At 68.0% G+C, this 57,671-nt stretch carries 52 protein-coding genes and 2 tRNA genes (1 of these 54 running past the window's edge); 31 read left to right on the forward strand and 23 right to left on the reverse strand.

Translation table 11 applies throughout. From position 1 onward, the window contains the following. Nucleotides 1-466: single-stranded DNA-binding protein (locus ABD378_RS01420; RefSeq protein ID WP_344518401.1), on the reverse strand; the 466-nt coding region annotated here is incomplete at its 3' end. Between the two features lie 80 nt (nucleotides 467-546). Next, a complete protein-coding gene (gene rpsF, locus ABD378_RS01425; RefSeq protein ID WP_280887590.1) occupies nucleotides 547-837 on the reverse strand; it encodes a 30S ribosomal protein S6 in 291 nt (96 codons plus the stop codon). A gap of 276 nt (nucleotides 838-1,113) precedes the next feature. On the opposite strand from rpsF, the gene ABD378_RS01430 reads away from it, so the two are divergent. The 3 genes from ABD378_RS01430 to ABD378_RS01440 all read left to right on the forward strand — a co-directional run bounded on the left by ABD378_RS01430 (nucleotide 1,114) and on the right by ABD378_RS01440 (nucleotide 3,815). After that, a complete protein-coding gene (locus ABD378_RS01430; RefSeq protein WP_344518402.1) occupies nucleotides 1,114-1,425 on the forward strand; it encodes a hypothetical protein in 312 nt (103 codons plus the stop codon). A 146-nt stretch (nucleotides 1,426-1,571) separates the two neighbouring features. After that, the gene (locus ABD378_RS01435) at nucleotides 1,572-2,693 is read left to right on the forward strand and encodes a lipid II:glycine glycyltransferase FemX (RefSeq protein WP_344518403.1); all 1,122 of its coding nucleotides are present in this window, start codon (nucleotides 1,572-1,574) and stop codon (nucleotides 2,691-2,693) included. A 90-nt stretch (nucleotides 2,694-2,783) separates the two neighbouring features. Then, nucleotides 2,784-3,815 (forward strand): alanine racemase, encoded by a 1,032-nt coding sequence (locus ABD378_RS01440; protein ID WP_344518404.1) that lies wholly within the window; start codon nucleotides 2,784-2,786, stop codon nucleotides 3,813-3,815. 128 nt (nucleotides 3,816-3,943) lie between these two features. Here the strand turns inward: ABD378_RS01440 and ABD378_RS01445 are convergent, their stop codons facing one another. The 3 genes from ABD378_RS01445 to ABD378_RS01455 form a co-directional block, all read right to left on the reverse strand. Continuing rightward, nucleotides 3,944-5,491, reverse strand: coding sequence for a glycosyltransferase family 87 protein (locus ABD378_RS01445; RefSeq protein ID WP_344518544.1), 1,548 nt, complete (start codon nucleotides 5,489-5,491; stop codon nucleotides 3,944-3,946). Nucleotides 5,492-5,624: 133 nt separating this feature from the next. Further along, nucleotides 5,625-7,901, reverse strand: a complete 2,277-nt coding sequence (locus ABD378_RS01450) for a transglycosylase domain-containing protein (RefSeq protein ID WP_344518405.1) — start codon at nucleotides 7,899-7,901, stop codon at nucleotides 5,625-5,627. A gap of 95 nt (nucleotides 7,902-7,996) precedes the next feature. Further along, nucleotides 7,997-8,173 carry a hypothetical protein gene (locus ABD378_RS01455; RefSeq protein WP_344518406.1) on the reverse strand — a complete coding sequence of 59 codons (177 nt, stop codon included), beginning with the start codon at nucleotides 8,171-8,173 and terminating at the stop codon, nucleotides 7,997-7,999. A gap of 575 nt (nucleotides 8,174-8,748) precedes the next feature. Between ABD378_RS01455 and ABD378_RS01460 the strand changes: the two genes are divergently transcribed. The 4 genes from ABD378_RS01460 (at nucleotide 8,749) to ABD378_RS01475 (ending at nucleotide 12,510) form a co-directional block, all read left to right on the forward strand. Next, nucleotides 8,749-9,435, forward strand: coding sequence for a PadR family transcriptional regulator (locus tag ABD378_RS01460; protein ID WP_344518407.1), 687 nt, complete (start codon nucleotides 8,749-8,751; stop codon nucleotides 9,433-9,435). 59 nt (nucleotides 9,436-9,494) lie between these two features. Beyond that, the gene (locus tag ABD378_RS01465; RefSeq protein ID WP_344518408.1) at nucleotides 9,495-10,577 is read left to right on the forward strand and encodes an inositol-3-phosphate synthase; all 1,083 of its coding nucleotides are present in this window, start codon (nucleotides 9,495-9,497) and stop codon (nucleotides 10,575-10,577) included. A gap of 101 nt (nucleotides 10,578-10,678) precedes the next feature. Next, nucleotides 10,679-11,935 (forward strand): MFS transporter, encoded by a 1,257-nt coding sequence (locus ABD378_RS01470; RefSeq protein WP_344518409.1) that lies wholly within the window; start codon nucleotides 10,679-10,681, stop codon nucleotides 11,933-11,935. Between the two features lie 113 nt (nucleotides 11,936-12,048). Next, entirely contained in the window at nucleotides 12,049-12,510 is a 462-nt protein-coding gene (locus ABD378_RS01475) for an LppU/SCO3897 family protein (RefSeq protein ID WP_344518411.1), read from the forward strand. A gap of 100 nt (nucleotides 12,511-12,610) precedes the next feature. Here the strand turns inward: ABD378_RS01475 and ABD378_RS01480 are convergent, their stop codons facing one another. Beyond that, nucleotides 12,611-14,053 (reverse strand): CCA tRNA nucleotidyltransferase, encoded by a 1,443-nt coding sequence (locus ABD378_RS01480; protein ID WP_344518412.1) that lies wholly within the window; start codon nucleotides 14,051-14,053, stop codon nucleotides 12,611-12,613. Nucleotides 14,054-14,246: 193 nt separating this feature from the next. Here ABD378_RS01480 and ABD378_RS01485 point away from each other — a divergent pair, with 193 nt between their 5' ends. The 7 genes from ABD378_RS01485 (at nucleotide 14,247) to trxA (ending at nucleotide 23,984) form a co-directional block, all read left to right on the forward strand. Continuing rightward, nucleotides 14,247-16,604, forward strand: a complete 2,358-nt coding sequence (locus tag ABD378_RS01485) for a DUF6049 family protein (RefSeq protein ID WP_344518546.1) — start codon at nucleotides 14,247-14,249, stop codon at nucleotides 16,602-16,604. A gap of 47 nt (nucleotides 16,605-16,651) precedes the next feature. After that, nucleotides 16,652-18,907 carry a murein biosynthesis integral membrane protein MurJ gene (murJ, locus tag ABD378_RS01490; protein WP_344518413.1) on the forward strand — a complete coding sequence of 752 codons (2,256 nt, stop codon included), beginning with the start codon at nucleotides 16,652-16,654 and terminating at the stop codon, nucleotides 18,905-18,907. 118 nt (nucleotides 18,908-19,025) lie between these two features. Further along, nucleotides 19,026-20,735 carry a protein kinase family protein gene (locus ABD378_RS01495; RefSeq protein WP_344518414.1) on the forward strand — a complete coding sequence of 570 codons (1,710 nt, stop codon included), beginning with the start codon at nucleotides 19,026-19,028 and terminating at the stop codon, nucleotides 20,733-20,735. A 34-nt stretch (nucleotides 20,736-20,769) separates the two neighbouring features. Next, complete coding sequence (gene sigM / locus ABD378_RS01500) at nucleotides 20,770-21,504, forward strand: RNA polymerase sigma factor SigM (protein WP_344518415.1); 735 nt, start codon at nucleotides 20,770-20,772, stop codon at nucleotides 21,502-21,504. Next, nucleotides 21,501-22,466, forward strand: a complete 966-nt coding sequence (locus ABD378_RS01505; protein WP_344518416.1) for an anti-sigma factor family protein — start codon at nucleotides 21,501-21,503, stop codon at nucleotides 22,464-22,466. The genes sigM and ABD378_RS01505 overlap by 4 nt, the downstream gene beginning before the upstream one ends. Nucleotides 22,467-22,648: 182 nt before the next feature. Further along, nucleotides 22,649-23,608, forward strand: coding sequence for a thioredoxin-disulfide reductase (gene trxB / locus ABD378_RS01510; RefSeq protein ID WP_344518417.1), 960 nt, complete (start codon nucleotides 22,649-22,651; stop codon nucleotides 23,606-23,608). A 43-nt stretch (nucleotides 23,609-23,651) separates the two neighbouring features. Continuing rightward, nucleotides 23,652-23,984 (forward strand): thioredoxin, encoded by a 333-nt coding sequence (gene trxA / locus ABD378_RS01515; RefSeq protein WP_344518418.1) that lies wholly within the window; start codon nucleotides 23,652-23,654, stop codon nucleotides 23,982-23,984. Nucleotides 23,985-24,089: 105 nt separating this feature from the next. Here the strand turns inward: trxA and ABD378_RS01520 are convergent, their stop codons facing one another. From ABD378_RS01520 to rpmH, 9 genes are all read right to left on the reverse strand, one after another. Beyond that, a complete protein-coding gene (locus ABD378_RS01520) occupies nucleotides 24,090-24,707 on the reverse strand; it encodes a GNAT family N-acetyltransferase (protein ID WP_160506106.1) in 618 nt (205 codons plus the stop codon). 307 nt (nucleotides 24,708-25,014) lie between these two features. After that, a complete protein-coding gene (locus ABD378_RS01525) occupies nucleotides 25,015-26,127 on the reverse strand; it encodes a ParB/RepB/Spo0J family partition protein (protein WP_344518420.1) in 1,113 nt (370 codons plus the stop codon). Then, nucleotides 26,124-27,200 carry a ParA family protein gene (locus ABD378_RS01530; RefSeq protein ID WP_344518547.1) on the reverse strand — a complete coding sequence of 359 codons (1,077 nt, stop codon included), beginning with the start codon at nucleotides 27,198-27,200 and terminating at the stop codon, nucleotides 26,124-26,126. Before ABD378_RS01530 ends, ABD378_RS01525 begins: the two co-directional genes overlap by 4 nt. 284 nt (nucleotides 27,201-27,484) lie before the next feature. Then, nucleotides 27,485-28,201, reverse strand: coding sequence for a 16S rRNA (guanine(527)-N(7))-methyltransferase RsmG (gene rsmG, locus ABD378_RS01535; protein WP_344518421.1), 717 nt, complete (start codon nucleotides 28,199-28,201; stop codon nucleotides 27,485-27,487). 98 nt (nucleotides 28,202-28,299) lie between these two features. Continuing rightward, on the reverse strand, nucleotides 28,300-28,827 hold the full coding sequence (locus ABD378_RS01540; protein WP_344518422.1) for a Jag family protein: 528 nt from the start codon (nucleotides 28,825-28,827) through the stop codon (nucleotides 28,300-28,302). Nucleotides 28,828-28,841: 14 nt separating this feature from the next. Next, nucleotides 28,842-30,137: a membrane protein insertase YidC gene (gene yidC, locus ABD378_RS01545; protein ID WP_344518423.1), complete on the reverse strand. Its 1,296-nt coding sequence runs from the start codon at nucleotides 30,135-30,137 to the stop codon at nucleotides 28,842-28,844. Nucleotides 30,138-30,140: 3 nt separating this feature from the next. Then, nucleotides 30,141-30,500, reverse strand: coding sequence for a membrane protein insertion efficiency factor YidD (gene yidD, locus ABD378_RS01550; RefSeq protein ID WP_344518424.1), 360 nt, complete (start codon nucleotides 30,498-30,500; stop codon nucleotides 30,141-30,143). Next, the gene (rnpA, locus tag ABD378_RS01555; RefSeq protein WP_344518425.1) at nucleotides 30,497-30,868 is read right to left on the reverse strand and encodes a ribonuclease P protein component; all 372 of its coding nucleotides are present in this window, start codon (nucleotides 30,866-30,868) and stop codon (nucleotides 30,497-30,499) included. Before rnpA ends, yidD begins: the two co-directional genes overlap by 4 nt. Before the next feature lie 20 nt (nucleotides 30,869-30,888). Further along, nucleotides 30,889-31,026, reverse strand: coding sequence for a 50S ribosomal protein L34 (gene rpmH, locus ABD378_RS01560; RefSeq protein WP_006381191.1), 138 nt, complete (start codon nucleotides 31,024-31,026; stop codon nucleotides 30,889-30,891). A 367-nt stretch (nucleotides 31,027-31,393) separates the two neighbouring features. On the opposite strand from rpmH, the gene dnaA reads away from it, so the two are divergent. The 9 genes from dnaA to ABD378_RS01605 all read left to right on the forward strand — a co-directional run bounded on the left by dnaA (nucleotide 31,394) and on the right by ABD378_RS01605 (nucleotide 44,028). Next, nucleotides 31,394-33,271 (forward strand): chromosomal replication initiator protein DnaA, encoded by a 1,878-nt coding sequence (gene dnaA, locus ABD378_RS01565; protein WP_344518426.1) that lies wholly within the window; start codon nucleotides 31,394-31,396, stop codon nucleotides 33,269-33,271. An 816-nt stretch (nucleotides 33,272-34,087) separates the two neighbouring features. Continuing rightward, nucleotides 34,088-35,218 carry a DNA polymerase III subunit beta gene (dnaN, locus tag ABD378_RS01570; protein ID WP_344518427.1) on the forward strand — a complete coding sequence of 377 codons (1,131 nt, stop codon included), beginning with the start codon at nucleotides 34,088-34,090 and terminating at the stop codon, nucleotides 35,216-35,218. Between the two features lie 89 nt (nucleotides 35,219-35,307). Beyond that, nucleotides 35,308-36,192, forward strand: coding sequence for a phosphogluconate dehydrogenase (NAD(+)-dependent, decarboxylating) (gene gnd / locus ABD378_RS01575; RefSeq protein ID WP_344518428.1), 885 nt, complete (start codon nucleotides 35,308-35,310; stop codon nucleotides 36,190-36,192). Nucleotides 36,193-36,265: 73 nt separating this feature from the next. Next, entirely contained in the window at nucleotides 36,266-37,387 is a 1,122-nt protein-coding gene (recF, locus tag ABD378_RS01580) for a DNA replication/repair protein RecF (protein WP_344518429.1), read from the forward strand. 22 nt (nucleotides 37,388-37,409) lie between these two features. Then, complete coding sequence (locus ABD378_RS01585) at nucleotides 37,410-37,982, forward strand: DciA family protein (RefSeq protein ID WP_344518430.1); 573 nt, start codon at nucleotides 37,410-37,412, stop codon at nucleotides 37,980-37,982. A gap of 265 nt (nucleotides 37,983-38,247) precedes the next feature. After that, complete coding sequence (gyrB, locus tag ABD378_RS01590; protein WP_344518431.1) at nucleotides 38,248-40,317, forward strand: DNA topoisomerase (ATP-hydrolyzing) subunit B; 2,070 nt, start codon at nucleotides 38,248-38,250, stop codon at nucleotides 40,315-40,317. 42 nt (nucleotides 40,318-40,359) lie between these two features. Continuing rightward, nucleotides 40,360-42,963 (forward strand): DNA gyrase subunit A, encoded by a 2,604-nt coding sequence (gene gyrA, locus ABD378_RS01595; RefSeq protein ID WP_344518432.1) that lies wholly within the window; start codon nucleotides 40,360-40,362, stop codon nucleotides 42,961-42,963. 18 nt (nucleotides 42,964-42,981) lie between these two features. Then, nucleotides 42,982-43,725, forward strand: a complete 744-nt coding sequence (locus ABD378_RS01600) for a DUF3566 domain-containing protein (protein WP_344518433.1) — start codon at nucleotides 42,982-42,984, stop codon at nucleotides 43,723-43,725. A gap of 229 nt (nucleotides 43,726-43,954) precedes the next feature. Then, nucleotides 43,955-44,028, forward strand: a tRNA-Ile gene (locus ABD378_RS01605). A 119-nt stretch (nucleotides 44,029-44,147) separates the two neighbouring features. Here ABD378_RS01605 and ABD378_RS01610 read toward each other — a convergent pair. Further along, on the reverse strand, nucleotides 44,148-44,477 hold the full coding sequence (locus ABD378_RS01610; protein WP_344518434.1) for a DUF6344 domain-containing protein: 330 nt from the start codon (nucleotides 44,475-44,477) through the stop codon (nucleotides 44,148-44,150). A 337-nt stretch (nucleotides 44,478-44,814) separates the two neighbouring features. Here ABD378_RS01610 and ABD378_RS01615 point away from each other — a divergent pair, with 337 nt between their 5' ends. Together ABD378_RS01615 and ABD378_RS01620 are read left to right on the forward strand one after the other, a co-directional pair. Continuing rightward, nucleotides 44,815-44,943, forward strand: coding sequence for a DLW-39 family protein (locus tag ABD378_RS01615; protein WP_003999697.1), 129 nt, complete (start codon nucleotides 44,815-44,817; stop codon nucleotides 44,941-44,943). Between the two features lie 214 nt (nucleotides 44,944-45,157). Further along, nucleotides 45,158-46,453: a hypothetical protein gene (locus tag ABD378_RS01620; RefSeq protein WP_344518435.1), complete on the forward strand. Its 1,296-nt coding sequence runs from the start codon at nucleotides 45,158-45,160 to the stop codon at nucleotides 46,451-46,453. Between the two features lie 12 nt (nucleotides 46,454-46,465). Here ABD378_RS01620 and ABD378_RS01625 read toward each other — a convergent pair whose 3' ends face one another. Together ABD378_RS01625 and ABD378_RS01630 are read right to left on the reverse strand one after the other, a co-directional pair. Further along, nucleotides 46,466-47,830 carry a serine/threonine-protein kinase gene (locus ABD378_RS01625; protein WP_344518436.1) on the reverse strand — a complete coding sequence of 455 codons (1,365 nt, stop codon included), beginning with the start codon at nucleotides 47,828-47,830 and terminating at the stop codon, nucleotides 46,466-46,468. 49 nt (nucleotides 47,831-47,879) lie between these two features. Further along, nucleotides 47,880-48,428, reverse strand: a complete 549-nt coding sequence (locus tag ABD378_RS01630; protein WP_160506124.1) for a helix-turn-helix domain-containing protein — start codon at nucleotides 48,426-48,428, stop codon at nucleotides 47,880-47,882. Between the two features lie 182 nt (nucleotides 48,429-48,610). On the opposite strand from ABD378_RS01630, the gene ABD378_RS01635 reads away from it, so the two are divergent. Together ABD378_RS01635 and ABD378_RS01640 are read left to right on the forward strand one after the other, a co-directional pair. Further along, nucleotides 48,611-48,683, forward strand: a tRNA-Ala gene (locus tag ABD378_RS01635). Nucleotides 48,684-48,786: 103 nt separating this feature from the next. Further along, nucleotides 48,787-50,652: a tyrosine-type recombinase/integrase gene (locus ABD378_RS01640; RefSeq protein ID WP_344518437.1), complete on the forward strand. Its 1,866-nt coding sequence runs from the start codon at nucleotides 48,787-48,789 to the stop codon at nucleotides 50,650-50,652. 73 nt (nucleotides 50,653-50,725) lie between these two features. Here the strand turns inward: ABD378_RS01640 and ABD378_RS01645 are convergent, their stop codons facing one another. The 5 genes from ABD378_RS01645 to ABD378_RS01665 form a co-directional block, all read right to left on the reverse strand. Further along, a complete protein-coding gene (locus ABD378_RS01645; RefSeq protein WP_344518439.1) occupies nucleotides 50,726-51,067 on the reverse strand; it encodes an STAS domain-containing protein in 342 nt (113 codons plus the stop codon). A 16-nt stretch (nucleotides 51,068-51,083) separates the two neighbouring features. Next, entirely contained in the window at nucleotides 51,084-51,368 is a 285-nt protein-coding gene (locus ABD378_RS01650) for a MarR family transcriptional regulator (RefSeq protein WP_344518440.1), read from the reverse strand. A gap of 707 nt (nucleotides 51,369-52,075) precedes the next feature. Further along, complete coding sequence (locus ABD378_RS01655; protein WP_344518441.1) at nucleotides 52,076-53,065, reverse strand: L-threonylcarbamoyladenylate synthase; 990 nt, start codon at nucleotides 53,063-53,065, stop codon at nucleotides 52,076-52,078. Nucleotides 53,066-53,197: 132 nt separating this feature from the next. Beyond that, entirely contained in the window at nucleotides 53,198-53,839 is a 642-nt protein-coding gene (locus tag ABD378_RS01660; protein ID WP_344518442.1) for a carbonic anhydrase, read from the reverse strand. 816 nt (nucleotides 53,840-54,655) lie between these two features. Then, a complete protein-coding gene (locus ABD378_RS01665) occupies nucleotides 54,656-55,015 on the reverse strand; it encodes a hypothetical protein (RefSeq protein ID WP_344518443.1) in 360 nt (119 codons plus the stop codon). A 628-nt stretch (nucleotides 55,016-55,643) separates the two neighbouring features. On the opposite strand from ABD378_RS01665, the gene ABD378_RS01670 reads away from it, so the two are divergent. The 4 genes from ABD378_RS01670 to ABD378_RS01685 all read left to right on the forward strand — a co-directional run. Next, nucleotides 55,644-56,393, forward strand: coding sequence for a DUF2786 domain-containing protein (locus tag ABD378_RS01670; RefSeq protein ID WP_344518444.1), 750 nt, complete (start codon nucleotides 55,644-55,646; stop codon nucleotides 56,391-56,393). A 67-nt stretch (nucleotides 56,394-56,460) separates the two neighbouring features. Further along, entirely contained in the window at nucleotides 56,461-56,703 is a 243-nt protein-coding gene (locus ABD378_RS01675) for a hypothetical protein (protein WP_344518445.1), read from the forward strand. A gap of 29 nt (nucleotides 56,704-56,732) precedes the next feature. Beyond that, nucleotides 56,733-57,197, forward strand: a complete 465-nt coding sequence (locus tag ABD378_RS01680) for a DUF6197 family protein (RefSeq protein WP_344518446.1) — start codon at nucleotides 56,733-56,735, stop codon at nucleotides 57,195-57,197. A 93-nt stretch (nucleotides 57,198-57,290) separates the two neighbouring features. After that, nucleotides 57,291-57,671 carry the beginning of a ParB N-terminal domain-containing protein gene (locus ABD378_RS01685; RefSeq protein WP_344518447.1) on the forward strand. 1,392 nt of this gene lie beyond the right edge of the window, so only the first 381 of its 1,773 coding nucleotides appear in the window; the start codon lies at nucleotides 57,291-57,293; its stop codon lies off the right edge, out of view.

A 57,671-nucleotide genomic window follows, 5' to 3' on the forward strand; every position in this document is an offset into this window, starting at 1 on the left:
CGCCCTGCGGCTGACCGCCACCGGAGCCGCCGCCCCAGTTGCCGCCGCCCTGCTGCTGACCGCCGCCACCGCCGCCGAATCCGCCGCCCTGGCCGCCTCGACCGGTGGTCTTGGTGACCTTGGCCGTGGCGTTCTTCAAGCTGGCGCCGACTTCCTCGACGTCCAGCTCGTAGACCGTGCGCTTGACGCCCTCACGGTCCTCGTAGGACCGCTGCTTCAACCGGCCCTGCACGACGACGCGCATGCCTCGCTGAAGCGACTCCGCGACGTTCTCCGCCGCCTGACGCCAGACCGAGCAGGTGAGGAAGAGGCTCTCGCCGTCCTTCCACTCATTGGTCTGACGGTCGAAGGTGCGGGGAGTGGACGCGACACGGAACTTCGCGACCGCCGCACCGGACGGGGTGAAGCGCAGCTCGGGGTCGTCGACAAGATTGCCGACAACCGTGATGACGGTCTCGCCTGCCATGGGGGAACCTCTCGGCGGGTTTGCTGCTGGCTGCTTTTGCTGCTGCTACTCGGATCCCGAGTACCGCTGAGCTAAGAAGCTCAGTGGGTCTCGGGACGGAGGACCTTGGTCCGGAGGACCGACTCGTTCAGGTTCATCTGGCGGTCGAGCTCCTTGACGACCGCAGGCTCGGCCTGCAGGTCGATGACCGAGTAGATGCCCTCGGGCTTCTTCTTGATCTCGTACGAGAGACGACGACGGCCCCAGGTGTCGACCTTCTCAACCTTTCCGCTGCCCTCACGGACAACGGAGAGGAAGTTCTCGATCAACGGGGAGACAGCGCGCTCCTCGAGATCGGGGTCGAGGATGACCATCACTTCGTAGTGACGCATGTGGAACCCACCTCCTTTGGACTCAGCGGCCACGGTCGTTCCGTGGCAGGAGGGTCGTGATGCGTACGCAACGGTATCGGCAGCCACTGACAATCGGGCTCCCCGATCAGTAGACCGATCGGGAGTCCCTGCCATGGCATGGGCAGACACCGGTGCAGACGGTACAGAGTACCCGCACCTGGGCTTCCGGTTGAAATCCTGCGTCTGGCGGGCAGAATCTGTACACATCGGGTGTGTATGGCGCTACGGTGCGCCGCCTTACGCAGGAGGTGCCTCATGGCACAGACATTGCGACCGAACACCGCTGGTTCCCTCTTCGCCACGGACGGCAAGGCCCATCCCATGCAGGACACGCTGCTCGGCGTGACCCTGGTCCTGGGGGCGATCGCCTTCGTCTCGGCGATGTTCCACAACCTCCACCTGCTCAGCTCCTGGGCCGGCCTGGTGGGGATCGCCACGGGTGCGTGGGGACAGTTCATCTCTGAGACGACCCGCGAGCGCTTCGGCCTGATCCTCGGCCTCGGCGCATCGGCGGTCGGATTCTTCCTGGGTATGGCACACGGCGGGCTCTTCGGCGGGCTCTGGTAGCCACCCCTCGAAGCCCCCGCCGCGCATGGGCCGGGGGCCAAGGTTCCGTACGCCCAGACGGGGCGCTCTCGGGGCACAGTAGGCTTCGGCGCGAGAGCCGGAGCCCCTGTACCCATGGGGACACACCAGCCCGAGGAGCGCCCCGAATGAGTCTGACCCTGAGGACCATCAGTCGCGAGCAGCATCTGGCGTATATCCAGAGCCTGCCGTCGGCAAGTCATTGCCAGGTCCCGGCATGGGCGGATGTGAAGAGTGAATGGCGTTCGGAGAACCTGGGCTGGTTCGACGACCGGACCGGCGAACTCGTCGGTGCGGGCCTTGTGCTCTACCGGCAACTGCCCAAGGTGAAGCGCTACCTCGCGTACCTCCCCGAGGGCCCGGTCATCAACTGGTACGCGCCGAACCTGGACGACTGGCTGCAGCCGATGCTCGCGCATCTGAAGCGTCAGGGCGCCTTCTCCGTGAAGATGGGCCCGCCGGTCGTCATCCGGCGCTGGGACGCTCCCGCGATCAAGTCGGGCATCCAGAACCCGGATGTGAAGCGACTGCGGGACGTCGAGGCCTCGCACATCGAGCCGCGTGCCTTCGAAGTCTCCGACCGGCTGCGGAAGATGGGCTGGCAGCAGGGCGAGGACGGCGGCGCCGGCTTCGGTGACGTACAGCCGCGCTACGTCTTTCAAGTACCGCTGGCCAACCGCTCCTTGGACGAGGTCCTCAAGGGCTTCAACCAGCTGTGGCGACGCAACATCAAGAAGGCCGAGAAGGCCGGCGTCGAGGTCGTCCAGGGTGGTTACGAGGACCTCGCCGAATGGCAGCGCCTTTACGAGATCACCGCGGTCCGCGACAAGTTCCGTCCGCGGCCGCTGGGCTACTTCCAGCAGATGTGGCGGACCCTCAACTCCGAGGACCCCAACCGCATGCGGCTGTACTTCGCGCGGCACAACGGCGTGAACCTGTCCGCGGCGACGATGCTCGTCGTCGGCGGGCACGTCTGGTACTCCTACGGCGCGTCGGACAACATCGGCCGTGAGGTCAGGCCCTCGAACGCGATGCAGTGGCGGATGCTCCGGGACGCCTACGCGCTCGGCGCCACCGTCTATGACTTGCGGGGCATCTCCGACTCTCTGGACGAGACGGACCACCTCTTCGGACTGATTCAGTTCAAGGTGGGCACGGGTGGAGAGGCTGTCGAGTACATCGGCGAGTGGGACTTCCCGCTCAACAAGCTGCTCCACAAGGCGCTCGACATCTACATGTCGCGCCGCTGACCGCACCGACCCCGCACAATTCGCACAGCCACAAATAGTCTTCCTACCTCTGATACACCGCAGCCACGAGAAAGGTTCCGGGATCCGGCCATGGCGCTCACGCTCTATGTCGACACCGCGCGCTGGCGGGCACACCACAAGCACGTGCTGGAGCAGTTCCCGGGAATCGTCCCGGTCTGCAAGGGCAACGGCTACGGCTTCGGTCATGAGCGCCTCGCGGAGGAAGCGACCCGCTTCGGCTCCGACGTCCTCGCCGTCGGCACCACGTACGAAGCCGCCCGGATCAAGGACTGGTTCAGCGGTGATCTGCTGGTCCTGACCCCGTTCCGGCGGGGCGAGGAGCCCGTGCCACTGCCCGACCGCGTCATCCGCTCCGTATCGTCCCTGGACGGCGTACACGGCCTCGTGGGCGCCCGCGTCGTCATCGAGGTCATGTCCTCGATGAAGCGGCACGGCGTGAGCGAGCAGGAGCTCTCACAGCTGCACGCGGCCATCGAGGACGTGCGGCTCGAGGGCTTCGCGATCCACCTGCCGCTGGACCGCACCGACGGCTCGGACGCCGTCGAGGAGGTCATCGGCTGGATGGACCGGCTGCGTGCCGCCCGTCTTCCGCTGCACACGATGTTCGTCAGCCACCTCAAGGCCAACGAACTCGCCCGCCTGCAGCAGCAGTTCCCGCAGACGCGCTTCCGCGCGCGCATCGGTACGCATCTGTGGCTGGGTGACCACGAGGCCACCGAGTACCGCGGCGCCGTCCTGGACGTCACTCAGGTGACCAAGGGCGACCGCTTCGGCTACCGCCAGCAGAAGGCCGCCTCCGACGGCTGGCTGGTCGTCGTCGCGGGCGGCACGTCGCACGGCGTGGGCCTGGAGGCGCCGAAGGCGCTGCACGGCATGGTGCCGCGTGCGAAGGGTGTGGCCCGCGCGGGCCTCGCGACCGTCAACCGCAACCTGTCGCCGTTCGTCTGGGGCGGCAAGCAGCGCTGGTTCGCGGAGCCGCCGCACATGCAGGTCTCCATCCTCTTCGTGCCCTCGGACGCGCCCGAGCCGAAGGTGGGCGAGGAGCTGGTGGCCCATCTGCGGCACACCACCACGCAGTTCGACCGCATCGTCGACCGCTGATCACAGCCGGACCGACCACAGGCTGAAGGGCCGGGAGCGACAGTTGTCGCTCCCGGCCCTTCAGTCGTTCACGGCCCTCAGTCACTTCCGGCCGCCGGGCGGCCTGTTCGCTCAGGCGACCTGTTCGCTCAGGGTGAAACGTCGGTCGATCTCGTCCCCCACCGCACGTAGGTCCCCTCGGTGGAATGCACCGCGTGCCGCGGCGGATGGGCAGCCTGACCGAGGACGAAGACGTCCTTCGCGCCGTCCAGGACGCCCCCAGAGGGGTCGTCGTCGCCGGACCGCCGCACCGGGTCCCTCTCCGGCATCAGGATGTCGCGTACGACGACGGCGCACAGGTACAGCGTTCCCAGCAGGTGGACCACGATGACGAGTTGATAGCCCTCGGTCGGCAGGCCCTTGTGGGCGTCTCCGCTTGTCGTGTACGCGAGATACAGCCAGATCCCCAGGAAGTACGCGACCTCACACGCCTGCCAGATCAGGAAGTCACGCCAGCGCGGCCGGGCCAGCGCGGCGAGGGGGATCAGCCACAGGACGTACTGCGGTGAGTAGACCTTGTTGGTGAGGATGAACGCGGCGACCACCAGGAAGGCGAGCTGCGCGAAGCGCGGTCGGCGGGGCGCGGTCAGACCCAGCGCGCCGACCCCGAGACAGGCCAGGAGCATCAATGCCGTCGCCAGGGTATTGACCGTGTCCGTGGACAGCGGCTCGTCCATGCGCTGCGAGAGGATCAGCCAGAACGAGCCGAAGTCGACTCCCCGTTCCTGGCTGAAGGTGTAGAACTTCGCCCAGCCCTCGCGGATGTGGAAGCCCGTCGCGTCGTGCGTGATCATCACGGGCAGGTTCACCACGAGCCAGGCGCCCACCGCGGCCCCGGCCGTCATGCAGAAGGCCCGCCAGCGCCCCGCCCGCCAGCACAGGATGAGCAGCGGGCCCAGGAGCAGCGCCGGGTAGAGCTTCGCGGCGGTCGCCAGGCCGAGCAGGATGCCCGCGGAGAGCGTCCCCCCGCGCGCCCACATCAGCATCGCGGCGGCCGTGAGAGCAACGGCGAACAGGTCCCAGTTGATGGTGGCCGTCAACGCGAAGGCGGGTGCCAGGGCAACCATCAGGCCGTCCCAGGGGCGGCGCCGGTGGGTGCGGGCGACGCAGACGGCGATGACCGCCGTACAGGCCATCAGCATCCCGGCGTTGACCATCCAGTAGAACTTCTCCTGGTGCTGGATGCTGCCGCTGCCGGGTGTCAGCCAGGAGGCCACCTCCATGAACACGCCGGTCAGCACCGGGTATTCGAGGTACTCCATGTCGCCGGGCAGCTTGTCGAAGTAGGGCACGAGCCCCTCGGCGAAGCCGCGCCCCTGGTAGAGGTGCGGGATGTCGGAGTAGCAGGCATGCGTGTACTGGGAGCTCGCGCCCTGGAACCAGGCGCCGTCGTAACACGGCAGCTTCTGCACCATGCCGAGCGCGAACATCCCGATCGCGATGAGCGCGATGACGCGTACGGGAGTCCACCATGTCGCCGCGTAGAGCACTCTGCGGCCGATGGGTCCACCGATCAGCTCGCTGCCGGCCGCGGCGACCTCATCCTCCTTGGTCGGCCGTACGGGTTCCGGCGGTTGTGCACTAGTGGTCTTGTGCACGCTCGTGCGCGTCGTCTCTGCACTGGGCATGCCGCACATCCTGCCGTACGCACCTGAGAACACGGAGAGGGCCGCCACACCGGTGCGGTGTGGCGGCCCTCCTCAGCGTTCGGCGGCGCATGTTTCACGTGAAACCGTGCGTTTCACGTGAAACACACGCACGGGTCCCCGGTCAGCCTGACGGGCCGCCGAAGATGCCTCCGTTGCCGCTCCCGTTGTTTCCTCCACCGCCCGTGGGTTCGTCGGTGGCCGGTGGTGACTCCCCTCCGGTACTGCCGTCGGTGGTCCCGCCGTCCGACGTACCGCCGTTGTTGTTGCACTGCCAGTCCCAGTCGGCACAGGACTCGCCGGGATCGGGGCTCCCTGAGGGGCTCGGGGACGGCCCGGTGTCCGTGGGGCTCGGGGAGGGGGACTCCTCAGGCTCCTCGGTCTCCGACGGGGTCGGGCTCGGGGTCGGCGGCGGCGTCTCACCGACGACCTGGCCGATCGGCTTCGGGACCGGGAAGTTCTTCACAGGAGCGTCCTTGAGGGCCTGCTCCATGTAGTCCTTCCAGATCTGCGCGGGGAACGAGGCTCCGTGGATCTTCTCCTCGCCACCCGTGCCGAACATCTCCAGGAACTCTCGCTTCTTGTTCCCTTCGTTGTCGTCGAGGCGGTACATGCTGATCGCGGTCGACAGCTGCGGGGTGTAGCCGACGAACCAGGCGGACTTGTTGCCGTCGGTCGTACCGGTCTTGCCCGCCACCTGGCGGCCGCTCAGCTGGGCCGAGGTGCCCGTTCCCTTCTCGACTACGGTCCTGAGCACGTCGGTGACGTTGTCGGCGACCTCCGGGTCAAAGGCCCGCTTTGGCTTCGAATCGTGTTGGAAGACCGTGTTGCCCTTGTGCTCGACTTCCTTCACCGAGTACGGGTCGTTCTGCTTGCCGCTGGACGCGAAGGTGGAGTACGAGCCGGCCATGCGGATCGCACTCGGAGAGGACGTACCGAGGGAGAAGGACGGGTAATTGGCGCTGGCCAGGCTGTTCTCCTTGATGCCGGAGGCGATGGCCGCCTCCTTCACCTTGTCCAGGCCGACGTCCATGCCGAGCTGCACATAGGCCGAGTTGACGGACTCCCGCATCGCCTCGCGTAGGTCAATGTCGTAGGTCGGCGCGTTGTAGGACGCGTCGCCGTCGTTGGTCTGCAGCCACTCCTTGCCTTCCCTGTCCGTCCATACGCTGCCGTCGTAGTTCTGGATCTTGAGCTTGTTCTTGCCCTTGTACAGACTCTTCGGGTTGACGATCTTGCGCGTGCCCTCGCCTTGGACCTCAGCGCCGTTCGGGTCGCGGACCCCGTCCTTGAAGGCCGCTGCCAGCACGAAGGGCTTGAACGTCGAGCCGACCTGCGCACCGGTCTGGTCCGCGTTGTTGGTGAAGTGCTTGGTCGCGTCCTCACCGCCGTAGATGGCCTCGATCGCCCCGTTCTTGGGATTCACGGACGCGCCACCGAACTGGACGTGGGTGTCCTTGTCCTTGCGCAACTTGGGCTTGATCTTCGCCTTACGGACCTTCTCCACGGACTTCTCGAGTTCCTTGACCTTGTTCCTGTTGAAGGTCGTGTGGATCTCGTAGCCACCCTGCTGGAGGTCGTTGGCCGTGATCCGGCCGTCGCTGTTGTTGATCACGTACGCCTTGGCCAGGTCGACCAGATAACCGATCTGTCCGCCCAGCTGAGCGTTGGAGCGAGGGTTCTGCAGCCTCGGGAACTTCGTGTACTTGTTCCGGACCTCGGCGGTGAGGTGGCCGTCCTTGACCTCTTCGTCCAGGATCCACTTCCACCGCTTCGTGGCCCGCTGAGTGTTCGCGTCCTTCGAGGCGGCGGGGTCGACCTCGGGATAGCCCGCCGGGTCGTAGTACGTGGCGCCCTTGAGCACCGTCGCCAGGAGCGCGCACTGGCTGGGGTTCAGGTCGCTGGCGTCCTCGCCGAAGTAGGCACGGGCGGCGGCCTGGATGCCATAGGCCCCACGGCCGTAGTAGGCGGTGTTGAGATACCCCGCCATGATGTCTTCCTTGGAGACCTGCCGGCCGACCTTTATGGAGATGAAGAGCTCTTTGAACTTGCGCGTGAACGTCTGCGACTGGTCGCCCAGGCGCGCGTTCTTCACGTACTGCTGGGTGATGGTCGAGCCACCCTGGGTCTCCCCGCCCTTGGCCATGTTGACCAGGGCACGGGTGATGCCCATGGGGTCGACGCCCTTGTCGTCCTCGAACGTCTTGTTCTCCGCCGAGATGACCGCGGTGCGCATCTCCTTCGGAATGTCCTCGAAGTCGATGATCTGGCGGTTCGTCTCACCACCGGTCGCAACCATCTGCTTGCCGTCGGCCCAGTAATAGACGTTGTTCTGCGCCTTGGCCGCTTCGTCGACCTTCGGCACCTCCACCAAGGCGTACGCGATTCCCGTGACCGCCATCAGGCTGCCGAGGAACCCGACGAACAGGCCGGCGACCAGACGCCAGGACGGAACCCAGCGCCGCAGACCGTCCTTCTCCGCACGCGGGTAGTCGATCAGGCGCTTCTTGCGGGGCTCATGGCCCCCACGGCCTCGGCCACGGCCCGGCCCGTTCGGGCCGCCACCACCGCGCCGACCGCCGCCACCAGCGCCTCCGCGCCCGGCACCGGACCCGTCGGCTGCTCTGCGTCGGCCTCCACCGGCACCGACAGCGCCACTGCGCTGCGCGGCACGACGCGCTTCGGCACGGCCGCCGTAGGAACGGTCCCCGTCGTCAGGGGCCCCCGATCCGTGCGAGCCGGTTGAGGAAGTGGGCGATCCAGTGGCGCCACGCGGTGCCGCGCGGCGGCCGGACGACGCGCCTGGGACGCCGCGTCTGGCCGCGGCGCGTCCGCCGCCCTGCGGCTGCGGCGGTTTGCGACGGTGCTCGCTCATCGAACGATTACTCCTCGGGCAGGCGCGGGTATCCGCGCCTGGAAACGGCGGCTGGTTTCCGGTCCCCCCGAAGTACGGATGCGCCCTTCCCAGCGCTCATCCGCACTACACCAGGGACAACGACGCCCTCAGGCATCACTTGGTTCCCGGCGGTCTGCATGGCGCACAGACTACGCACCGTCAAAACCCTCGTAGGACCGAAGTTCACCCCAAATCAGGCAAGTTACTTCCTACGAATCGGTGATGTGACGCCGTTCACCGTTTCCCCTCTTGCCCCAACAGGTAGGCCGTTCTATCGTCTCGATGTATCGAGTCGATACATCAGCTCGGCATAAAGTCCGTGTCGACAGACGCTGGCAGACGGGAGGCGAAGATGAGCAGACGCTCCGGCATCCTCGAGTTCGCCGTGCTCGGCCTGCTGCGCGAGTCCCCGATGCACGGCTATGAGCTGCGTAAACGGCTCAATACATCGCTGGGAGTGTTCCGCGCCTTCAGCTACGGGACGCTCTACCCCTGCCTCAAGACGCTGGTCGCCAGCGGCTGGTTGATCGAGGAATCGGGCGGCACCCCCGAGGAGGCCCTCGCGGCTCCCCTCTCCGGGCGCCGCGCCAAGATCGTCTATCGGTTGACGGCAGAAGGTAAGGAGCACTTCGAGGAGCTGCTCTCACAGACCGGACCCGACGCGTACGAGGACGAACACTTCGCCGCCCGCTTCGCCTTCTTCGGGCAGACATCGCGGGACGTACGCATGCGGGTGCTCGAGGGGCGTCGCAGCCGCCTCGAGGAGCGTCTGGAGAAGATGCGCGCCTCCCTGGCCCGTACCCGGGAGCGCCTGGACGACTACACGCTTGAGCTGCAGCGGCACGGAATGGAGTCCGTGGAGCGCGAAGTGCGCTGGCTGAACGAGCTCATCGAGAGCGAGCGAGCGGGGCGGGACCAGCAACGGTCCGCCCCGGACAGCTCCGCTCAGCACGACAGCACATCTGGGGAGTCGGGCGGCCTGCCCCGGCGGCGGGAGACCAACCCGCCGCCGGATCCGTCCGATGACACCGCCAAGTGAGGCCCCGCGGTCCGCAGGGTCTCATCCGGAATACACAGATCACACAGGGAGCAACCGGAATGGGTTCGGTTCGCGTAGCCATCGTCGGCGTGGGCAACTGCGCCGCCTCGCTGGTCCAGGGCGTCGAGTACTACAAGGACGCAGACCCGGACGCCAAGGTCCCGGGCCTGATGCACGTCCAGTTCGGCGAGTACCACGTCGGTGATGTCGAGTTCGTCGCCGCCTTCGACGTCGACGCCAAGAAGGTCGGCCTCGACCTCACGGACGCCATCGGCGCCAGCGAGAACAACACCATCAAGATCTGCGACGTGCCGAGCAAGGGCGTCACCGTCCAGCGCGGCCACACCCTCGACGGCCTGGGCAAGTACTACCGCCAGACCATCGAGGAGTCCGACGAGACCCCGGTCGACGTCGTCCAGATCCTCAAGGACAAGCAGGTCGACGTTCTCGTCTGCTACCTGCCGGTCGGTTCCGAGGACGCCGCGAAGTTCTACGCGCAGTGCGCCATCGACGCCAAGGTCGCCTTCGTCAACGCCCTCCCGGTCTTCATCGCCGGCACCAAGGAGTGGGCCGACAAGTTCACCGAGGCGGGCGTCCCGATCGTCGGCGACGACATCAAGTCGCAGGTCGGCGCCACCATCACGCACCGTGTGATGGCGAAGCTGTTCGAGGACCGCGGTGTCCGTCTCGAGCGCACGATGCAGCTCAACGTCGGCGGCAACATGGACTTCAAGAACATGTTGGAGCGCGACCGCCTCGAGTCCAAGAAGATCTCGAAGACGCAGTCCGTCACCTCGCAGATCCGCGACCGCGACATGGGCGCCGACAACGTCCACATCGGCCCGTCGGACTACGTGGCGTGGCTCGACGACCGCAAGTGGGCGTACGTGCGCCTCGAGGGCCGCGCCTTCGGTGACGTCCCGCTGAACCTGGAGTACAAGCTCGAGGTCTGGGACTCCCCGAACTCGGCCGGTGTCATCATCGACGCCCTGCGCGCCGCGAAGATCGCCAAGGACCGCGGCATCGGCGGCCCGATCCTCTCCGCGTCCTCGTACTTCATGAAGTCCCCGCCGGTGCAGTACTTCGACGACGAGGCGTACGAGAACGTCGAGAAGTTCATCAAGGGCGAGGTCGAGCGCTAGCGAGACACAGAGGGGCGCGCTAAAGCTCGCCGCTCGAACGTCTGTTGAGGGTCCCCGGGCAATCCGCCCGGGGACCCTCCTCGTATGTGAGGCTGTGCCCCATGGCTGTCGTCGGTGACCTGCGCGTACTGCTGCGCCTGCGGGACTTCCGGCGTCTGCTCGCCGTGCGGCTGATCTCCCAGGGCGCGGACGGCGTCTATCAGGTGGCCCTCGCCACGTACGTCGTCTTCTCGCCGGAGAAGCAGACCTCGCCGGCCGCGATCGCGTCCGCGATGGCGGTGCTGCTCCTGCCGTACTCGCTGATCGGCCCCTTCGCCGGCGTACTCCTCGACCGCTGGCCACGCCGTCAGGTCTTTCTGTACGGCAACGTGCTGCGGGCCGCCCTTGCCTCGGTGACCGCGGTGCTGATGCTGAGCGGCGTGCCCGACTGGCTCTTCTACGTCTCCGCGCTCTGCGTCACGGCCGTCAACCGGTTCGTCCTCGCCGGGCTCTCGGCGGCGCTGCCGCGCGTGGTCGACGCCGAGCGCCTGGTGATGGCCAACTCCCTCTCACCGACCGCGGGAACGCTGGCCGCCACCGTGGGTGGCGGTCTCGCGTTCGCCGTACGCCTTGCGGGCCCCGACTCGGACGCGGCAGTGGTCCTGCTCGGGGCCGCCCTGTACCTCTGCGCGGCGCTCGCCTCGCTGCGGATGGCCCGTGAACTCCTCGGACCGGACCCGGAACTGGTGCAGCCCCGGATAGGCGCCGCACTGGCCGGCACGGCGCGAGACCTGGCGGCCGGGGTGCGGCATCTGTCGCAGCGGCGCCCGGCCGCCCGCGCGCTCCTCGCGATGACGTTCATGCGGTTCTGCTACGGCGCCCTGTCGGTCATGGTCCTGATGCTCTGCCGGTACGCCTGGTCGTCCTCGGAGTCCGACGGGCTTGCCCTGCTCGGGCTCGCCGTGGGCGTCTCGGGGGCGGGCTTCTTCGCGGCGGCCGTGGTGACGCCCTGGGCGGTGAACCGACTGACAACCGGCGGTTGGATCGTCGCCTGCGCGGGGGCGGCGGCGATCCTGGAACCGGCGCTGGCCCTCCCCTTCACACCTGTGCCGCTACTGGTCGCGGCCTTCCTGCTGGGCCTGACGACCCAGGGAGCGAAGATCGCCACGGACACGGTGGTGCAGTCAGCGGTGGACGACAGCTTCCGTGGCCGGATCTTCTCCGTCTATGACGTCTTGTTCAACGTCGCCTTCGTCGGCGCGGCCGGAGTTGCCGCCCTGATGCTGCCGCCTGACGGGCGATCGGCTCCGCTGGTGGTCACGGTGGCCGTTATCTACGCAGCAATTGCTGCCGCTATGGCCAGATTTGACGCACAGTAAGTGTCACATCAATGCCACAGAGCCTCTCTGGGCTACAGAGATGTCACTGCATCCCTATAACTTACGGACGTCGTATCCGCGCCATCGCGCTTCCGTTCGAGGGGGAACCCCAAGTGACTACTCCGCCCCAGGGCCAGAATCCGTACGGCCAGGGCGTGCAGCCGCACCCCGGCCAGCCCGGCCAGCCCACCGTTCCGCAGCAGCCCTACCCGCCCTACAACCAGGGCGCCCCGATTCCGCCTCCGGCCGCTCCGAGTGGGCGCGGCAAGAAGCTCATGCTGCGCATCGGTGGCTTCATCCTTGTCGCCATCATCATCGCTGTCGTCAAGTGGCAGCTGGGCAAGAGCGACGCGGAGACCACAGCCGTCGGTGACTGCCTGCACAACAAGGGCACGCAGTCCGCGCCGGACCTGAAGAACACTGACTGCTCTTCGAGTGACGCCGAGTTCGAGGTCATCGAGAAGTTCGACAACACGAGCAGCGTCAGCAAGTGCGACGCGGTCAAGGGGACCGAGGTCTCCTACTACCAGACCGGCGGCAGCCACGATGTGGTGCTCTGCCTGAAGAACAAGTAGCGGCATACGCGAAGGGGCACTGTTTCACGTGAAACAGTGCCCCTTCGCATGTCCGGATCCGGTGCGATGTTTCACGTGAAACATCGCACCGAGCTCCATCTCACTCCTGCGCGGCCCACCACTCCTTGAGCGCCGCCACCGCGGCATCCCGCTCCATCGGGCCGTTCTCCAGCCTCAGCTCCAGCAGGAACTTGTAGGCCTGACCGATCGCCGGGCCCGGTCGCACGTCCAGGACCTCCATGATCTCGTTGCCGTCCAGGTCGGGACGGATCGACTCCAGCTCCTCCTGCTCCTGAAGCCGCGCGATGCGCTCTTCCAGGCCGTCGTACGCACGTGACAGCGCATTGGCCTTCCGCTTGTTCCGCGTCGTGCAGTCGGACCGGGTCAGCTTGTGCAGTCGGCTGAGGAGAGGGCCCGCGTCGCGCACGTAGCGCCGCACGGCCGAGTCCGTCCACTCGCCCGTCCCGTAGCCATGGAAACGCAGGTGCAGCTCCACCAGACGCGAGACGTCCTTGACGAGCTCGTTCGAGTACTTGAGCGCCGTCATCCGCTTCTTGGTCATCTTGGCGCCCACCACCTCGTGGTGGTGGAAGGAGACCCGGCCGTCGTCCTCGAAGCGCCGTGTCCGCGGCTTCCCGATGTCGTGCAGCAGCGCCGCGAGCCGCAGCGTCAGGTCCGGGCCGTCCTCCTCCAGCGCCATCGCCTGCTCGAGGACGATCAGCGAGTGGTCATAGACGTCCTTGTGACGATGGTGCTCGTCGCTCTCCAGACGCAGCGCCGGAAGCTCGGGCAGCACGCGGTCGGCGAGGCCCGTGTCGACAAGTAGAGCAAGTCCCTTCGCCGGGTTCGGCGAGAGGATCAGCTTGTTCAGTTCGTCACGGACGCGCTCCGCGGAGACGATGTCGATGCGCTCGGCCATCGCCTTCGTCGCCGCGACGACCTCCGGAGCCACCTCGAAGTCCAGCTGCGCTGCGAACCGTGCGGCCCGCATCATCCGCAGCGGGTCATCGGAGAACGAGTCCTCCGGAGCGCCAGGGGTACGCAGGACACGCTCGGCCAGGTCCTCGAGCCCCCCGTGCGGGTCGACGAACTCCTTCTCGGGAAGAGCGACGGCCATCGCGTTCACGGTGAAATCACGGCGTACGAGGTCTTCCTCGATGGAGTCGCCGTACGACACCTCGGGCTTGCGCGAGGTCCTGTCGTACGCCTCCGACCGGTAGGTCGTGACCTCGATCTGGTAGCCGTCCTTCTGGCTCCCGACCGTACCGAAGGCGATCCCGACCTCCCACACCGAGTCCGCCCACGGCCTGACGATCTTCAGTACGTCCTCGGGGCGGGCATCGGTCGTGAAGTCCAGGTCATTGCCGAGCCGGCCAAGGAGCGCGTCTCTGACCGACCCGCCGACCAGGGCGAGGGAGAACCCGGCCTCCTGGAAACGGCGGGCAAGATCGTCCGCGACAGGGGACACACGCAGCAGTTCACTGACCGCGCGGCGCTGCACCTGGCTCAGTGCGCTGGGATTTTCTTCATTGGCGTTCGGCACAACAGAAAAGGGTACGTGCCCCGGACGCCCCAGGCCGCCCGGTTTTCGGCGGGGCCGTCGGAGCCGCGCGCCCCTCCCCGGCCAGGTCTTCCGATCATGTGGAGCAGTCCGCGGCACTTCGCCACAGCGCACCTCGTTACCATGCGTGGACGCACAACCGACGACCACTGACGACAACGAGGACGGGCAACGCGTGGCCGAGGCGGCAGACTTCCCGGGGACCAGTCCCTCACCTGCCCGCCGGTGGCTGCGGCGTACGGCAGCGTTGCTGGCTGCGGCCCCATTGCTGACCGGGATGCTGCAGCTGCCGGCGGCGCCGACCGCGCACGCCGCGGCGCCGAGCGCTGAAGCGAGCGCGGCAGCAGACGCCACCGGTTCGAACACCGTCGACGTCTCGCTCAACAAACTCACACCCACCGCCCCGTCGGACGGAGACACGCTCACCGTCTCCGGCACGGTCACCAACGAGGGCAAGCAGTCGGTGACGGGGGCCGAGGTCGGGCTGCGCCTGGGGCCGGTCCTGAACGGCAGGAGCCAGATCGACTCCGCCGCCAAGCGCACCGGCTACCAGCAGGGAGCCGACGGCACGGAGGTCGGCGGCAAGTACGTCAAGAAGTTCTCCAAGCTCGCCCCCGGCATCCGTCAGGACTTCAGCATCTCCGTACCCGTCAAGGCGCTGGACCTCGGCGCCGACGGCGTCTACCAGCTCGGTGTCTCACTCACGGGCCGGACCAGCGCCCAGCCCTGGTCCCAGGTGCTCGGCTTCGAGCGGACCTTCCTGCCGTGGCAGTCGGACGCCGCCGACACGAAGACCAAGACGACCTATCTGTGGCCGCTCATCTCCACCGCGCACCTCACGGCGGAGACCGGCTCGGACGAGCAGCAGACGCCTGTCTTCACGGACGACGACCTGGCCAAGGAGCTCGCCCCCGGCGGTCGCCTGGAGCAAATGCTGTCCCTGGGCCGCCAGCTCGATGTCACCTGGGTCATCGATCCCGACCTGCTGGCCTCGGTCGACGCGATGACCCGGAACTACCGGGTGCAGACCGCCGACGGCAAGAGCACCACGGCGGGCAAGGGCCAGGCGGTCGCCAAGGAGTGGCTCAACAAACTCGAGCAGACCGTGAAGGACGAGAAGGTCGTCGCGCTGCCCTTCGCCGACCCTGACCTGGCCTCGCTCGCCCACAACGGCAAGACCGTCACCGGTTCCCTGGGCCAGCTCAAGGACGCCACCGATGTGGGGGCGGAGGCCGTGGAGGTCATCCTCCACGTCAAGCCGCAGTCGGACTTCGCGTGGCCCGTTGACGGCGCCCTCGATCCGTCGATCGTCGACGTCTCCACCTCGGCGGGCGCCCACTCGGTGATCACCCGGAGCGACAGCCTGCGTGAGGGCGACGCGCTGCCCTACACGCCCAACGCCGCCCGCCCCATCGGCGGCGGCACGACGGCCGTGGTGGCCGACGCACGCCTCTCCACGGCCTTCCAGGGCGACATGACAGGGGCCGAGAACTCCACGCTCGCCGTGCAGCAGTTCCTCGCCCAGAGCCTGATGGTGACGCTGCAGGACCCCGACAATCAGCGCAACATCGTCGTCGCCCCGCAGCGCATGCCGTCCGCCAGCCAGGCCCAGGCGATGGCGAAGGCACTGACCGCCCTCTCCGACGAGCGCTGGTCGGAGCCGCAGGACCTGTCGGCGGCGGCGAAGGCGAAGCCGGACCCGTCAGCCACGACCCAGGTGCCTTCGGCCGGGTCGTACCCGGCGTCGCTGCGCAAGCAGGAGCTGCCGAAGTCGGCCTTCAAGTCCATCCAGAACACCCAGAACAAACTCAACCGCTTCCAGACGATCCTCAGCGAGCCCGACCGCGTCATCACGCCCTTCGGGCGGGCCATAGACCGTGAGATGTCGACGTCCTGGCGGGGCAGGTCCGCCGAGGCGGCGACATTCCGCCAGGGCGTGGAGAACTACCTGACCACGCTCATCGAACAAGTGGCGCTGATCAAGAAGTCCGACGCGAAGCTCTCGGGCCGCAGCGCGACCATCCCGGTGACGGTGCAGAACAACCTGGTCCAGGGCGTCGACCACATGGTTCTGCGCCTGACCTCGGAGAACCCCACCCGCCTGAAGATCGGCGACAAGGCTTACTACGAGCAGCCGGTCAAGGTCGCGGGCGGGCACGCCCAGTCGGTGAAGTTCACCACGACGGCCAATGCCAACGGCCCGGTCCCGGTCTACGCCCAGCTCTACACCGAGGACGGCCAGCCGTACGGCGAAGCGGTCCGCTTCGACGTGAACGTCACCGAGATCACCCTCACCGTGATGCTGGTCATCGCGGGCGGCGTACTGCTCCTCGTCCTCGCCGGATTCCGGATGTACACCCAGCGCAAGCGGGCCGCCCGGCAGCAGGCCGAGGAGGGCCCGGAGGACGGTCCCGAGGGCGAGTCAGGCACGGAGCCGGGTGAGGACGACCCCGAGCAGCCGAGTGACCCGTCACCGGACACCGCTCCGGAAAGCACCGACCCGTCGGACACGGGTGAGAGAGTGGACCGTTGAGCGATGTCGTGGCCGGTGGGCCCGGGGACGATGAGGTGGGGTAATCCATGAACGCGCCGTACGACGGTGACCGTGGCCAGGGCGCGGGCGGTTCCGGTCCCCCTGAGGACGGGCAGGTGCCACCCCAGCCCGCCCCGGACCTGTACCTCCAGGACGCCTACGACCAGGACCCCTACCGGGCACAGGACCTCACCGCCCAGGACCCGGTGACCGAGGCGCTGTACGACCGCGCCGCGCACCCCCCGCCGCCGCCCGGCTACTACCAGGACCCCCAGCCGCTCTACTCCCAGCCGCCCTCACCGCAGCACGCCCCGGACCCCCGCGTGTGGGCCCAGACCCCGGCCCCCGAACCCGAAGGACCGACCCGGCACCTCCCGTACGGCGACGACGCCCGTACGACGCAGTTCGTGGGCGTCGACGACCTGGTCACCCAGGCCGGCGAGGAGCGCCACGAGCCGGACGCCTTCGCCCACCTCTTCCGGGACCAGCAGCCGGGCGGCTACCGCGAGCAGCAGGCCGCCACCTATCAGCAGGGCGGCGGCTACCCCCAGGACGGCTATCCCCAAGGCAACGGCTACCAACAACCGGGCGGCCACCAGCCCCCCGAGCCTCCGATGGTCCCGGCCCCGGCAGCTCCCCCGACTCCCGCACCGGCCCCGAAGTCGGGTGGCGGAGGTCGGGCGTCGAGCCTGTTGAAGTCGAGTGCGGTGATGGCCGCGGGCACGATGGTCTCCCGGCTCACCGGTTTCATCCGCTCCGCGCTGATTGTCGCCGCGCTGGGCGTCAGCCTGCTGGGTGACACCTTCCAGGTCGCCTACCAGTTGCCGACGATGATCTACATCCTGACCGTCGGCGGCGGTCTGAACTCGGTCTTCGTGCCGCAGCTCGTCCGCGCCATGAAGGACGACAGCGACGGCGGCCAGGCCTACGCAAACAGGCTCCTCACGGTCGTCATGGTGGTGCTCGGCGCGCTCACGGTGGGCGCGATGTTCGCCGCGCCACTGTTCGTCCGCATGCTCGCCGTACCCGTCGCCAACGACCCCGCGGCCAACGAGGTCGCGATCACGTTCGTCCGGTACTTCCTGCCCTCGATCTTCTTCATGGGCGTCCATGTGGTGATGGGGCAGATCCTGAACGCCCGCGGATCGTTCGGCCCGATGATGTGGACCCCGGTCCTCAACAACATCGTCATCATCTGCACCCTCGGCACCTTCATCTGGGTGTACGGCACGATCGACACCTCGCACATGACCGCCGGCACGATGCCGCCCGAGGCCGAGCGGCTGCTCGGGATCGGCATCCTGCTCGGCATCGTCGTCCAGGGCCTCGCGATGATCCCGTACCTGCGGGAGTCCGGATTCAAGCTGAAGCTGCGCTTCGACTGGAAGGGCCACGGCCTCGGCAAGGCCGCGAAGCTCGCCAAGTGGACCGTGCTCTTCGTGCTCGCCAACCAGGCGGGCGCCATCTTCGTCATCCAGCTGTCCACCGCGGCGGGCAAGGAATCCGGTGTCGACGGCACCGGCTTCGCGGCCTACGCCAACGCTCAGCTCATCTGGGGTCTGCCGCAGGCCATCATCACCGTGTCGCTGATGGCCGCCTTGCTGCCCCGGCTGTCCCGCTCCGCCCACGACGGGGACACCGGAGCCGTCCGGGACGACATCTCACAGGGACTGCGCAACACAGCGGTCGCCATTGTCCCGATCTCCTTCGGGTTCATCGCGCTCGGCATCCCGATGTGCACGCTGATCTTCGGCGGCTCCGGCGCAGACAGCGCCACGAACATGGGCTACATGCTGATGGCCTTCAGCCTCGGCCTGATCCCGTACTCCGTGCAGTACGTCGTCCTGCGTGCGTTCTACGCCTACGAAGACACACGCACCCCCTTCTACAACACGGTCATCGTGGCCGGCGCGAACGCGGTGGCCGCCGTGCTCTGCTTCTACCTGCTGCCGACCCGCTGGGCGGTGGCCGGTATGGCCGCGTCCTACGGCCTCGCGTACGCGATCGGCGTGGGTGTCGCCTGGCAGCGGCTGCGCAAGCGTCTGGGCGGCGATCTCGACGGCTCACACGTGCTGCGCACGTACGCCCGTCTCGGGATGGCCTCGGTGCCCGCAGCGCTCCTCGGCGGCGGCGCCGCGTACGCGATCACCCAAGGGCTCGGACAGGGTGTCCTCGGCTCTCTCGCCGCCCTGATCGGCGGTGGAATCGTTCTCGGCGCCGTCTTCTTCGTGGCCGCCCGAAAGATGCGGATTGCGGAGCTCAATTCCATGGTCGGGATGGTCCGCGGCCGTCTCGGACGGTGAGATCCAGGGGTTCGCACAACCATCACCGGCCACCGCGTGTCGTGCATAGCGCCGGACTGTGGGCACAATTGGCTTTGGCGTCTGACGAAGCGCAATGGATGGGGAGGCAGGAACGACGGTGGCGGAACGGAGCACGGCTGCCGTCGACGTGGCAGACAACAGCGGCGATGAGCCGCTGACCGCGAAGGCGGACGAGGCCACGGCCGACGGGGTGGCCCAGACCCGGGAGCGGGAAACGGCAGAAGAAGGCGCAGCAGAGACCGGTGAGCCCACTGGCCCGGGGGCGGCATCACCCCCCGAGCTGCACAGCGGTCACAAGCTCGCCAGACGCTATCGACTCGAAGAGTGCGTCACCCGTCTGGACGGTTTCAGCAGCTGGCGTGCGGTGGACGAGAAGCTCCGCCGGGCCGTCGGTGTACATCTGCTGCCCGCGGACCATCCACGGGCACGATCGGTACTCGCCGCGGCCCGCTCGTCGGCGCTGCTCGGCGACCCCCGCTTCGTGCACGTCCTGGACGCGGTGGAGGAGAACGACCTCGTCTACGTGGTGCACGAGTGGCTGCCCGACGCCACGGAACTCACCGCGCTGCTCGCGGCGGGCCCTCTTGAGGCGCACGACGCGTACCAGCTCGTCAGTCAGGTCGCCCAGGCCATGGCTGCCGCCCATCGTGAGGGCCTCGCCCACCTGCGGCTGACCCCGAGCGCGGTGCTGCGGACGTCCTCCGGTCAGTACCGCATCCGCGGCCTCGCCGTGAACGCGGCGCTGCGCGGCATCAGCTCCGACACCCCGCAGCGCACGGACACCGAAGCGGTCGGTGCACTCCTGTACGCCTCGCTGACCCAGCGCTGGCCGTACGAGGACGACGCGTACGGCCTCTCCGGGCTGCCCAAGGGTGTCGGTCTGATCGCCCCCGACCAAGTGCGCGCAGGCGTGCACAGGGGCCTCTCCGAACTCGCCATGCGCGCGCTCGTGAACGAGGGTGCGACGGCCTCCCGCCAGGAGCCGCCGTGCACGACGCCGGAGGAGCTGGTGAAGGCGATCGGCGAGATGCCCCGCATCCGCCCGCCGGAGCCCGCGTTCACCGCACCGCCCGAGTACCAGCGCACGACCTATCAACAGGGCACGTACGGCCGCACCGCGCCCCGTCCGGGCGCCACCCAGCCAGTGCCCACCCCACCGCCTCCGCTGCAGAGCCGTACCGGAAAGGCCCTCAAGTGGGCTGTGTCCGCACTGCTCATCGCGGCCCTGGGGCTCGGTAGCTGGCAGCTTGCGGACGCGCTGATGGACCGGGGGAACTCCGATGAACCCGGCAGCTCGGACACCTCCGACGAGGGCGACAAGAACAAGCCGAAGCCCACGCATCCGATCAAGATCGCGAACGCCCAGGAGTACGTCCTCGAGGGCGAAGCTCAGGACCTTCAAGGCGTCCCCAACACGTACGACGGCGACGACTCGACGTACTGGCGGACCAACAGCTTCATAGGGGGCCCCAAGCTGGCCCCCTACAAGCCCGGCGTCGGCATCGTGTACGACCTCGGCAAGGAGCAGGACGTGTCGGCCGCGTCGCTCGGGCTCCGCTACCTCGGCGACCACACGACGGTCGAGCTGTATGCCGCGGACTCGATGTCCTCGTCGACGCCCCCGAGCTCGATGAAGAAGATCGGGACCGCCACGACCACGGGCCAATCCGCGAAGATCAAGGCGAAGAGGCCGGTCTCGACGCGGTACGTACTCGTCTGGCTCACCGATGTACCGCGGTCACCGCGTGATGAGTACAGCAGCGCGGGGTACAAGCAGGCCATCACGGACGTGAAGTTCACAGGCTGACGGGCCAAGGCTCACCGGGGGAGGGGGTTCGACGGTGGACGACACCACGCACGGCGAGATGAGCGACCAGGACCTCCTGGCCCGCCACGTGGCCGGGGACAAGGACGCCTTCGGCGAACTCGTCCGACGCCATCGCGATCGCCTGTGGGCCGTGGCCCTGCGCACGCTGGGCGACCGCGAGGAAGCCGCTGACGCCGTCCAGGACGCTCTCGTCTCCGCCTACCGTGCCGCGCACACCTTCCGCGGGCAGTCGGCCGTCACGACGTGGTTGCATCGGATCACCGTGAACGCCTGCCTCGACCGGGCGCGCAAGGCGGCGTCCCGGAAGACCTCTCCCATCGACGACAACGAACGGCTCGAGCAGCTCCTCGAGCCGCACGAGTCAGCGGCGGCCCCCGTCGAGCGTGGCGATCTGCACCGCGAGGTCGTCGAGGCGCTGGGCACCCTGCCGCACGACCAGCGCGCCGCCCTGGTCCTTGTGGACATGCAGGGCTATCCGGTGGCCGAGGCGGCCCTCGTGCTCGAAGTGCCCACCGGCACCGTGAAGAGCCGCTGCGCACGCGGCAGAGCCAGACTGCTGCCGCTGCTCACCCACCTGCGCACGGAGACGCGCGCGCAGCGCGGAGACAGCGGCGCCGACAAGGACGGCAAGAAGCCGGACCCGGGAAGGAACCGGACGCAGGGGACATCCGTCCCACCTGCAGCGGGACCACGGGATGCGGGACCAAGCGATTCAGCTGCTGTGAAGGGCGGAGGTGGGCGAGCGTGACAACCACGACCGACTCGGCCGGGCACCCAGAAGTCGCTGAGATCTCCGACCTCACGGAGGGGCTGCTCACTCCGTCCCGAACCGTCGATGTGCGGCGACACCTGGACGGCTGCCCGCTCTGCGCCGATGTCTACGACTCCCTGGAGGAGATCCGCGGCATGCTCGGCACGCTGCCGGGACCGCCACGGATGCCGGCCGACGTCGCCGGGCGCATCGACGCGGCGCTGGCGGCGGAAGCTCTGCTGGACTCCATCGCGCCCGGCTCCGTCGAAATCGCGCCCGTCTCCGTCGAGTCGATCGATCCGGACCCAGCACTCAAGCCGGCGGCCGCTGTGCGTGTTTCACGTGAAACAACGCCCGCCTCCGGCCCACCCGCAGACCGGCCCCCGGGGCACGCCCGTGCCGCCACGGGCCCCGGACGCGGAAGCAAGTTCCGGAGTGGCCGTCGGCGCAACGTAGTGCTCGGTGCTGTCTTCACCGCAGCCGCCATCGGTCTCGGTTCCTTGCTGATACAGAACGTGGGCGGCGACTCGGGCGGTAAGAGCGACACGGCATCGGGCCACTCCGACTCCGCGCACGCCTTCTCCGAAGGCACGCTCAAGGGCCAGGTGACCGACCTGCTCACCGAGGCGCCCACCAAGGGACCCGACTCCTCCGGCAGCGACGAGCCGTCCTTCGGCGTGCGGTCCAGCCCAGAGTCCCCGAAGGAAAAGGGAGCACCGCTGCGCGAGGCCACGGTCAGCATCCCGAAGTGCATTCAGCTCGGCATCGGCGACAGGACAGCGCTCGCCGCCGAAGAGGGCACCTATAAGGGGAAGGACGCCTACCTCGTCGTGGCGTCCCACGACTCCGACAGCACGAAGGTCTCCGCGTACGTCATCGACGCGACGTGCGTCGACAAGGCGTCGTCGGCCACCGCTGCGGGCAAGGTACTGCTGACCAACTCCTACGCGCGGCCCTGACCCTCTCACCGCCGCGGCGGTGGACTCGGCCCAGCGTGGCATCCTGACGTCCCTGACATGCTTCCGTGCGCTCGGACACGTCGGGAATGCATGCCCCGTAGGATCCGTTGGGTGGGGTGAGAGACCTGAGACAGGCACCCACCAGCAGTACGCAGCAGTCTCCAGAGACGAGGACTCAAGCCGTGACCGACGTCCGTAACGTGATCATCATCGGCTCCGGGCCCGCCGGCTACACGGCGGCGCTCTACACCGCGCGAGCGTCGCTGAAGCCCCTGGTGTTCGAGGGCGCCGTCACCGCAGGCGGTGCGCTGATGAACACCACCGAGGTGGAGAACTTCCCCGGCTTCCAGGACGGCGTCATGGGCCCCGAGCTCATGGACAACATGCGGGCCCAGGCCGAGCGCTTCGGCGCCGAGCTGGTGCCGGACGATGTGATCTCCGTCGACCTCAGCGGCGAGATCAAGACCGTGACCGACACGGCAGGCACCGTCCACCGCGCGAAGACCGTGATCGTGACGACCGGCTCCCAGCACCGCAAGCTCGGCCTGCCGAACGAGGACGCACTCTCCGGACGCGGCGTCTCCTGGTGCGCGACCTGCGACGGCTTCTTCTTCAAGGATCAGGACATCGCCGTGATCGGCGGCGGCGACACCGCGATGGAGGAAGCCACCTTCCTCTCGCGCTTCGCCAAGTCCGTGACGATCGTGCACCGCCGCGACACCCTGCGCGCCTCCAAGGCGATGCAGGAGCGCGCCTTCGCCGACCCGAAGATCAAGTTCGTGTGGGACAGCGAGATCGCCGAGATCAAGGGCGAGCAGAAGCTCTCCGGCCTGACGCTGCGCAACCTGAAGACGGGTGAGACCGCCGAGCTGCCCGTGACCGGCCTGTTCATCGCCATCGGCCACGACCCGCGTACGGAGCTCTTCAAGGGCCAGCTCACGTTGGACGACGAGGGCTACCTGAAGGTCGACGCGCCCTCGACCCGGACGAACGTTCCCGGCGTCTTCGCCGCCGGTGACGTCGTCGACCACACGTACCGCCAGGCGATCACGGCGGCCGGTACCGGCTGCTCCGCCGCCCTCGACTCCGAGCGGTTCCTCGCTGCCCTCGTGGACAGCGAGACGGCTGCCGCCGCCGTCTGACATCCCATCCTCCCCACCGCACCACCAAGTTAAGGAGCCCGCCGTGGCCGGCACTCTGAAGAACGTGACCGACGCCTCCTTCGAGGAAGACGTCCTGAAGAACGACAAGCCCGTCCTGGTGGACTTCTGGGCCGCTTGGTGCGGACCGTGCCGCCAGATCGCGCCGTCCCTCGAGGCGATCGCGGCCGAGCACGGCGACAAGATCGAGATCGTGAAGCTCAACATCGACGAGAACCCGGGCATCGCGGCCAAGTACGGCGTCATGTCCATCCCGACCCTGAACGTGTACCAGGACGGCGAGGTGGCCAAGACGATCGTCGGCGCCAAGCCGAAGGCCGCTCTCGAGCGCGACCTCGCGGACTTCATCGCCGAGTAGCGAGCGGCGTCGCGACAAGCGACGCGTTGTTTCACGTGAAACACGAATGGGCCAACCCTCCGGGGTTGGCCCATTCGCACGACAGGGGTGCGTGACCAGCATGAGTCAGAGCGGTCGGAGCACGGGCTCCTTCTGCACGGCTCCGAGCAGTCGGTCGAGCGCCAGCTCGACGTCCTCCTTCCAGGAGAGCGTCGTACGCAGCTCAAGCCTCAGCCGTGGATACGAGGGATGCGGGCGGACCGTCTTGAAGCCCACCGCCAGTAGATGATCGGCGGGCAGCACACAGGCGGGCTTCTCCCATCGGGCATCCCCGAAGGCCTCGATCGCCTTGAACCCGCGGCGCAGCAGATCCTTCGCGACTGTCTGGACGATCACACGGCCGATCCCCTGGCCCTGATAGCCCGGCATGATCCAAGCGGTCATCAGCTGCACGGCATCGGGGGACACGGGGCTCGTCGGAAACGCGGTGGCACGGGGCACGTACGCCGGCGGGGCGTACAGCACGAAGCCAACCGGAACATCATCGACGTAGACGACTCGGCCGCAGGATCCCCACTCCAGCAGGACGGCGGAGATCCACGCCTCCTTCTCGAGCTCCGGCGTACCGGCCTTTACCGCGGCCTGGCCGCTGACCGGGTCCAGCTCCCAGAAGACACACGTCCGGCAACGCTGGGGAAGGTCCGGGAGGTTGTCCAGCGTGAGCGGTACGAGCCGACGCCCCATGAAGGCTGTTCCTCACTTCCTTCGCCCGCCGCATCACGGGCGGCAGTCAGAGCGCTCCGTTCCTTCAGCAGGCTGCCGACGAATCCGCCGACGGCTCCCAGCCCAAGGCCCGCAGTCATCAGTCCGGTGCGGCTCACCGATCGCATGGCCCTCTCCCCTCCCATGAGGTGCCGTCAGCTGGATGTGCCATACCCAATCGCATCGTATCCACGATGCGATTGCACCGATACCGTAAGAAAGCAAAGAGCGGGCCGTGTTCCGGTACACACCGGACACGGCCCGCTCTCAGCGGACTGGCTGTCGAGGCTCAGGCCTCTCCGCCCTCGGACGTGTCGTCCTCGGCGGGGTCCTCGGCCAGTCCGTTCTTCAGGACCGGCCCCTCGCCCGGAGCGAGCGTCGCGAGGATGCGCTCCAGGTCCTCCAGGGAGGCGAAGTCGACGACGATCTTGCCCTTCTTCTGCCCCAGGTCCACCCTCACACGGGTCTCGAACCGGTCGGAGAGACGAGTGGCGAGGTTGGTCAGCGACGGCGATACCCGAGCGCCCGCACGCGGCCCCTTGGCCCGCGGGGCACTCTGTGGCCGTGAACCCATGAGGGTCACGATCTCCTCGACGGCCCGCACCGAGAGCCCCTCGGCCACGATCCGATGCGCCAGGCGGTCCTGCTCCTCCGAGTCCTCTACGGACAGCAGAGCACGAGCGTGGCCCGCGGAGAGCACTCCGGCGGCGACCCTGCGCTGGACGCCCGGCGACAGCTTCAGCAGCCGCAGCGTGTTCGAGACCTGCGGGCGGGAACGGCCGATCCGGTCCGCCAGCTGATCGTGCGTGCAGTTGAAGTCCTTGAGCAGCTGGTCGTAGGCGGCAGCCTCTTCCAGCGGATTCAGCTGCGCACGGTGCAGGTTCTCAAGGAGCGCGTCCAGGAGGAGCTTCTCGTCGTCCGTCGCGCGGACGATCGACGGGATGCGCTCGAGCCCTGCCTCACGGCAAGCACGCCAGCGCCGCTCGCCCATGATGAGCTCGTAGCGCGAGGCCCCTACCTGCCGTACGACGACAGGCTGGAGAAGCCCGACCTCCTTGATGGAAGTCACGAGCTCGGCGAGGGCGTCCTCGTCGAAGACCTCACGGGGCTGCCTCGGGTTGGGCGTGATGAAGTCGAGAGGCAGCTCGGCGAAGTGCGCACCGACCGGACTCTCCTCGGCCTCCACCGCTCCGTTCAGCGGCTGCTCCGTTTCATGTGAAACGGGGCTCTGCGGGAGCGCCGCCACCTTCGCGGCCGCGATCCCCCGCTCAGCGGTGAGTACCGGTACAGCACTGGGCGAGTTCGAAGCTCCGCCCATGGCCTGGGCGGTCGACTTCTCCGTCGGGGCCGCAGGGATCAGGGCGCCGAGGCCACGACCCAGCCCTCTTCGTCGCTCGCTCACTGCATCCCCTCCGTCATGCTGTGCTGATCATTCTGAGCGCCCGTGTGGGCGTGCTGTACGTCGTAGCGAACGCCGACACCGCGGAGCGCGATCTCCCGTGCCGCCTCGAAGTACGAGAGGGCACCGCTCGACCCTGGATCGTAGGTGAGCACAGTCTGCCCGTAGCTCGGCGCCTCGGAGATACGGACCGAGCGGGGAATGCTCGTCCGCAGGACCTCTTCGCCGAAGTGGCTGCGCACCTCGTCCGCCACCTGTGAGGCGAGCCGGGTCCGGCCGTCGTACATGGTGAGCAGGATCGTCGAGACGTGCAGGTTGGGGTTCAGGTGTCCCCGCACCAGGTCGACGTTGCGCAGGAGCTGACCGAGGCCCTCCAGTGCGTAGTACTCGCACTGAATCGGGATCAGCACCTCCGCGCCGGCGACCAGAGCGTTGACCGTCAGCAGACCGAGCGACGGCGGGCAGTCGATGAGGATGTAGTCCAGCGGCTGCTCGTACGCCTGGATCGCCCGCTGCAGTCGGCTCTCACGCGCCACGAGCGACACCAGCTCGATCTCCGCACCGGCGAGATCGATGGTGGCCGGAGCGCAGAAGAGTCCCTCGACATCGGGGACCGGCTGCACGACTTCTGACAGCGGCTTGCTCTCGACCAACACGTCGTAGATCGACGGAACTTCGGCGTGGTGATCGATTCCCAGAGCTGTGGAGGCGTTGCCCTGCGGGTCGAGGTCGACGACCAGGACGCGCGCGCCGTGCAGAGCGAGTGAAGCGGCGAGGTTGACGGTTGTCGTCGTCTTGCCCACTCCACCCTTCTGATTGGCAACCACCATGACTCGGGTCTGCTCGGGTCGTGGCAGGCCCTCGCCTGCACGGCCAAGGGCTTCCACCGCCAGTTGGGCAGCACGACCGATAGGGGTGTCGTCCATCGGGGGCGGTGTTTCACGTGAAACATCCTCCCCCGCCGACTCGGTACGGGGACCGGGGACCGGATCGGTCATCGGTCCCGCGATGTTGGCGTCGGACCGCAAGGATTCACTCTCCTCGACTTCAGGCTCGCAATGAACAGAGCCTCCCATGCTTTGAGGGTCGTGAACCAGCGAGGCCCGGTCTTCTGTGGACGAATCCACCTCTGTGGACAACTCCGTTCCCTTATCGAGGGAACCGAGTGGCCGGCGGTCGCGAGGTTCCGCAGCGCGGCCGCGACTGATGATGCCATGCAGCAGTGAGCGACGTTTCACGTGAAACACGATGCACGGCAGCCGGGGTGCCGCTTGCGCGACACCCCGGTATGCGTACGTTTGGAAGCTTTTGTGGAGTACGGCTCGTCGTCAGGACGGATGAACGACGAGGGTGAGACCGCTCAGCGACGACGCCGGGTCCGCCCCGTTCGGGCAGCCTTCGCGCGCTTGGCCGCGAAGCGCACACCACCGGGGCTCTCTCCGACCTCAACCCGCACGACCGTGGACAGCGGGTCCACCACGCCCTCGCCGACGTGCAGCACCGATGTGGTCACCGCGCCGAGCTTGCCCAGAGCCGCTCCCGCAGCCTTGACCTCTTCCTCGGCCGTGTCGCCCTTGAGCAACAGCATCTCCCCGTACGGACGCAGGAGCGGCACGCCCCAGGCCGCGAGGCGGTCCAGTGGCGCAACGGCCCGCGCCGTCACCACGTGGACGGGAGGCAGCTTCCCAAGGACCTCTTCGGCCCGCCCGCGCACGACCGTCACATGGTCGAGCCCGAGCAGCTCGACCACTTCGGTGAGGAAGGTCGTCCGTCGCAGCAGCGGTTCAAGCAGCGTGATCTTCAGGTCCGGCCGGACGAGAGCCAGCGGAATGCCCGGCAGACCCGCGCCCGAGCCGACGTCGCACACCATCACGTTCTCGGGCACGACCTCGGAGAGGACCGCGCAGTTCAGCAGGTGCCGCTCCCACAGCCGGGGCACTTCGCGGGGGCCGATCAGGCCGCGCCGCACTCCCGCATCGGCCAGCAACTCCGCGTACCGGACCGCGTCCGAGAAGCGCTCACCGAATACCGCCCGGGCCTGCTCGGGCGCCGAGGGGAGCTCCGCTGCCTCCGTCACGGGGACCGTCCTTCCGTACCGCACTGGGGTGGCTGACTATCAGGCTGAAAAGACCGGCCCCGCCTGTGAACAGACGGGGCCGGGAGAACGACGTGCGATCAGGCGGGAAGCACGACGACGAAGCGCGACGGCTCCTCGCCCTCGGACTCGCTGCGCAGACCGGCGGCCTTGACCGCATCATGCACGACCTTGCGCTCGAAGGGCGTCATCGGCTTGAGGTTGACCGGCTCACCGGAGCTCTTCACCTCGGCCGCGGCCTTGGCGCCCAGCTCGGAGAGCTCCTCGCGCTTCTTGGCACGGTAGCCCGCGATGTCCAGCATCAGACGGCTGCGGTCACCCGTCTCGCGGTGCACCGCGAGACGCGTCAGCTCCTGGAGCGCCTCCAGGACCTCACCGTCACGGCCGACGAGCTTCTGCAGATCGCGGCTGTTCGAGTCGCTGATGATCGAGACAGCGGCGCGGTCGGCCTCGACGTCCATGTCGATGTCGCCGTCGAGATCGGCGATGTCCAGCAGACCCTCGAGGTAGTCCGCCGCGATCTCGCCCTCCTGCTCAAGACGGGTAAGAGTGTCGCCGGCCTCGACCTCGGCCTCAGCCTCGGCGGGGGCGGTGGTGCCTTCCGTCACGGGATGGACTCCTTCTACTTCTTGGACGGGTGCTTGGGGCGCTGCTGGCCCTTGCGCTGCCCGGACTTGGCTTGGCGTGCGTTTCCTGACCCGGTCTTGCCGCCCGCGGCCTTGTCCTTGGGGGTGGCGTCCTCAGGCTCGTCCTGAGTCTTCTCCAGTGACGTCTTCGCATCCGAAGCCGTCTCCGTGTCGCTCTCCGCCTTGCTGTGTGCGGCGGCGGACTGACGCTGCGACTTGCTCTGGCGCTTGGGCTGCTGCCGCTTCGGGGCACCGCCACCGGCGGCCGGAGTGCCGTCCTCGGTCTCCGTGGCGACGGCGGACTCGCTCGGCGCGACCGAGCCGTCAGCCTGGGCGACCAGGCCTTCCTTGCTCAGACCGTTGATAAACTTGCGCTCGAACTCGTTGCGGTCACGGCCCTTGGCGACGATCGCCTTGATGACGTTCGCGTTGCCACGGCCCCGCACCTTCTTGGTGTGCGAGAGCTGCTTGTGCAGGCGCTCCAGGAACGCGGCCTGGGCCTTGGAGCCCGGAGTCGGGTTCCGACGGATCACGAACATCTGCTGGCCCATGGTCCACACGTTGGTGGTCAGCCAGTAGACGAGGACACCGACGGGGAAGTTGATGCCGAACACGGCGAACATGATCGGGAACACGTACATCAGCATCTTCTGCTGCTGCATGAACGGCGTCTTGACCGTCGTGTCCACGTTCTTCGTCATCAGCTGGCGCTGCGTGTAGAACTGCGAGAACGACATCAGGACGATCATGATCGCGGTCACGACGCGGACGTCGGTCAGCGAGGCGTGCAGCGCCGCGACCTTTTCCTCGCTGTCCATGAACTTCGCGGCCAGCGGGGCGCCGAAGATGTGCGCCTTCTGCGCGCTCTCGAGCAGCGGCTTGTCGATGACGCCGATGGTGTCGTTCGACGCGATGCCGGAGAGCACGTGGTACAGGGCGAAGAAGAACGGCGACTGCGCCAGGATGGGAAGGCACGAGGAGAGCGGGTTGGTACCCGACTCCTTGTACAGCTTCATCATCTCTTCGGACTGACGCTGCTTGTCGCTCTTGTAGCGTTCCTGGATCTTCTTCATCTCGGGCTGCAGCGTCTGCATCGCCCGGGTCGCCTTGATCTGCTTCACGAAGAGCGGGATCAGGCAGATACGGATCAGGATCACCAGGGACACGATGGACAAGCCCCAGGCCCAGCCCGTGTCAGGGCCGAAGATCGCCCCGTACAGCGAGTGGAACTGGACGATGACCCAGGAAACGGGTGTCGTGATGAAGCTGAACAGACTGGCAATCGTGTCCACTAATCAGGCTCCTTGAGCATGGGACGGGGTCTCGGCGGCCGGGCTCGGGGTATCCGGGGAGGTCTCTCCGGACGGCACGCCAGCGGCGGAGGGCCCGCCCTTGCGTTCCTGCCACGTGGCACGCAGCATCTCGTGCCACCGCGGGCGCTTGCGCGGCGGGACATGGTCGACACCACCGAGCGACCACGGGTTGCACCGCAGGATGCGCCAGGCAGTGAGCGCCGTTCCCTTGATCGCACCGTGCCGGTCGATGGCCAGGTAGCCGTAGCGGGAGCACGACGGGTAGTACTTGCACACCGGACCAAGCAACGGACTGATCGTCCACTGATACAGCTTGATCAGAGCCAGCAGTGGGTACTTCATCGAGCGCCCCCTCCCAGCAGCCGCTGAAGAGCGGCATCCAGGTCTTGGGCCAGCTGTGCATGGGCGGCGTCACCCGCACCGGGCAACGCTCGTACGACTACCAGGCTACCGGGGGGCAGCTGAGCCACCCGGTCACGCATCAGATGGCGAAGCCTGCGCTTCACCTTGTTGCGTACGACTGCTCCGCCAACGGCCTTGCTCACGACGAAACCCGCACGCGTCGGGGGAACGCTCTCCCCAGGCGCGTGCGGGTCCGTTGCACCGCTACGTAGATGGACGACGAGAAGCGGGCGTCCGGCCCGTCGTCCTCGGCGTACCGCGGTCGCGAAGTCTTCGCGCCGCCTCAGCCGATGCTCGGTAGGCAGCACGACGTCATGACCTAATGCGATTAGGCGGAAAGGCTGGCGCGACCCTTGCCACGACGGTTCGCGAGAATCGCGCGGCCGGCACGGGTGCGCATCCGCAGGCGGAAGCCGTGGGTCTTGGCGCGACGGCGGTTGTTCGGCTGGAAGGTGCGCTTGCTCACTCGGGGGCTCCAGAAATGATTGTGTGGTGGCGGGACATCGCCTGGCTGTCACCGTGCGCCCACGAGAAGCTCGCGAATACGCACCGAGTGCACCGCTTCACAATCACAGATCGTGATCTTTGCCCATCGGAGGCAGGCGGCAGCAGCCATCGACAACTCGACCTGGTCACGGTACGCGGGGCTACGCCATCCGGTCAAACCGACCGTCAGGGAGAGACACTGTGCACAGCCTGTGGACAACAACTTGAACCGCAGCCGTTGCCCTGACTACCTTGGCCAAACTCCGATTCATTCCCTTCTCCCTCCCCATCCCGATTTCCGTCCCAAGAACCACACCTTCGTGGGACCCCGTGAGAGAGCGTGCCTTGTGGCTGACGTACCTGCCGATCTTGCCGCAGTGTGGCCACGAGTTCTGGAGCAGCTGCTGGGTGAGGGGCGGGGGCACGGTGTAGACGCGAAGGACGAGCGCTGGATCAAACGCTGCCAGCCCCTGGCTCTGGTCGCCGACACCGCACTGCTGGCCGTACCGAACGAATTCGCCAAGGGCGTACTGGAGGGACGTCTCGCACCCATCGTCAGCGAGTCGCTGAGCCGCGAGTGCGGTCGTCCGATCCGTATCGCCATCACGGTGGACGACTCGGTCGGCGAGCCCATGGGCCCGCCGGCGCCGCCCCTCCAGCAGCAGCCCGGCCAGCAACAGCAGCAACGCTACGAAGAGCCCGAGCAGCACCCGGGCACCGGTCAGGGACATGAGCCGTACGACGGATACGGCCGCCGCACCTCGGACGAGCACTCCTCGGGCCGTGGGCCCGATCAGCTGCCGACCGCCCGCCCCGCGTACCCCGACTACCAGCGCCCCGGACCCGGCGCCTGGCCGCAGCAACAGCAGCAGCCCCAGCAGCAGGACGACTACGGCTGGCAGCAGCCGCGGCTCGGCTTCCCCGAGCGGGACCCGTACGCGAGCCCTCAGCAGCCTCAGCACGACTACCGGTCGCAGCCACCGCAGGGGCGCTCCCCGTACGAACAGCACCGCCAGGACCGCCAGGACCAGCAGGACCGCCACGACCGGCGGGAGCGGCACGAGCAGTCCGGTACCGGTGGGCACTCCGACCCCAGGGGCGGAGGTCACGGCAACGGCCACGGTGTCCACGGCAGCGGTGCCCCCGGCCCGCTGGCCGCGCAGCCGGCCCCCGCGTCGGCCCCCGGTGAGCCCACCGCGCGACTCAACCCGAAGTACCTCTTCGACACCTTCGTGATCGGCGCGTCGAACCGTTTCGCGCACGCGGCGGCGGTCGCCGTCGCCGAGGCGCCCGCCAAGGCGTACAACCCCCTCTTCATCTACGGAGAGTCGGGGCTTGGCAAAACGCATCTTCTGCACGCGATCGGGCACTACGCCCGCAGCCTCTATCCCGGCACGCGCGTGCGTTACGTGAGCTCCGAGGAGTTCACCAACGAGTTCATCAACTCCATCCGCGACGGCAAGGGCGACACCTTCCGCAAGCGCTACCGCGAGATGGACATCCTGCTGGTCGACGACATCCAGTTCCTCGCGAGCAAGGAGTCGACGCAGGAGGAGTTCTTCCACACCTTCAACACGCTCCACAACGCGAACAAGCAGATCGTGCTCTCCAGTGACCGGCCGCCCAAGCAGCTGGTGACCCTGGAGGACCGGCTGCGCAACCGCTTCGAGTGGGGACTGATCACCGACGTCCAGCCGCCGGAGCTGGAGACGCGTATCGCCATCCTTCGTAAGAAGGCGGTGCAGGAGCAGCTCAACGCCCCTCCGGAGGTCCTGGAGTTCATCGCGTCCCGCATCTCACGCAACATCCGTGAGCTCGAGGGCGCGCTGATCCGGGTCACGGCCTTCGCCTCGCTCAATCGGCAGCCGGTGGACCTGGGTCTTACGGAGATCGTCCTCAAGGACCTGATCCCGGGTGGCGAGGACGCGGCTCCGGAGATCACGGCGACGGCCATCATGGCGGCGACAGCGGACTACTTCGGTCTTACGGTGGACGACCTCTGCGGATCCTCGCGCAGCCGCGTCCTGGTGACGGCACGCCAGATCGCGATGTACCTCTGCCGCGAGCTGACGGACCTCTCCCTGCCCAAGATCGGCGCGCAGTTCGGCGGCCGCGACCACACCACGGTCATGCACGCGGACCGCAAGATCCGTGCGTTGATGGCCGAACGACGCTCGATCTACAACCAGGTCACCGAGCTCACGAACCGCATCAAGAACGGCTGACAGACGCCGAGAAACACCTTTGAAGGGCGCTCCGGAGCAACTTCCGGGGCGCCCTTTGCCGTTGTGCACGCGCGCGTGGACCCCGTCCGTCCCCCTCCACTGTTCGATTTCCGCAGCTGAGAGGCCTGTTCTCCACAGATCTGGGCACTTTTTTCCTTCCACACCCTGGGGACCGGGAAGTTGTCCAGATGATGTCCACAGGGGACCCTGCTGAAGGATCATCAAGCCAGGTCAGGTGGTTGTGGATTGGTGGACGACGGTCCTCCACAGGTTGTGGAAGAAAATCTCGTCCACAGGGTGTGCATGAACTTGTCCACCGGCAACCCACAGGCTCGAGCCGGTTGTCCCCAGCTTTCCCCAGCTTCTCCACACGGCTGTCCACTGTTCGGCAACGCAACGCGCCCCATCACCGTGCCGAGTGAAAGGCGTCACACCAAGGTGGTCGGTTGGCCTGTGGGGAAGGTGGGTAAAGCTGGGGACGGCGCTGGGGAGAAGTACCCCCTGCCTGTGCATCGGGTGTGCAGAACTTTCGCCCGTCCACAGAAACCACCGGTTGTCCACCGCCTCCGCCCACAGGCGCAGTGGATAAAAAATCGGCCCTGACCTGCGAATACACGGTTATCCACGGTTTCCACAGGCCCTACTACTACTGCCCCCTAGAGTCACCGGGGAATTGGCTTCGAAGAGGGGCCTGTGCACAACTCGCGCTCCGGACCTCCGACGCCGCTCGTCACGACTTGACCCCGACGGGCACCCACTGTCAGTGCGGTGCGTCAGACTGGTCCCCAGTGCCAGCAACAGCAGGAGGGCGGCTAAGTGAAGATCCGGGTGGAACGCGACGTACTCGCGGAGGCAGTGGCGTGGGCGGCGCGCAGCCTCCCGGCCCGGCCACCGGCACCTGTCCTCGCGGGCCTGCTGCTGAAGGCCGAGGAAGGCGCACTGAGCCTGTCCAGCTTTGACTACGAGGTCTCGGCGCGAGTCTCCGTAGACGCGGAGATCGACGACGAGGGCACGGTCCTCGTCTCCGGTCGCCTGCTCGCCGACATCTGCCGTGCCCTTCCCAACCGTCCGGTGGAGATCTCCACAGACGGTGTGCGGGCCACCGTGGTCTGCGGCTCCTCGCGATTCACACTCCACACACTTCCTGTGGAGGAGTACCCCGCGCTGCCGCAGATGCCCACCGCGACCGGCACGGTCCCCGGTGAGGTCTTCGCCTCGGCCGCCGCTCAGGTGGCCATCGCCGCGGGCCGCGACGACACGCTGCCCGTCCTGACCGGCGTACGCATCGAGATCGAGGGCGACACGGTCACCCTGGCCTCCACCGACCGCTACCGCTTCGCGGTCCGCGAGTTCCTGTGGAAGCCGGAGAACCCCGAGGCGTCCGCGGTCGCCCTGGTGCCCGCCAAGACGCTCCTGGACACCGCCAAGGCGCTCACGAGCGGCGACACGGTCACCCTGGCGCTGTCCGGCTCCGGTGCCGGTGAGGGCCTGATCGGCTTCGAGGGCGCAGGACGGCGTACGACCACGCGCCTCCTCGAGGGCGACCTGCCGAAGTACAAGACGCTCTTCCCCACGGAGTTCAACTCGATCGCGGTCATCGAGACCGCCCCGTTCGTCGAGGCCGTGAAGCGCGTGGCCCTGGTGGCCGAGCGGAACACTCCGGTCCGGCTCAGCTTCGAGCAGGGCGTGCTGATCCTGGAGGCCGGCTCCAGCGACGACGCACAGGCTGTGGAGAGGGTCGACGCCCAGCTCGAGGGCGACGACGTCTCGATCGCCTTCAACCCGACGTTCCTGCTCGACGGCCTGAGCGCGATCGACTCCCCGGTCGCCCAGCTGTCGTTCACGACATCGACGAAGCCCGCACTCCTGAGCGGCAGGCCGGCCGTGGACGCGGAGGCCGACGAGGCCTACAAGTACCTGATCATGCCTGTACGTCTGAGCGGCTGAGCCCACAGGTGTGAGCGTGCGTCCGGGCGTAGGCTCGGACGCGGGTACGAAGGTGCCTCCACGCCACATCGCTACTTAAGGAACCACTGATGGAGCTCGGTCTCGTCGGCCTCGGCAAGATGGGCGGCAACATGCGCGAGCGCATCCGCCGCGCAGGCCACACCGTCATCGGATACGACCGCAACCAGGACGTCGCAGATGTCCACAGCCTCGAAGAGCTTGTGGGCAAGCTCAAGGGTCCGCGTGTCGTATGGGTGATGGTTCCGGCCGGAGCCGCGACCCAGTCCACCGTCGACGAGCTCGCCGAGCTGCTCCAGCCCGGTGACGTCGTCGTGGACGGCGGCAACTCCCGCTGGACGGACGACGAGAAGCACGCCGAGGAGCTCGCGGCCAAGGGCATCGGCTTCGTCGACTGCGGCGTCTCCGGCGGCGTCTGGGGCCTGCAGAACGGCTACGCGCTGATGTACGGCGGCGCCGCCGAGGACATCGCGAAGGTCCAGCCGGTCTTCGACGCCCTCAAGCCCGAGGGCGACTTCGGTTCCGTGCACGCCGGCAAGGTCGGCGCGGGCCACTTCTCGAAGATGGTCCACAACGGCATCGAGTACGCCATGATGCAGGCCTACGCCGAGGGCTGGGAGCTCCTGGAGAAGGTCGACTCCGTCACGGACGTGCGCGAGGTCTTCCGCTCCTGGCAGGAGGGCACGGTCATCCGTTCCTGGCTGCTCGACCTGGCGGTCAACGCCCTGGACGACGACGAGCACCTGGCGAAGCTGCGCGGCTTCGCGCAGGACTCCGGCGAGGGCCGGTGGACGGTGGAAGCCGCCATCGACAACGCCGTGCCGCTGCCCGCGATCACGGCCTCGCTCTTCGCCCGTTTCGCCTCGCGGCAGGACGACTCCCCGCAGATGAAGATGATCGCGGCGCTGCGCAACCAGTTCGGTGGCCACGCCGTCGAGTCCAAGAGCGAGCACTGATCCACAGCCTGTGCGGGAAACCGTGCAGGGCTGTCAGCAAGTGAAGTAGGGCCGGGGGAGGTCGGCGCACACCATGCACGTCACGCATCTGTCGCTGGCCGACTTCCGCTCGTACGCCCGGGTCGAGGTTCCTCTCGATCCGGGCGTCACCGCGTTCGTGGGCCCGAACGGCCAGGGCAAGACGAACCTCGTGGAGGCCGTCGGCTATCTCGCCACGCTCGGCAGCCACCGGGTCTCCTCGGACGCCCCGCTGGTGCGCATGGGCGCCGAGCGTGCCGTCATCCGGGCCGCGGTCCGGCAGGGCGAGCGCCAGCAGCTGATCGAGCTCGAGCTCAACCCGGGCAAGGCCAATCGCGCCCGGATCAACAGGTCCTCGCAGGTCAGGCCCCGTGATGTGCTCGGGATCGTCCGCACGGTGCTGTTCGCGCCCGAAGATCTGGCGCTGATCAAGGGCGACCCTGGCGAGCGCAGGCGCTTCCTCGATGAGCTGATCACGGCGCGCTCCCCGCGCATGGCGGGCGTCCGGTCCGACTACGACCGCGTGCTGAAGCAGCGCAACACCCTCCTGAAATCGGCTGCCCTCGCGCGCCGCCATGGCGGGCGCTCCATGGACCTGTCCACGCTCGACGTCTGGGACCAGCACCTCGCGCGCGCGGGCGCCGAACTGCTCACGCAGCGGCTGGACCTGATCGCCGCGCTGCAGCCGCTCGCCGACAAGGCGTACGAGCAGCTGGCCCCCGGCGGCGGCCCCGTCACGCTCGAGTACAAGCCGTCGGCGCCTGGCGACGGCCATACGCGTGACGTTCTGTACGAGCAGTTGATCGCCGCCCTCGAAGAGGCGCGCAAGCAGGAGATCGAGCGGGGCGTGACGCTGGTCGGTCCGCACCGCGACGACCTGCTCCTGAAGCTGGGCCAGCTCCCCGCGAAGGGGTACGCGAGCCATGGCGAGTCCTGGTCGTACGCCCTTTCGCTGCGCCTCGCCTCGTACGACCTCCTGCGCGCCGAGGGGAACGAACCGGTGCTCGTCCTGGACGACGTGTTCGCGGAGCTCGACGCGCGCCGCAGGGAGCGCCTCGCGGAGCTGGTGGCGCCGGGCGAGCAGGTCCTGGTCACGGCCGCGGTGGACGACGACGTTCCGGGCGTGCTCGCCGGGACGCGGTTCACGGTGGCGGACGGCGCGGTGGAACGCGTATGACGCGCATGAGCGGGGAGCACGTATGAGCGGCGAAGAGCCCGCCAAGGACACCCCCCAAGCCCCCCAGGACGCTTCCAAGGACACGCCGAAGACGCCCGAGCCCTCCGGCGTCGACCTCGCCCGGGTCGCTCTCCGTGCGGCCAAGGAACAGGCACGCGCGCGTGGCGATGCCGCGCAGCAGAAGAAGCAGGCCCGAAGGGGCGGTCTTCGCTCCGGCGCGCGCGCCGACGGGCGTGACCCGCAGCCGCTCGGCTCCGCGATCAACCGACTGATCACCGAGCGGGGCTGGGAGACGCCGGCCGCGGTCGGCGGTGTGATGGGCCGCTGGCCGCAGATCGTCGGCGAGGACCTGGCCAAGCACTGCGTCCCGCAGCGGTACGACGAGAACGAGCGCGTCCTGACCGTCCAGTGCGACTCCACGGCCTGGGCGACGAACCTGCGCCTCCTGGCCCCGCAGCTGGTCGCGCGCCTCAACGAGGACCTCGGCCACGGCACCGTGCGCCTCATCAAAGTCCTCGGTCCCGGCGGCCCCCCGCGCCGCTTCGGACCCTTGCGCGCACCGGGAAGCACGGGCCCCGGGGACACCTACGGCTGAGGCCGTACCGGGTGGTAGCTCGGGGTTGACGCTCCGAAGCGCTGAGTGCCGCTGTGAGCCTCCTAGGGCCCCGGGCCGCATATGGGGAGTCGGGCGACGCCGGTTCAGGACGGCACATGCGGACTCAGGTACCGGCAAACCCCCATCACTGTCGGCGCTACCGGTAGACTGGAAGCTAATCCCGCCCCACTTGTGGGACGCATAGAACAACGCTGACTATCGCTGAACGACGCAGCCGCTCCGGCCAACGCCGGGTGCTTGGCTTGTGCTGTGCCAGAAAGGGCGCTTCGTGGCCGATTCCGGCAACCCCAACGAGAACATCCCGTCTACCGTCGCTGGCGAGAACGGCGAGGTCACAGCCTTGTACGACGCCAGCGCGATCACCGTCCTCGAGGGTCTGGACGCGGTCCGCAAGCGACCTGGCATGTACATCGGGTCGACCGGTGAGCGTGGCCTGCACCACCTTGTGCAAGAGGTTGTCGACAACTCCGTCGACGAGGCCCTCGCCGGGCACGCGGACACCATTGACGTCACGATCCTCGCCGACGGCGGCGTACGCGTCATCGACAACGGCCGAGGCATCCCGGTGGGCATCCACCCCGTCGAGAAGAAGCCGGCCGTCGAGGTCGTGCTCACCGTGCTCCACGCGGGCGGCAAGTTCGGCGGCGGCGGCTACGCGGTCTCCGGTGGTCTGCACGGCGTCGGTGTCTCCGTCGTGAACGCACTGTCGACGAAGCTTGCCGTCGACATCAAGACCGACGGCTACCGCTGGACCCAGGACTACAAGCTGGGTGTGCCGACGGCCCCGCTCGCCAAGCACGAGGCGACCAAGGACACGGGCACCACGGTCACCTTCTGGGCAGACCCGGACGTCTTCGAGACGACCGAGTACTCCTTCGAGACGCTGGCACGGCGCTTCCAGGAGATGGCGTTCCTCAACAAGGGTTTGACCATCAAACTCACTGATGAGCGCGACTCGGCGAAGGCGACGGCGGGTGCGGACTCGGCCGAGGCCACGGATGACGAGGCCGCCGAGGCCCGCACGGTGACGTACTACTACGAAGGCGGCATCGTCGACTTCGTGAAGTACCTCAACTCCCGTAAGGGAGAGATGATTCATCCGACCGTCATCGACGTCGAGGCCGAGGACAAGGAGCGCATGCTCTCGGCCGAGATCGCCATGCAGTGGAACTCGCAGTACACCGAAGGCGTCTACTCCTTCGCGAACACGATCCACACGCATGAGGGCGGTACGCACGAGGAGGGCTTCAGGGCCGCGCTGACGGGCCTGGTCAACCGGTACGCGCGCGAGAAGAAGCTGCTGCGCGAGAAGGACGACAACCTCACGGGTGAGGACATCCGCGAGGGCCTGACGGCCATCATCTCGGTGAAGCTGGGCGAGCCGCAGTTCGAGGGCCAGACCAAGACCAAGCTGGGCAACACGGAGGCGAAGACCTTCGTGCAGAAGGTCGTGCACGAGCACCTCACGGACTGGTTCGACCGCAATCCGAACGAGGCCGCGGACATCATCCGCAAGGGCATCCAGGCCGCCACGGCCCGTGTCGCCGCCCGCAAGGCGCGCGACCTGACGCGCCGCAAGGGTCTGCTCGAATCGGCCTCGCTGCCCGGAAAGCTCAGCGACTGCCAGTCGAACGACCCGACGAAGTGCGAGATCTTCATCGTCGAGGGTGACTCCGCCGGTGGTTCGGCGAAGTCCGGCCGCAACCCGATGTACCAGGCGATCCTGCCCATCCGAGGCAAGATCCTGAACGTCGAGAAGGCACGGATCGACAAGATCCTGCAGAACCAGGAAGTCCAGGCCCTGATCTCGGCCTTCGGCACGGGCGTGCACGAGGACTTCGACATCGAGAAGCTCCGCTATCACAAGATCATCTTGATGGCGGACGCCGATGTCGACGGCCAGCACATCAACACCCTGCTCCTGACCTTCCTGTTCCGCTTCATGCGGCCACTCGTCGAGTCCGGCCACGTCTACCTGTCGCGCCCGCCGCTCTACAAGATCAAGTGGAGCCGGGACGACTTCCAGTACGCGTACTCGGACCGTGAGCGCGACGCGCTGGTCGAGCTCGGCCGCCAGGCGGGCAAGCGCATCAGGGACGACTCGGTCCAGCGCTTCAAGGGCCTCGGTGAGATGAACGCCGAGGAACTGCGCATCACGACGATGGACCAGGACCACCGCGTTCTCGGCCAGGTGACCCTGGACGACGCGGCGCAGGCCGACGACCTCTTCTCGGTGCTGATGGGAGAGGACGTCGAGGCGCGGCGCTCGTTCATTCAGCGCAACGCCAAGGACGTTCGTTTCCTCGACATCTGAGTCGGCCGTACGAGCCGCACCTCGAAAGGACTTTGACCAGCAATGGCCGACGAGAACACCCCTGTGATGCCCGAAGAGGAGCCCGCAGTTCCCGGCGTGGGCATGCGTGTCGAGCCCGTCGGGCTCGAGACGGAGATGCAGCGCTCGTACCTCGACTACGCGATGTCCGTCATCGTGTCGCGTGCGCTGCCCGACGTACGGGACGGTCTGAAGCCCGTACACCGCCGCGTCCTGTACGCGATGTACGACGGCGGATACCGCCCCGAGAAGGGCTTCTACAAGTGCGCCCGCGTCGTGGGCGACGTCATGGGCACCTACCACCCGCACGGCGACTCCTCCATCTACGACGCCCTGGTCCGCCTGGCCCAGCCGTGGTCGATGCGGATGCCGCTCGTGGACTCCAACGGAAACTTCGGCTCTCCGGGCAACGACCCGGCGGCCGCCATGCGGTACACCGAGTGCAAGATGGCGCCGCTGGCCATGGAGATGGTCCGTGACATCGACGAGGAGACCGTCGACTTCACGGACAACTACGACGGCCGCAACCAGGAGCCGACGGTCCTGCCGGCGCGCTTCCCGAACCTGCTGATCAACGGCTCGGCGGGCATCGCGGTCGGCATGGCGACGAACATCCCGCCGCACAACCTTCGCGAGGTCGCGGCGGGTGCGCAGTGGGCGCTTGAGCACCCGGACGCCTCCCACGAGGAGCTGCTCGACGCGCTCATCGAGCGCATCAAGGGCCCCGATTTCCCCACCGGCGCACTAGTAGTGGGCCGACGGGGCATCGAGGAGGCGTACCGCACGGGCCGTGGCTCCATCACGATGCGCGCGGTCGTCGCGGTCGAGGAGATCCAGAACCGCCAGTGCCTGGTGGTCACCGAGCTCCCCTACCAGACCAACCCCGACAACCTCGCGCAGAAGATCGCCGACCTGGTCAAGGACGGCAAGGTCGGCGGCATCGCCGACGTCCGCGACGAGACCTCCTCGCGCACGGGCCAGCGCCTGGTCGTCGTCCTGAAGCGGGACGCGGTCGCCAAGGTCGTACTGAACAACCTCTACAAGCACACCGACCTGCAGTCGAACTTCAGCGCCAACATGCTGGCCCTGGTCGACGGCGTGCCGCGCACCCTCTCGCTGGACGCGTTCATCCGGCACTGGGTGACGCACCAGGTCGAGGTCATCGTCCGGCGTACGAAGTACAGGCTGCGCAAGGCCGAGGAGCGGGCCCACATCCTGCGCGGCCTGCTGAAGGCCCTGGACGCGATCGACGAGGTCATCGCCCTCATCCGGGCCAGCCAGACGGTCGACGTCGCGCGTGAGGGCCTGATGGGCCTGCTCTCGATCGACGAGATCCAGGCCAACGCCATCCTCGAGATGCAGCTGCGCCGCCTCGCCGCCCTGGAGCGCCAGAAGATCGTCGCCGAGCACGACGAACTGCAGGCGAAGATCAACGAGTACAACGCGATCCTGGCCTCGCCCGAGCGGCAGCGCCAGATCATCAGCGAGGAGCTCGCGGCGATCGTCGACAAGTTCGGCGAGGACCGGCGCTCGGCGCTCGTGCCCTTCGACGGCGACATGTCCATGGAGGACCTGATCGCCGAAGAGGACATCGTCGTCACCATCACGCGCGGCGGCTACATCAAGCGCACCAAGACGGAGGACTACCGCTCGCAGAAGCGCGGCGGCAAGGGCGTGCGCGGCACGAAGCTGAAGCAGGACGACATCGTCGACCACTTCTTCGTGTCGACCACCCACCACTGGCTGCTGTTCTTCACCAACAAGGGCCGGGTGTACCGGGCGAAGGCATACGAACTGCCGGATGCCGGACGCGACGCCCGCGGTCAGCACGTCGCGAACCTGCTCGCCTTCCAGCCGGACGAGCAGATCGCCGAGATCCTCGCGATCCGTGACTACGAAGCGGTCCCCTACCTGGTGCTCGCCACCAAGGGCGGCCTCGTAAAGAAGACCCCGCTCAAGGACTACGACTCGCCTCGGTCCGGTGGCGTCATCGCCATCAACCTCCGCGAGACGGACGACGGTTCGGACGACGAGCTGATCGGCGCCGAGCTCGTCTCGTCCGAGGACGACCTGCTGCTCATCAGCAAGAAGGCGCAGTCGATCAGGTTCACCGCAACGGACGATGCGCTGCGTCCGATGGGCCGCGCGACCTCGGGCGTCAAGGGAATGAGTTTCCGCGGCGGCGACGAACTCCTCTCGATGAATGTCGTCAGGCCGGGTACGTTCGTGTTCACCGCAACCGACGGTGGGTACGCGAAGCGGACCAACGTCGACGAGTACCGCGTCCAGGGTCGTGGTGGCCTCGGCATCAAGGCCGCCAAGATCGTGGAGGACCGCGGCGAACTCGTGGGCGCGCTGGTGACGGAGGAGACCGACGAGATCCTCGCCATCACCCTGAGCGGCGGTGTGATTCGTACGCGAGTCAACGAGGTCAGGGAGACGGGCCGTGACACCATGGGCGTCCAACTGATCAACCTGGGCAAGCGCGATGCCGTGGTCGGTATCGCTCGTAACGCCGAGGCCGGGCGCGAGGCGGAGGAAGTCGACGGCGACATCGTCGTCGACGAATCGGCCGACGGCGAGCCGGCCGTCGGTACGGACGAGGGCACGGAGTCCACGGCCGAGTAGCGCGAGGAGAGAGTCATCGTGAGTGGAGCCACGGGCGCCGGAGCAAGTGGAACCGGCCCAGCCGGTACAGACGGTGTCCGTGGCTCCGCCACTGATTCTCCCGACTCGCATGAGTCTCGTGGATCCCAGGGGGGAACCGTGACCGACACCCGAGGGCCGCAGTCGGCTCAGTCAGCGCAGTACGACGGGTCCTACGCGGCCGGTGCTCAAGGAGCCCAAGGAGCCCAAGGGACTCAGGGGACTCAGGGCTCCGCAGGCGCGCTGCCCGGGGAGCGCCAGCCTCAGCAGCCCCAGCAGGGGTCCCAGCCGTACCACCCGCCGCAGGCCTATCAGCAGGGATCCCAGACGGGTTCCGTGCGCCGGCCGCGTACGGGGGCGCGCACGACGCCTCGTACGCGCAAGGCGCGGCTGCGGGTGGCCAAGGCCGATCCGTGGTCGGTGATGAAGGTCAGCTTCCTGCTCTCCATCGCGCTGGGCATCTGCACGATCATCGCGGCTGCCGTGCTGTGGATGGTCATGGACGCCATGGGCGTCTTCTCCACGGTGGGCGGCACGATCTCGGAGGCGACGGGCTCGAACGAGTCGAACGGCTTCGACCTGCAGTCCTTCCTGTCGCTGCCGCGCGTCCTGATGTTCACGACGATCATCGCGGTCATCGACGTGGTCCTCGCCACGGCGCTGGCGACGCTCGGCGCCTTCATCTACAACCTCTCCGCGGGCTTCGTGGGCGGTGTGGAGCTGACGCTGGCCGAAGACGAGTAGTTCTCTTCCTGCTCTCTTCCCCAGCTTCCTTCGTTTCCTTCAGACCAGGGTCTCGCCCGTACAGGGCGGGGCCCTGATCTGCGTCCTGACCAGTCTCTGCCGGTCCTATCTCCTGGCTGGTCGGGTCCCTCACGGCTGGTCCGGTGCCCGTGGAGGTATCGATTTTGGGACTGGCCCGCACGTGCGCTAATCTTCAGAGGTCAGCGCGCGGGACATACCGCAGCGCGGCGGGGCTATAGCTCAGTTGGTTAGAGCGCATCCCTGATAAGGATGAGGCCACAGGTTCAAATCCTGTTAGCCCCACAGACACGAAGAAGACCCCCAGCCCGTAGTGGCTGGGGGTCTTCTTCGTCATTTGGGTCTGTGTCTGTGCGAGCCCCTGGGGGGGGCGGCGACGGCCGAGCAGCCGGCCGGAGCCGTGACTACGGCTCCGCGGCGAGCCCGCCCGGATGGACCTCGGCCTCAACGGCCGTCTCCGTGTCGTCCGTGGGGAGGTGGCGGCAGCTGGGCGATGATCCGTGGGCCTCGGCGCGGATGCGTTGCTTCATCGTGGGCGGCAGGGACCGTTCGTACGCTGCTGCCCAGTAGGCCGCCAGTGGTGCCGTCATGGTCGGCGCGCTCTTGCACGTTTCCGTGGCCTGCTGTACCGGCGTGGCCGCCGCTGCCGTCGTGGTGAATCCCAGCGTGGCGAAGAGTGCGAGGAAGGCGGTGATGAGCGTGGTCCACAGCTTCATGGCCTTGGTGCCGGTCATGGCTTCTCACTTTCGGGTTGGGCGATTTGCGTACTTTCCTCATGATGTGTATGTGGGGCCGAGAGTGGGGGACCGACGCTCGTGGCGCGTCGATGTTCAGATGAACACCACCCGGATGGCCGTAAAGGGCCCCTGAGGGGCCTGGGAGGGGGCCGGATGAGGTCAAGAGCGACGAACGTCACGGCGGGCCGTGAGGCGCCAAGGAGCGGCGGCACCCCGATTCGACTGCTGTGTTCGGGGCGGCAGTTGGGGTGGATCCAGGTCACCGATCGGTATCGATCGGTGTGTATAGTCGGGCTCTAGAGGTCCCTTACGTCAAGAAAGACGAGGTCGCGCGGTGAAGAAGCTTCTCTTGGTCGCACTGGCTGCCATCGGCGGGCTCCTCGTGTACCGCCAGATCCAGGCGGATCGCGCCGAGCAGGATCTGTGGACGGAGGCGACTGACTCCGTGCCCACGGGTTCGTGAGTACCGACAACAGTCTCTTTACAAGGCCCCGGTCGCTTCTGCGGCCGGGGCCTTGTGCTGTCCGGATCTCTCCGGCCTCTTGTCTTTGCTCACGCAAGTCCTCGACTTGCGTGAGCAAAGGTTGTCGCGTCTTCGTGGGGGCATGTGTGGCCGGGACGGCTGGGTCTTCGGGGAGGGGTGGCACGTGATGGGGCGGCTGCGCAGAGGACGGGCGATGTCGGCCGTGGGAGCGGCGCTGTGCGCGGTGATGGCGCTGCCGGGACAGGCCGCGGCGGGTACGCCGAGTCCGTACGCGTTCGCCGACGATGCCGTGCCGGTCGATGGCGCGAAGAACACCATGGGCAGTGTGAGACTCACGCCCGGGTCGACGTACAGGAGCTCCCTCCCGCGCGGCGGAAAGCTCTACTACCAGCTGCAACTCGACGCCAGAGAGACCGTGCACGTCTCGGCGACCGCTGTGCCCGGCCTCGACGCCGATGTCGCCTACGGGGATGGCGTCGAGGTGTCCCTACAGGACACGAACGGCAACAACTGCGACTCCGGAGACGCGCGATTCGGTACGTCGCAGAGCCCGCGGCCCATCACCGCCTGGGCGGCACGCGAGGTCGGGCCCGCCGAGAACCGGTGCAAGGTGGCAGGCACGTACTACGTAGTGGTCGAGCGGAACAGCGATCCCGGCTCCAGCACGGAGACGTGGGACACGGAGCTTCGTGTCGTCTCGGAGCCTGGAGTGGCGAAGACCGCCTCCACGACGCCGCCCGAGTCGTGGAACTCCGCCTCACCCACGCCTCCCAGCGGTACGCGCAAGGAATGCAGGGGAGGCACGGGATTCAACGATGCCCGGGCGCTGAGGGCGGGCGTCTGGGGCGACCGGATCGAGCCGGGCCAGACACTCTTCTACCGCGTACCGGTCGACTGGGGGCAGCAGATCTCCGCCGGCGCCGAGCTGGGCAGCGCGAGCGGGGGCGACGAGTACGTCACGTCGGCGCTCGTCATGTCACTGTCCAATCCCGTACGCGCACGCATCGACGACGCCGACACGGCATACGACGGCCGGCAGAAGACGACCGCGCTGGAACCACTGGCCCCCGTCGCGTACGAGAACCGCTACTCCCCGATCGACGGCGTGGCGGCCACGCGGTTCGCCGGGTGGTACTACCTCTCGGTCCATCTCAATCCGCAGGTCGCCCGGGAGTTCGGCGAGGGGCCGCTGGATCTGACGCTGCGGGTGAACGTCGACGGCGCGGCGAAGGCGGGGCCCGCGTACGTGGGGACGGCACGGCCCGCGGATCAGTTCAGCGTCACCGGTCAGGACAAAGAGGCGGCGGTGCGGGGCGAGACGGCTGCCGGGGGAGGGAGCGGGGGCAGTGGCGGGAGCGGTAGTGGCGGTACGGACGGCATGAAGCTGGTCGCCGCCGGGGGGTTCGGTGCCGGTTCCCTGCTGCTGGCGATCCTTGGCGTGTGGACGCTGATCGGGCGGCGGCGTGCGGCGGGGGGTAGCGCGACCTGAGCCGGCTCTGGGTCAGGAACTCTGGGTCAGGGCCCAGATGCCCACCGCGAAGCACGCCAGCGCGGCCAGCAGCATCGGGATCGCCACCTTCGGGGGCGGTCCCGGTCGTTTCTGCCGCCGCCGTCCCGGCCGGCTCTGGAGTGGAACCTGCGGGGCGTGAGCGGTGTATGGATAAGTAGGAGTGGATACGCGATGCACCGAGGGCGTCACGGACTGTGAGGGTTCGTGGGTCGGGAGGTGCATGGGGGCCTGAGCTGGGACCGGCACCGGGACCGGGGCCGGAACGGGGACCTGAAGCGGAGCCGGAGCTGGAGCCGGAGCTGGCACCTGGTGGGGGGAGGGGACGTGCGGAGACTGAGCAGGGAGCGGGGGTGGCGTCGCCGGCTGCTGCGGCGTGGCCTGCGGTGGTGGCGCCGGAGGGAAACTTCCCGTCTGCGGCACGGAGCGGGGCGGAGGCGGTACGGAGGGGGGAGCGAAGCCCGGCTGCGGCGGGGTCGTGAGGGGGCCGTCGGGGCCGAACCCCTGGGGGAGCGGGCCCAGTTGGTCGAAGATCTCGACGATCTCGTCGTCGGGCCCCGGCTCGGGCAGCAGCTCGGTGGCCGAGTTCAACGCCTTGCGCGCGCCCGTGGCGGTGCGGAACCGCGCGAGCGGGTCCGGCTGCAGAAGCGTGGCGACGACTTGCCACAGCGGTTCCGGCACGCCCCGCGGCGCCCTGGGTGTGCCGTGCGCGGCAAAGTGCTCGATCAGGGCCTTTGCGTCCGGCTTGGCGCCCTGCAGCAGATAGAGGGCGACCAGGCCGACGGCGAAGAGATCGGCGGTGAAGTCCGGCTCGGCACCCATCATTTGCTCAGGCGCGAAGTAGCCGGGCGTCCCCACCACGTAGTTGGTCTCGGTCAGCCGCGGCTCGCCCATCCGCATCGAGATGCCGAAGTCGGAGAGCCGCAGATGCGGACGCGCGATGCCGGTGGCCTCGAGCAGGATGTTGGCGGGCTTGATGTCACGGTGCACGACCCCCTCGGCATGCACCGCCGCGAGACCGGAGAGCAGCTGGTCCAGGAGCGTGCAGACCAGGCGGGGCGGCAGCGCACCGTAGTCCCCGATCACATGGGCCAGCGAGCCGCCGGCGACCAAAGCCATGGTGAACAGGACCTTGTCGTCGTCGGCGGCCCAGCTGGCGGGCGCGAGCACATGGGGGTGGTCGATCCGGAGCGCCTGCTCCCGCACGAAGCGCAACAGCGCGTGCGCGTCGCTCTGTTGCAGGACCTTGGCGGCCACATACCTGCGGCGCCGGTGGTCCCAGGCGCGCCAGACCGCTCCGACTCCCCCGCGGCCGACAGGGTCGACCAGTTCATAGCGGCCGGCGAAGACCTCACCCATGGTCGCGCATCGCTCCCCCTCCGGGCCGCCCGGTGGCCCGGCCGACGGCTCAGTTCTGGTGCGCCTCGTAGTGGGCGACCGCGTCCGCGGTGCGTCCGGCGCCGTACACCCGGAGGAACTCTGCCAGTTCCGGGTGGGTCGGGGCGAGGGAGTCCGCGGCATCGATGATGTCTCCCGCCGCCGCGACGGAGCGCAACAGTGACTGGATCTCGCGCACCACACGCTTCACCGTGGGCGCACCCGAACTCGTCGTCGACTGCGAGGTGTTGGTCAGGACGGAGCCGCCCTGGGACTTCTTGATCTCATCCATGCGGTCGGTGGCCTCGGCGGCGCTCACACTGCCGTCGGCGACCTGGCCCGCCAGCTCCTGGAGGAGCTGGACGCGCTGGACGACCGCGGGGTTGCCGATCTTGGCGCGCTGTCCGCTCATCAGCTGGGACAGCATGGGCGCGGACAGACCGAGGACGCCGGCGAGGCGTGCCTGGTTGAGGCCCAGATCATCGATGAGACGGCGGAAGAGCGCCCCCAGCGGCTCCCCGTACCAGTTCCGCTGGAGCTCTCGTGCTCTCGCGGTCGTCTCTTGTTGTGCGGCGTCCATTGCGTCTCCCCATCGCTTCCCCAAAAACCGTGGTTCGCTGCCGCGAACCACGCCGAGCATCTTACGGAGCGTGGTCGTTCACCGGGACCCCCAATCCTTTTGCGAGATCCGGGGGGTGACCCGGTACTCTGGTCTGCGTTGCTCACCGGAGCGAGGTTCTTCCGGCTGGGCGCACCCTTTTCGGGGCCTTAGCTCAGTTGGTAGAGCGCTGCCTTTGCAAGGCAGATGTCAGGAGTTCGAATCTCCTAGGCTCCACATCGAGAGAGGCCCTCTGACCAGCGGAAATGCTGGTCAGAGGGCCTCTCTGTGTTTGTAACGTCAACACCGTGTCAACACCGACCTGTCGTACGGTCCCCTCGTGGCATCGATCAAGACGCGGGAAAAAAGGGACGGAACGGCGAGCTTCACCGTGCTGTGGCGTGCTGGCGGCGCGCGGAACGCCAAGCAGGAGTCGGAGGTGTTCAGCGATGAACGAGCCGCTGAGCGCTTCAAGGACCTGGTGAACGGACATGGTCAGCAGTGGCCCCCCGGGTGGGTGCGCGGGCAAGGGTTCATCGCTGACCAACGTCGGCCCGGCACCATGTTCGAAGCCTTCGCGCTCGCCTACGTCGACCGGCTCACCGGCATTCAGGGCGATACGCGCAGTAAGTACAAAACGCGAATACGCACCAATATGGTGCCTTGGTTCGGGCCCTACTCCGTGGAAGACGGCGAGGGCGCCATCGTCCGAGAGATGGTGCAGGACTGGGTCAATGACCTGGAGGCTGGGCGGCCCGCCCCTCTTGACCCTTCGGACCGTAAGCCCCGAACGAAGTACAAGCCGAAGACCGTCCAGAACGAGCATGGCTTGCTGTCCTCGATCCTCCAGGCAGCCGTTGACGCGGAACCGTCACTGCGCGCTTCCAACCCGTGCGCTAAGACGCGTCTCCCCCGGCTCGATGGAGCAGAGGACGAGGAAGAGATGGTCTTCCTTGAGCGTGAGGAGTGGGCTTGGCTGCACGAATGTCTCGCTGAGGACGCCAAGGATCTTGGAGAGACCATCGCGGAGACCGGATTCCGGTGGGGCGAGGCCACCGCGCTCCAGCCCCGGGACCTCCGCCGACGCAATGGCCGCCCTGCCATCCGTGTTCAGCGGGCATGGAAGAAGGACGAGGACGGCAAGTCCGTGCTCGGCGCCCCAAAGACCCGGAAGTCGCGCCGGACCATCGTCATCACCCAAAAGCTGGACCGGATGCTACGGCGCCGTGCGAAGGGGCTGGCTCCTGATGCGCTGATCTTCACCGGCCCCGAAGGCGGCAAGTGGGACCCCGGGACCTTCCGCCGCCTTCGCTGGTTGCCCGCGATCGAGCTGGCTGCGGAGAAGTACGGTCTCATCAAGCGACCGCGCATCCACGACCTCCGCCACTCCCATGCGTCGTGGCTCATCGCTGCGAAGGTGCCGCTGCCGGCGATCCAGGGGCGGCTTGGGCACGAGTCCATCACCACCACTGTGGACCGCTACGGCCACCTCCTGGATGCCCTGGACGACGAAGTCATGGCCGCAGTCGAGTGGGCCATGGATCCGACGGCCCCGCTGCCTGGCTTCCTGGAGCGCTCCGGCCTGGCGTCCGCCACGGACGAACTCCCGAACGTGCCCCGCCAGCACTCTGGGCGGGCCCAGGAGAGCTGGAAGGCCGCCAGCGACACGCCACAGGACGGCGCGGAGCACGGAGACGAGCCTGTCTTCGTTGTCACGCTGGGCGGCCGGGAGCTGCCGTTCGCAGACCGCCAGCACGCTCAGGACGTTGCCGACCAGTGGACCGACGACCACCAGGACGAGATCGTGGCCATGCGGGCAGACGGCTGGTCAGAAGAGAAGATCGCCCACCGCGGAGCCCTCGGGCCGGAGGAACGCGAGCGGTGGACCGGCGGCGGCGCCGTCTGGACCCGGATGCCGGAGAGACAGTTCGTGTACTCCGCTCTGGCGTCGTACGAAGCTGATGGCACCTTGACGTACGAGCCGCTTCCCGTGAGTAGCCGGTGGACGTGGGAGTTCGAGCACGACGGCTTCACTACGCGGTCCGCCGAGTTCCGGATCGAGTTTCGCCCAGGCGGCAGCACAGAGGCGCAAGCCCGGGGAATCAATAGGTCGGCCGTGTTCCGGGCCTTTGAGCAGGCTCGGGTGGAAGCTCTGGAGGTGTCCGTCAAGCACCCAGACGCTGCCCGCACGAGCACGCCGACATGACGCCGGTACAGCGGTCGGTCATGGCGACCTTGCACCTAGCGCAAGTATGGCGAGCCGCTGGAACGTCCTGGTCTCACTGCGCTCGGAGGGGCAGCCGGTGTTGCAGGCCAGCCAGTGCGATGGCCTCGTCGGCGATGGTTCCGGTCCAGGGGATGGAGATGTTGATGCCGACCGCGTTGAGTGCTTGGCAGATGCCCAGCAGAGTGAACAGGCCGGCGTTGTCGCAGTAGGTGAGGGCGGACAGGTCCAGCAGCAGCCGGGTGTGATCGTCACGGCGGGAGGCCGTCTGCGCGATGACCTCGCTCAGCAGGACGGTGGTGTGGGAGTCCAGCTCGCCGGACAGGCAGATCATCACCGCATATGGGCTCGCCTGCACTGGGCGGAGCACCAGCCGGGGGTCGGTGTCGTCCTGCATGAACGTGTTTCCCCCGTCAGGCCGGGGGCGGGGCGGTGCCCGCTTTTCGGTTGTCGTGGATCTCCACGAGGGCGCGCACCGAGATCCCGGCCTCAGCCGGATGTCGGAACGTCCCTTCCAAGTGCAGCGTGTACTGATTGCGCCGCCCCACCCGTTGCCGGTGTAGGTAGCCCGCCTGTTCCAGGTCGGCCACGACGGCCTGGGCCGTGCGCTCAGATATCCGGCAGGTGGCCGCCACCTGCCGCAGCGTGAGCGTCGGGTCCCGTGCAATGACCAGCAGCACCCGCGCATGGCTGGTCAAGAACGTCCACCCTCCGGCTTTATTGACCATGTATTCACCGCCCCTCGCTCGCCGCCGACGCCTCGTCTCGCGGTCACCGGCCCGGCAATGCCGGAACTCTTCCTCGTATATCTTCGCGCGTCGGGGAGGCGGGCGTTGCCGTTTTGCGATGGTTCGGGGCCGGCGGGAGAAGGCGCCGGGTTCGCGGGCATGCCGCGCCGCGGGCGGGAAAGAGGAGAAGTGTGCCGGCCGCCGCCGTGATGTGCGACGGCGGCCGGAGCGCGAGGGCGGAGGCTCCCTCCCCTCAGCCCTTGCGCAACGTGCCCTCCCAGCGCCGTGCAAGGCTGCGGAATGTGCCTCGCCGGGCGCGTCGGAGGGCAGTGGTTGGAGCCGCGTTGTCGGTGATGCGGCTCCACCGGCCACGAAAGTTCAGTCACGGCTCGAGCCCGGGAGCCTGCAGTGTGGGCCCAAGCCCAACGTCACCTGAGCTGAGAGTAGAAGGAAGCCGGGTTGAAAGGAAGCGGGGGATGTCCCGCGCTGCTCAGCTGGCTCGGGCCACTTCCCGTCCAGGGCCCGCCGCACCGTCCGCTCGTGCAATGGCCAGCAGCACGCGGGCATGGTTGGTGAGGAAGTCCCACCCTCCGGTCTGCTGGCCCGCGATCAGCTCTGCCCCTTCGACTTCACCAAAAGTGATCACGCGGCCGGGTCGTCCTCGATCCGGCGTGTGTTCACCTGCTCCCGGTCTCGGAGGGCCGGGGCCCCGCAGCGCGGCGGAGCCGGTTGCCGATCGCGAGTCCCAGCCCCTCCTCCGCCGGCAAGGACGCGACGATGAGGTCGCACCCTTGCTGGTCGAGCTCGCGCAGGGACCCGTACAGCCCGCGCGCGTAGGCGCCCAGCGAAGCGGGGACCGTCACCACGGCGTGTGCCTTCACCGGAGCGTCGGCGAAGGAGGCGGGCAGGAAGACGCCCACTTGGTGCCCCAGCTCCTGCGCCAACTCCGCTTCGGCGACGACCTTCTCCGGCTCGACGAGGACGACCCGTGCACGCGGCGCGTAGTGGGACGGATGCTGGCCCGGCACCCGAACAGGGCTCGTCGAGGGAACCGCGAGCGGGCACCCCAGCACCGCTTCGAGGTCCTCGCCGGTCACCCCACCGGGCCGCAGGATGCTCGGAATCTCGCCCGTGGCGTCGACGATGGTCGACTCGACGCCGACCTCGCAGGAGCCGCCGTCCAACACGAAGTCGACCCCGTCACCGAGCTCGGCACGGACGTGATCCGCATTCGTGGGGCTGACCGAGCCGAAGCGGTTGGCGGACGGAGCCGTAACACCGCCGCCGAAGGCCGACAGCAGTGCGAGTGCGACGGGGTGGTCGGGCACGCGCACGGCCACCGTCTCCAGGCCCGCCGTCGCTTCAAGAGGAGCGCGGGGACCGCGCCGCAGGACCAGAGTGAGGGGCCCCGGCCAGAAGTGTTCGGCCAGCAGGCGCGCCGTCGCGGGCACGCCCTCGACCCAGTCGTCCAGGTGCTCCGCGCCGCCCATGTGGACGATCAGAGGGTGGGAGGGCGGACGCCCCTTGACCTGGAAGATGCGCGCGACGGCGGCGGGGTCCTCGGCGTTGGCGCCCAGACCGTAGACGGTTTCGGTCGGGAGGGCCACCAGGCCGCCGGCGCGCAGCACACTGGCCGCCTTCTCGATGTCACGGGTTCGTGCGGTCACCCTCGCGATTCTTCCACTGTTCCGCTCGCCGCATTCCGTGGGCCGGGCAGCTCGTCGACGCATGATGACGAGCCAAGGCCGACGGCACCGCGCGGGCCCGCCCGTACGACGGGGGCAGGCCCGCAGCGGGTACTACCGTGCGGAGGCGGCGGCCTTGCTCAGGCCGTGGGAGGCGACCAGCTGCGCGCTGCCGTCGGCCAGTCGGTAGGACAGCCCCACCACGGCGAGGCGGCCGGCGGCCACCCGCTCGGCCAGGACGCGGGAGCGGTCAAGGAGCAGGTCGACGGTGTGCCGGATGTGCTCGTGGAGGATCTCCTCGTCCTGGCCGCGTCCGGCGGCGCGGGCCGCCAGCACGCTCGGGGTCACCCGCTCGACGACGTCACGGACGAAACCGGCGGGCGCCCGGCCGCCGTCGGCGGCCTCCTTGGCTGCCGCAATGGCCCCGCACGAGTCATGGCCCAGGACCACGACCAGCGGGCAGTCCAGCACGCTCACCCCGTACTCGATGCTGCCCAGCACCTCCGAACCGACCACATGCCCAGCCGTGCGGACCACGAACAAATCACCCAGCCCCCGGTCGAAGATGATCTCGGCGGCCAGCCGGGAATCGGAGCACCCGAACATCACCGCGAAGGGGCTCTGCCCCGGTGCGGTCTCGGTACGGCGCGCGGCGTCCTGATTGGGATGCTCCGGCGAGCCGGTGACGAACCGCTGGTTGCCTACCAGCAGCATCTCGAAGGCATCATCGGGAGTCGGCGTCAGTGTCTCAGTCATGGCCGCAGGCTATGTGACGCCGAAAGCAGCGGGCTCGGCCAGGCAACCTGTCGGAAGCCGACACGGGATTGACCGGACTCGGAGGTCCGGACGAATGGTGAATGCGCGCCAGGCAAAGGTCGCGGCTGGCACCGGAAGCTGACCCCGGCCGAGCGGGACCAGGCGCCGTTTGTGAGTTTGGCCGCGCCGTATCACCAAAGACTCAGGGGCCTGCCTGCCGCCATCGCTGCCTCGATGCGGGCTCCGATCTCTATCCCGGACTCACAGCGTTCCCTGCCGGCGCGGATCGCGGCTCCGATGGCGCGGGAGCGTCCGGCCGGGCCGCGGAGGTCCGCGAGGGGGCTGCCCGGGTCTCTGCGGCGGGCCAGCCATTCGGCGCGGTTCTCCGCCGCTGTGCCCATCCGGAGGTGCGTTGGTTGCTGGCAGGAGTGGTTGTCGCAGGTGTGGCACACGGTGGGGCTATCGGTTCCCCAACCCAGTCGCGGGATGACGCCGTGCGCGAGTTGGTACCCGTACAGGTGGCCCGGCACTGTGCCGCGTCGTGTCCTGCCCGGCCGTGAGGCAGCCCTGAAACTGGCGTGGCCGGTGCTGGAGATCCCGCCGAAGAAGAACCAGCAGTCCGCGGTTGACGAGGTGCGGTAGACCTTGTCCCAGTACCGGGCCTGAACGGACTTGTCGGCCAGCCAGGTCGCCCACTCAACCGCCGGTATGCGAACAGGCGTTGGCTCACCGATGAGGGCAAGCTGCTCATCAACGTGAACGGGCCCGGACCCGTTCACCGCGGCGAGCGGGAAGAGTCCGGGCCCGAGGCCGTTCTCAGGCGGCATCAGCCCGGCTGCTGTCCGCCGTGACGACCGGGGCCGGGTTGCCCGAGGCCGAGGAAGCCGCGTCCGCCGCATCCGTCCGAGGCTTACGGGCCCGTGTGGGACGGGGCCGCTCGGCGCGGGCCCGCAGCGCTTCGATGATCTCCTTCGCCCGAGCGGCGGTAACAGGCTTCGCCTCGCGTTCCAGCTCCTCCGCCGGGACGCCCAGCAGTTCCGAGACCAACTCGGCGTCGTTGTCGAACAGCCGCAGGACTACAGCAGCAGCCTCCCGCGCCATGACGTCGGCCTCCTCCTTCGCCTTAGTCGCCTTCACGGCGGCCTCACGCGCGGTCAGCGCGTTCGCGGCGGCCATTTCCCGCGTCTTCGCCTTCAGAGCTTCAGCAGCGCGAACCCGCCGCCGCAGCTCCGACGCGCTCACCGGTCCTGCCGAATTGGTGCTCACCCGTGCCCCCAGTTCTGTTCGAAATTACTGCTCGTTGCGCGCACCGTAGGCACAGGTCCGCGGACATCTCGAACCACCAGTTCGTTGAGTGCCGGCCAGAGCGAAAGGCAGCCTCCGGCGGGTCCTCTCTCGGAGGGGGTGGGGGCTGGTCGGTCGGGTGCGGGAGCGTTGTGGTGCGGGTGAAGGCGGGGTTCCCTCCTCGGCCGGACACCCAGGGGGCGTACCAGGGTTCCGGACACGGCGTCCAGGCCAAGCCGCTACGCGGTCGCTACGCGAGCCAGGACACCGCGCCCGGAACCCTGGTACGGCGGAGCTGTCCGACCGAGGAGGGAACCCCGCCCAGGCCCGTTGTGGCTGGGCCCGGCCGAGCGGATGCGGGCCGATGGTGGCGAGAAAAGGCCAGGTCAGAGCCCTTATCCGGGTTGACCCCACCCCTGTAACGTGGTTTAATTAGTGATGTCGGAAGGGGAGGGCAACCCCCGACCGGCACCGGTAGGCCGACCGGCCGCCGACAACCTCTCTCACCAGGAGCAGAGCAATGGGAACTCCCCAGGCTGACGTGAACCCCAAGCTGGCCACCATTCAGGCCCTGCTCGCCAAGGCCGAGCACCCCGCAACTCCCGAGGCGGAAGCCGAGAATGCCCGTGAGCGGGCGATGGAGATGATGGCGAAGTATGGCGTTGACGAGGCCCTGTTGAGCGATGGCCAGCCGTCGCGCGACGGGATTACGGACCGCTACGTCGACCTCCCCAACCCGTGGGCCATGTCCCGCGTCCGCCTCATGTGCTTCATAGCGGATTCCGTCGGATGCAAGGCCGCCCACATGGGTGTGCAGGGCACGGGGGGCGTGCGCCGCGTCCACCTCATCGGGTACGAGTCCGACGTTCAGCGTGCCGAGATCCTTTACACCTCCCTCGTTCTCCAGATGCTCGGCGGACTCGGCGCACAGATCGTCCCGTTCGGCGTCCGCAGTGCGCGAGCGTGGCGGAACTCGTGGCAGCTCGGTTTCATCGAGCGCGTCACTGATCGGCTCGAAGCGATCGAGAAGGCCGCCCGCGCCGCAGCAAGCGGGGAGACCTCGGCCACCGGCCGCAGCGGCGAACTCGTGCTTGCCGACCGTGCGGCCATGGTCGAGTCCGCATTTCGTCAGGAGCACCCGCGAACCCGGACGAGGGGCGGTTCGTACAGCGGCAGCGGGTACGGCGACGGGGCCGCCGCAGGCGACCGCGCCGACATTGGAGGTACCCGCCGCATCGGTGCCAGGGCGGCCGGAGCACTCGCAGTCTGACCGCGCATCCCGGCCGGGGCGGCAGCCCGCCGCCCCGGCCCCCGCCCCAAGCGCCGAGGAGCCCCGCATGTACATGGAATGGGCCAGGTTCGCCAAGGCCGACGAGGACGGCCGCCACTACTTCCAGATCTACAGCTTCCCCCAGGAGTGGGCCGCCGCGACCCCGAAGGTCCCCGGCACCGGCCGGATCAGCGAAGCCGCCGCTCTTGCCTACTCGATCATCTGCGCGTCCGGGTGGCAGTGGCAGACGCCGTGTCACTGCGTCGAGTGCACAATCACGGCCAAGTCCGGCCAGCGCAGCAGCGCTTGACCGTCACTAACCACCGCCAGGAGGAAACGATGCCGTCCCGGAAGCCGCACGCCACCCCCGCCCGCATCCTCACGGCCGCCGCCGTCCACATCGAACGCGTCGGGCTCTACCAGGGTGACCACCTCTGGCAGCCGGGTCGGATGGGCGACACCGCCCCGTGCACCGTGCTGCACGCGTGGGAACGCGGCGTGCGCTCCGTGCGGCCCTGCTGGTCCGTAAGCGGTGAACCGTGGAACATCTTCCAACGCGCCCTGTTCGACTCCCTTGTGGTGCTCAGCAACCACATCAACGGCCGCCCCGTGTCCGGCGTCCGGTGGCGAAAGCTGAAGCTGTCCGAGGGCGCCTACCGGCGCACCCTCCTGTGGTGCTGGGGGGATGAGCCCGAGCGGACCACCGCCGAGGCCGCCGCGATGATCCGCGCCGCCGCAGCCCTGCACCCAAGTGACGGCGATCACGGTATCCCCGGTTGCCCCACCGTTAAGAACATGGTTTAATTAATGGTGTCGGAAGGGGGAGGGCAACCCCCCGACCGGCACCTTCACCGGGCCGAACGGCCCGACGAACTCTCACCAGAAAGAGAAGGACCGATGACGAACACCAAGACCCAGGCCGGCGTCCAGACCGCCCCTGCCCCGTGGCGGACCCTCGCGGTCGCCGAGCTGGCCGCGCACCCCGGCAACGTCCGCGAGGTCGAGGCCCCGGCTGATCTGCTGGCCGACGTGAAGGACAACGGCGTCGTGGAGCCGCTGTGCGTTGTGCGCACCAACGGCGACGTGCCGCAGATCATCGACGGGTTCCAGCGGCTGGCCGCCGCCGTCGCCGCAGGGCTGGAGACCGTGCCGGTCACGCCCCGCCCCGTCATCCGGATCGACGCGCTCACCCCGCACGCGAAGAACGCCCGTGAAGATCTCGACCTCAACGCGCCGTTCGTGGAATCGCTCCGCGCCGAGGGGTGCCGCATCCCCGTC

Source organism: Streptomyces rectiviolaceus, assembly GCF_039533825.1.
GTDB classification, from domain to species: Bacteria; Actinomycetota; Actinomycetes; order Streptomycetales; family Streptomycetaceae; genus Streptomyces; species Streptomyces rectiviolaceus.

What these genes read in the sequence shown, in the direction of transcription:
- rpsF (WP_280887590.1), bottom strand. Translation starts at nt 837, where the DNA reads ATGCGTCACTACGAAGTGATGGTCATCCTCGACCCCGATCTCGAGGAG.
- ABD378_RS01430 (WP_344518402.1), top strand. Translation starts at nt 1,114, where the DNA reads ATGGCACAGACATTGCGACCGAACACCGCTGGTTCCCTCTTCGCCACG.
- ABD378_RS01435 (WP_344518403.1), top strand. Translation starts at nt 1,572, where the DNA reads ATGAGTCTGACCCTGAGGACCATCAGTCGCGAGCAGCATCTGGCGTAT.
- ABD378_RS01440 (WP_344518404.1), top strand. Translation starts at nt 2,784, where the DNA reads ATGGCGCTCACGCTCTATGTCGACACCGCGCGCTGGCGGGCACACCAC.
- ABD378_RS01445 (WP_344518544.1), bottom strand. Translation starts at nt 5,491, where the DNA reads ATGTGCGGCATGCCCAGTGCAGAGACGACGCGCACGAGCGTGCACAAG.
- ABD378_RS01450 (WP_344518405.1), bottom strand. Translation starts at nt 7,901, where the DNA reads ATGGCGGTCACGGGAATCGCGTACGCCTTGGTGGAGGTGCCGAAGGTC.
- ABD378_RS01460 (WP_344518407.1), top strand. Translation starts at nt 8,749, where the DNA reads ATGAGCAGACGCTCCGGCATCCTCGAGTTCGCCGTGCTCGGCCTGCTG.
- ABD378_RS01465 (WP_344518408.1), top strand. Translation starts at nt 9,495, where the DNA reads ATGGGTTCGGTTCGCGTAGCCATCGTCGGCGTGGGCAACTGCGCCGCC.
- ABD378_RS01470 (WP_344518409.1), top strand. Translation starts at nt 10,679, where the DNA reads ATGGCTGTCGTCGGTGACCTGCGCGTACTGCTGCGCCTGCGGGACTTC.
- murJ (WP_344518413.1), top strand. Translation starts at nt 16,652, where the DNA reads ATGAACGCGCCGTACGACGGTGACCGTGGCCAGGGCGCGGGCGGTTCC.
- ABD378_RS01520 (WP_160506106.1), bottom strand. Translation starts at nt 24,707, where the DNA reads ATGGGGCGTCGGCTCGTACCGCTCACGCTGGACAACCTCCCGGACCTT.
- ABD378_RS01530 (WP_344518547.1), bottom strand. Translation starts at nt 27,200, where the DNA reads ATGGGAGGCTCTGTTCATTGCGAGCCTGAAGTCGAGGAGAGTGAATCC.
- yidD (WP_344518424.1), bottom strand. Translation starts at nt 30,500, where the DNA reads ATGAAGTACCCACTGCTGGCTCTGATCAAGCTGTATCAGTGGACGATC.
- gnd (WP_344518428.1), top strand. Translation starts at nt 35,308, where the DNA reads ATGGAGCTCGGTCTCGTCGGCCTCGGCAAGATGGGCGGCAACATGCGC.
- recF (WP_344518429.1), top strand. Translation starts at nt 36,266, where the DNA reads ATGCACGTCACGCATCTGTCGCTGGCCGACTTCCGCTCGTACGCCCGG.
- ABD378_RS01585 (WP_344518430.1), top strand. Translation starts at nt 37,410, where the DNA reads ATGAGCGGCGAAGAGCCCGCCAAGGACACCCCCCAAGCCCCCCAGGAC.
- gyrA (WP_344518432.1), top strand. Translation starts at nt 40,360, where the DNA reads ATGGCCGACGAGAACACCCCTGTGATGCCCGAAGAGGAGCCCGCAGTT.
- ABD378_RS01610 (WP_344518434.1), bottom strand. Translation starts at nt 44,477, where the DNA reads ATGACCGGCACCAAGGCCATGAAGCTGTGGACCACGCTCATCACCGCC.
- ABD378_RS01620 (WP_344518435.1), top strand. Translation starts at nt 45,158, where the DNA reads ATGTCGGCCGTGGGAGCGGCGCTGTGCGCGGTGATGGCGCTGCCGGGA.
- ABD378_RS01625 (WP_344518436.1), bottom strand. Translation starts at nt 47,830, where the DNA reads ATGGGTGAGGTCTTCGCCGGCCGCTATGAACTGGTCGACCCTGTCGGC.
- ABD378_RS01630 (WP_160506124.1), bottom strand. Translation starts at nt 48,428, where the DNA reads ATGGACGCCGCACAACAAGAGACGACCGCGAGAGCACGAGAGCTCCAG.
- ABD378_RS01645 (WP_344518439.1), bottom strand. Translation starts at nt 51,067, where the DNA reads ATGCAGGACGACACCGACCCCCGGCTGGTGCTCCGCCCAGTGCAGGCG.
- ABD378_RS01660 (WP_344518442.1), bottom strand. Translation starts at nt 53,839, where the DNA reads ATGACTGAGACACTGACGCCGACTCCCGATGATGCCTTCGAGATGCTG.
- ABD378_RS01665 (WP_344518443.1), bottom strand. Translation starts at nt 55,015, where the DNA reads ATGGCCGCCGCGAACGCGCTGACCGCGCGTGAGGCCGCCGTGAAGGCG.
- ABD378_RS01670 (WP_344518444.1), top strand. Translation starts at nt 55,644, where the DNA reads ATGGGAACTCCCCAGGCTGACGTGAACCCCAAGCTGGCCACCATTCAG.
- ABD378_RS01675 (WP_344518445.1), top strand. Translation starts at nt 56,461, where the DNA reads ATGTACATGGAATGGGCCAGGTTCGCCAAGGCCGACGAGGACGGCCGC.
- ABD378_RS01680 (WP_344518446.1), top strand. Translation starts at nt 56,733, where the DNA reads ATGCCGTCCCGGAAGCCGCACGCCACCCCCGCCCGCATCCTCACGGCC.